The 56,226-nt window shown below is 37.2% G+C and carries 58 protein-coding genes, 2 rRNA genes, 1 pseudogene, 1 riboswitch and 3 other annotated features (2 of these 65 running past the window's edge); of the genes and pseudogenes, 46 read left to right on the top strand and 15 right to left on the bottom strand.

Annotation, left to right across the window (positions count from 1 at the left end):
* Nucleotides 1-1,999 (top strand): 23S ribosomal RNA (locus tag FHY60_RS12185) (it extends 952 nt beyond the left edge of the window).
* A gap of 46 nt (nucleotides 2,000-2,045) precedes the next feature.
* Nucleotides 2,046-2,162: ribosomal RNA gene (gene rrf, locus FHY60_RS12180) — 5S ribosomal RNA — on the top strand.
* Nucleotides 2,163-2,378: 216 nt separating this feature from the next.
* Here the strand turns inward: rrf and FHY60_RS12175 are convergent.
* Nucleotides 2,379-6,056, bottom strand: coding sequence for an endo-1,4-beta-xylanase (locus FHY60_RS12175; RefSeq protein WP_139905308.1), 3,678 nt, complete (start codon nucleotides 6,054-6,056; stop codon nucleotides 2,379-2,381).
* Nucleotides 6,050-6,814 (bottom strand): annotated as a pseudogene (locus FHY60_RS12170) (endo-1,4-beta-xylanase); the annotation flags it as partial. The gene FHY60_RS12175 and the pseudogene FHY60_RS12170, both read right to left, overlap by 7 nt.
* A 206-nt stretch (nucleotides 6,815-7,020) precedes the next feature.
* Nucleotides 7,021-7,228 (top strand) — a binding site (T-box leader).
* A gap of 167 nt (nucleotides 7,229-7,395) precedes the next feature.
* On the opposite strand from FHY60_RS12170, the gene FHY60_RS18745 reads away from it, so the two are divergent.
* From FHY60_RS18745 to FHY60_RS12160, 5 genes are all read left to right on the top strand, one after another.
* Nucleotides 7,396-7,506 (top strand): hypothetical protein, encoded by a 111-nt coding sequence (locus FHY60_RS18745; RefSeq protein ID WP_423243567.1) that lies wholly within the window; start codon nucleotides 7,396-7,398, stop codon nucleotides 7,504-7,506.
* A 159-nt stretch (nucleotides 7,507-7,665) separates the two neighbouring features.
* Complete coding sequence (gene argS, locus FHY60_RS18740) at nucleotides 7,666-7,824, top strand: arginine--tRNA ligase domain-containing protein (RefSeq protein ID WP_423243566.1); 159 nt, start codon at nucleotides 7,666-7,668, stop codon at nucleotides 7,822-7,824.
* Nucleotides 7,825-7,866: 42 nt separating this feature from the next.
* Nucleotides 7,867-8,013, top strand: coding sequence for a hypothetical protein (locus tag FHY60_RS18735; protein ID WP_423243565.1), 147 nt, complete (start codon nucleotides 7,867-7,869; stop codon nucleotides 8,011-8,013).
* A gap of 12 nt (nucleotides 8,014-8,025) precedes the next feature.
* The gene (gene argS, locus FHY60_RS18730; protein WP_423243592.1) at nucleotides 8,026-9,075 is read left to right on the top strand and encodes an arginine--tRNA ligase; all 1,050 of its coding nucleotides are present in this window, start codon (nucleotides 8,026-8,028) and stop codon (nucleotides 9,073-9,075) included.
* 72 nt (nucleotides 9,076-9,147) lie between these two features.
* Nucleotides 9,148-9,369: a hypothetical protein gene (locus tag FHY60_RS12160; RefSeq protein ID WP_139905306.1), complete on the top strand. Its 222-nt coding sequence runs from the start codon at nucleotides 9,148-9,150 to the stop codon at nucleotides 9,367-9,369.
* A gap of 172 nt (nucleotides 9,370-9,541) precedes the next feature.
* Here the strand turns inward: FHY60_RS12160 and FHY60_RS12155 are convergent, their stop codons facing one another.
* Complete coding sequence (locus FHY60_RS12155) at nucleotides 9,542-10,225, bottom strand: GntR family transcriptional regulator (protein WP_139905305.1); 684 nt, start codon at nucleotides 10,223-10,225, stop codon at nucleotides 9,542-9,544.
* A gap of 177 nt (nucleotides 10,226-10,402) precedes the next feature.
* Nucleotides 10,403-11,245, bottom strand: coding sequence for a YitT family protein (locus FHY60_RS12150; protein WP_139905304.1), 843 nt, complete (start codon nucleotides 11,243-11,245; stop codon nucleotides 10,403-10,405).
* A gap of 229 nt (nucleotides 11,246-11,474) precedes the next feature.
* Between FHY60_RS12150 and FHY60_RS12145 the strand changes: the two genes are divergently transcribed.
* From FHY60_RS12145 to FHY60_RS12135, 3 genes are read left to right on the top strand one after another with little or no spacing between them, the layout of a single operon-like run.
* Nucleotides 11,475-13,847, top strand: a complete 2,373-nt coding sequence (locus FHY60_RS12145; RefSeq protein WP_139905303.1) for a UvrD-helicase domain-containing protein — start codon at nucleotides 11,475-11,477, stop codon at nucleotides 13,845-13,847.
* Nucleotides 13,848-13,860: 13 nt separating this feature from the next.
* A complete protein-coding gene (ppaX, locus tag FHY60_RS12140; RefSeq protein ID WP_139905302.1) occupies nucleotides 13,861-14,517 on the top strand; it encodes a pyrophosphatase PpaX in 657 nt (218 codons plus the stop codon).
* Between the two features lie 12 nt (nucleotides 14,518-14,529).
* Nucleotides 14,530-14,880, top strand: a complete 351-nt coding sequence (locus tag FHY60_RS12135; RefSeq protein WP_139905301.1) for a phenylpyruvate tautomerase MIF-related protein — start codon at nucleotides 14,530-14,532, stop codon at nucleotides 14,878-14,880.
* A 188-nt stretch (nucleotides 14,881-15,068) separates the two neighbouring features.
* On the opposite strand, the gene FHY60_RS12130 is transcribed toward FHY60_RS12135, so the two are convergent.
* The gene (locus FHY60_RS12130) at nucleotides 15,069-16,514 is read right to left on the bottom strand and encodes an aminotransferase-like domain-containing protein (protein WP_139905300.1); all 1,446 of its coding nucleotides are present in this window, start codon (nucleotides 16,512-16,514) and stop codon (nucleotides 15,069-15,071) included.
* A gap of 17 nt (nucleotides 16,515-16,531) precedes the next feature.
* Nucleotides 16,532-16,939 (bottom strand): ATP-grasp domain-containing protein, encoded by a 408-nt coding sequence (locus FHY60_RS12125; protein ID WP_139905299.1) that lies wholly within the window; start codon nucleotides 16,937-16,939, stop codon nucleotides 16,532-16,534.
* Nucleotides 16,940-17,115: 176 nt separating this feature from the next.
* Between FHY60_RS12125 and FHY60_RS12120 the strand changes: the two genes are divergently transcribed.
* Nucleotides 17,116-17,295: a hypothetical protein gene (locus tag FHY60_RS12120; protein WP_243122145.1), complete on the top strand. Its 180-nt coding sequence runs from the start codon at nucleotides 17,116-17,118 to the stop codon at nucleotides 17,293-17,295.
* A gap of 526 nt (nucleotides 17,296-17,821) precedes the next feature.
* Here the strand turns inward: FHY60_RS12120 and hypF are convergent.
* Nucleotides 17,822-20,134 carry a carbamoyltransferase HypF gene (hypF, locus tag FHY60_RS12115; protein WP_139905297.1) on the bottom strand — a complete coding sequence of 771 codons (2,313 nt, stop codon included), beginning with the start codon at nucleotides 20,132-20,134 and terminating at the stop codon, nucleotides 17,822-17,824.
* A gap of 115 nt (nucleotides 20,135-20,249) precedes the next feature.
* On the opposite strand from hypF, the gene FHY60_RS12110 reads away from it, so the two are divergent.
* Nucleotides 20,250-21,377, top strand: a complete 1,128-nt coding sequence (locus FHY60_RS12110; protein WP_139905296.1) for an aminopeptidase — start codon at nucleotides 20,250-20,252, stop codon at nucleotides 21,375-21,377.
* Nucleotides 21,378-21,432: 55 nt separating this feature from the next.
* Here FHY60_RS12110 and FHY60_RS12105 read toward each other — a convergent pair whose 3' ends face one another.
* Nucleotides 21,433-22,701 carry a D-alanyl-D-alanine carboxypeptidase family protein gene (locus tag FHY60_RS12105; RefSeq protein ID WP_139905295.1) on the bottom strand — a complete coding sequence of 423 codons (1,269 nt, stop codon included), beginning with the start codon at nucleotides 22,699-22,701 and terminating at the stop codon, nucleotides 21,433-21,435.
* Nucleotides 22,702-22,949: 248 nt separating this feature from the next.
* On the opposite strand from FHY60_RS12105, the gene FHY60_RS12100 reads away from it, so the two are divergent.
* Together FHY60_RS12100 and FHY60_RS12095 are read left to right on the top strand one after the other, a co-directional pair.
* On the top strand, nucleotides 22,950-23,570 hold the full coding sequence (locus FHY60_RS12100; protein WP_139905294.1) for an NUDIX hydrolase: 621 nt from the start codon (nucleotides 22,950-22,952) through the stop codon (nucleotides 23,568-23,570).
* Nucleotide 23,571: 1 nt separating this feature from the next.
* A complete protein-coding gene (locus FHY60_RS12095) occupies nucleotides 23,572-24,123 on the top strand; it encodes a cob(I)yrinic acid a,c-diamide adenosyltransferase (RefSeq protein WP_139905293.1) in 552 nt (183 codons plus the stop codon).
* A 303-nt stretch (nucleotides 24,124-24,426) separates the two neighbouring features.
* On the opposite strand, the gene FHY60_RS12090 is transcribed toward FHY60_RS12095, so the two are convergent.
* Nucleotides 24,427-24,771, bottom strand: a complete 345-nt coding sequence (locus FHY60_RS12090) for a hypothetical protein (RefSeq protein ID WP_139905292.1) — start codon at nucleotides 24,769-24,771, stop codon at nucleotides 24,427-24,429.
* 80 nt (nucleotides 24,772-24,851) lie between these two features.
* Nucleotides 24,852-25,027, top strand: a riboswitch (cobalamin riboswitch).
* Nucleotides 25,028-25,159: 132 nt separating this feature from the next.
* Here FHY60_RS12090 and FHY60_RS12085 point away from each other — a divergent pair.
* The 10 genes from FHY60_RS12085 to FHY60_RS12040 all read left to right on the top strand — a co-directional run bounded on the left by FHY60_RS12085 (nucleotide 25,160) and on the right by FHY60_RS12040 (nucleotide 33,111).
* Nucleotides 25,160-26,026: an energy-coupling factor transporter transmembrane component T gene (locus FHY60_RS12085; protein WP_139905291.1), complete on the top strand. Its 867-nt coding sequence runs from the start codon at nucleotides 25,160-25,162 to the stop codon at nucleotides 26,024-26,026.
* Nucleotides 26,026-27,636, top strand: a complete 1,611-nt coding sequence (locus tag FHY60_RS12080) for an ABC transporter ATP-binding protein (protein ID WP_139905290.1) — start codon at nucleotides 26,026-26,028, stop codon at nucleotides 27,634-27,636. The genes FHY60_RS12085 and FHY60_RS12080 overlap by 1 nt, the downstream gene beginning before the upstream one ends.
* Nucleotides 27,636-28,340: an ECF transporter S component gene (locus FHY60_RS12075; RefSeq protein ID WP_139905289.1), complete on the top strand. Its 705-nt coding sequence runs from the start codon at nucleotides 27,636-27,638 to the stop codon at nucleotides 28,338-28,340. The genes FHY60_RS12080 and FHY60_RS12075 overlap by 1 nt, the downstream gene beginning before the upstream one ends.
* A gap of 13 nt (nucleotides 28,341-28,353) precedes the next feature.
* Nucleotides 28,354-30,132: an LPXTG cell wall anchor domain-containing protein gene (locus tag FHY60_RS12070; protein WP_139905288.1), complete on the top strand. Its 1,779-nt coding sequence runs from the start codon at nucleotides 28,354-28,356 to the stop codon at nucleotides 30,130-30,132.
* A 25-nt stretch (nucleotides 30,133-30,157) separates the two neighbouring features.
* The gene (locus FHY60_RS12065; RefSeq protein WP_139905287.1) at nucleotides 30,158-30,865 is read left to right on the top strand and encodes a DUF4430 domain-containing protein; all 708 of its coding nucleotides are present in this window, start codon (nucleotides 30,158-30,160) and stop codon (nucleotides 30,863-30,865) included.
* 206 nt (nucleotides 30,866-31,071) lie between these two features.
* Nucleotides 31,072-31,296 carry a hypothetical protein gene (locus FHY60_RS12060; RefSeq protein WP_139905286.1) on the top strand — a complete coding sequence of 75 codons (225 nt, stop codon included), beginning with the start codon at nucleotides 31,072-31,074 and terminating at the stop codon, nucleotides 31,294-31,296.
* 143 nt (nucleotides 31,297-31,439) lie between these two features.
* Nucleotides 31,440-31,793 carry a hypothetical protein gene (locus FHY60_RS12055; protein ID WP_139905285.1) on the top strand — a complete coding sequence of 118 codons (354 nt, stop codon included), beginning with the start codon at nucleotides 31,440-31,442 and terminating at the stop codon, nucleotides 31,791-31,793.
* 426 nt (nucleotides 31,794-32,219) lie between these two features.
* A complete protein-coding gene (locus tag FHY60_RS12050) occupies nucleotides 32,220-32,402 on the top strand; it encodes a hypothetical protein (protein ID WP_139905284.1) in 183 nt (60 codons plus the stop codon).
* A 234-nt stretch (nucleotides 32,403-32,636) separates the two neighbouring features.
* Complete coding sequence (locus FHY60_RS12045) at nucleotides 32,637-32,858, top strand: hypothetical protein (protein WP_139905283.1); 222 nt, start codon at nucleotides 32,637-32,639, stop codon at nucleotides 32,856-32,858.
* On the top strand, nucleotides 32,836-33,111 hold the full coding sequence (locus FHY60_RS12040) for a hypothetical protein (RefSeq protein ID WP_139905282.1): 276 nt from the start codon (nucleotides 32,836-32,838) through the stop codon (nucleotides 33,109-33,111). The genes FHY60_RS12045 and FHY60_RS12040 overlap by 23 nt, the downstream gene beginning before the upstream one ends.
* Before the next feature lie 185 nt (nucleotides 33,112-33,296).
* Here FHY60_RS12040 and FHY60_RS17970 read toward each other — a convergent pair whose 3' ends face one another.
* A complete protein-coding gene (locus tag FHY60_RS17970) occupies nucleotides 33,297-33,464 on the bottom strand; it encodes a hypothetical protein (protein WP_163215732.1) in 168 nt (55 codons plus the stop codon).
* 114 nt (nucleotides 33,465-33,578) lie between these two features.
* Between FHY60_RS17970 and FHY60_RS17965 the strand changes: the two genes are divergently transcribed.
* Together FHY60_RS17965 and FHY60_RS18510 are read left to right on the top strand one after the other, a co-directional pair.
* Entirely contained in the window at nucleotides 33,579-33,716 is a 138-nt protein-coding gene (locus FHY60_RS17965; RefSeq protein ID WP_203527677.1) for a CPC_1213 family protein, read from the top strand.
* 12 nt (nucleotides 33,717-33,728) lie between these two features.
* Nucleotides 33,729-33,857: a hypothetical protein gene (locus FHY60_RS18510; protein ID WP_279230395.1), complete on the top strand. Its 129-nt coding sequence runs from the start codon at nucleotides 33,729-33,731 to the stop codon at nucleotides 33,855-33,857.
* 141 nt (nucleotides 33,858-33,998) lie between these two features.
* On the opposite strand, the gene FHY60_RS12035 is transcribed toward FHY60_RS18510, so the two are convergent.
* Complete coding sequence (locus FHY60_RS12035; RefSeq protein WP_139905281.1) at nucleotides 33,999-35,237, bottom strand: MFS transporter; 1,239 nt, start codon at nucleotides 35,235-35,237, stop codon at nucleotides 33,999-34,001.
* 171 nt (nucleotides 35,238-35,408) lie between these two features.
* On the opposite strand from FHY60_RS12035, the gene FHY60_RS12030 reads away from it, so the two are divergent.
* The 12 genes from FHY60_RS12030 to FHY60_RS11975 all read left to right on the top strand — a co-directional run bounded on the left by FHY60_RS12030 (nucleotide 35,409) and on the right by FHY60_RS11975 (nucleotide 46,380).
* The gene (locus FHY60_RS12030; protein WP_163215733.1) at nucleotides 35,409-36,575 is read left to right on the top strand and encodes an alanyl-tRNA editing protein; all 1,167 of its coding nucleotides are present in this window, start codon (nucleotides 35,409-35,411) and stop codon (nucleotides 36,573-36,575) included.
* A 24-nt stretch (nucleotides 36,576-36,599) separates the two neighbouring features.
* The gene (locus FHY60_RS12025; RefSeq protein WP_243122144.1) at nucleotides 36,600-37,964 is read left to right on the top strand and encodes an MATE family efflux transporter; all 1,365 of its coding nucleotides are present in this window, start codon (nucleotides 36,600-36,602) and stop codon (nucleotides 37,962-37,964) included.
* Nucleotides 37,965-37,985: 21 nt separating this feature from the next.
* Nucleotides 37,986-38,312 carry a hypothetical protein gene (locus FHY60_RS12020; protein WP_139905279.1) on the top strand — a complete coding sequence of 109 codons (327 nt, stop codon included), beginning with the start codon at nucleotides 37,986-37,988 and terminating at the stop codon, nucleotides 38,310-38,312.
* A 122-nt stretch (nucleotides 38,313-38,434) separates the two neighbouring features.
* Entirely contained in the window at nucleotides 38,435-38,839 is a 405-nt protein-coding gene (locus tag FHY60_RS12015) for an HNH endonuclease (protein ID WP_139905278.1), read from the top strand.
* A gap of 125 nt (nucleotides 38,840-38,964) precedes the next feature.
* Entirely contained in the window at nucleotides 38,965-39,480 is a 516-nt protein-coding gene (locus FHY60_RS12010; protein ID WP_139905277.1) for an ACT domain-containing protein, read from the top strand.
* Between the two features lie 36 nt (nucleotides 39,481-39,516).
* Entirely contained in the window at nucleotides 39,517-40,128 is a 612-nt protein-coding gene (locus FHY60_RS12005; RefSeq protein ID WP_139905276.1) for a 3'-5' exonuclease, read from the top strand.
* 225 nt (nucleotides 40,129-40,353) lie between these two features.
* A complete protein-coding gene (locus tag FHY60_RS12000; protein ID WP_139905275.1) occupies nucleotides 40,354-40,878 on the top strand; it encodes a GNAT family N-acetyltransferase in 525 nt (174 codons plus the stop codon).
* Between the two features lie 45 nt (nucleotides 40,879-40,923).
* Entirely contained in the window at nucleotides 40,924-41,868 is a 945-nt protein-coding gene (locus tag FHY60_RS11995) for a dipeptidase (protein ID WP_139905274.1), read from the top strand.
* A 209-nt stretch (nucleotides 41,869-42,077) separates the two neighbouring features.
* Nucleotides 42,078-42,275: a binding site (T-box leader), on the top strand.
* Between the two features lie 163 nt (nucleotides 42,276-42,438).
* Nucleotides 42,439-43,443 carry a ketol-acid reductoisomerase gene (gene ilvC, locus FHY60_RS11990; RefSeq protein WP_139905273.1) on the top strand — a complete coding sequence of 335 codons (1,005 nt, stop codon included), beginning with the start codon at nucleotides 42,439-42,441 and terminating at the stop codon, nucleotides 43,441-43,443.
* Nucleotides 43,441-43,682: a binding site (T-box leader), on the top strand. It overlaps the preceding gene by 3 nt.
* 62 nt (nucleotides 43,683-43,744) lie before the next feature.
* Nucleotides 43,745-45,418 (top strand): biosynthetic-type acetolactate synthase large subunit, encoded by a 1,674-nt coding sequence (gene ilvB, locus FHY60_RS11985; RefSeq protein WP_139905272.1) that lies wholly within the window; start codon nucleotides 43,745-43,747, stop codon nucleotides 45,416-45,418.
* A 17-nt stretch (nucleotides 45,419-45,435) separates the two neighbouring features.
* Nucleotides 45,436-45,633, top strand: coding sequence for a hypothetical protein (locus FHY60_RS11980; protein ID WP_139905271.1), 198 nt, complete (start codon nucleotides 45,436-45,438; stop codon nucleotides 45,631-45,633).
* Nucleotides 45,634-45,822: 189 nt separating this feature from the next.
* Nucleotides 45,823-46,380 carry a biotin transporter BioY gene (locus FHY60_RS11975; RefSeq protein WP_139905270.1) on the top strand — a complete coding sequence of 186 codons (558 nt, stop codon included), beginning with the start codon at nucleotides 45,823-45,825 and terminating at the stop codon, nucleotides 46,378-46,380.
* A 226-nt stretch (nucleotides 46,381-46,606) separates the two neighbouring features.
* Here the strand turns inward: FHY60_RS11975 and FHY60_RS11970 are convergent, their stop codons facing one another.
* The 4 genes from FHY60_RS11970 to FHY60_RS11960 all read right to left on the bottom strand — a co-directional run bounded on the left by FHY60_RS11970 (nucleotide 46,607) and on the right by FHY60_RS11960 (nucleotide 48,918).
* Complete coding sequence (locus FHY60_RS11970) at nucleotides 46,607-47,584, bottom strand: biotin--[acetyl-CoA-carboxylase] ligase (RefSeq protein ID WP_139905269.1); 978 nt, start codon at nucleotides 47,582-47,584, stop codon at nucleotides 46,607-46,609.
* 111 nt (nucleotides 47,585-47,695) lie between these two features.
* Nucleotides 47,696-47,866, bottom strand: a complete 171-nt coding sequence (locus FHY60_RS17960) for a hypothetical protein (protein ID WP_180375403.1) — start codon at nucleotides 47,864-47,866, stop codon at nucleotides 47,696-47,698.
* A gap of 80 nt (nucleotides 47,867-47,946) precedes the next feature.
* Nucleotides 47,947-48,471, bottom strand: coding sequence for a Gx transporter family protein (locus FHY60_RS11965; RefSeq protein WP_139905268.1), 525 nt, complete (start codon nucleotides 48,469-48,471; stop codon nucleotides 47,947-47,949).
* 72 nt (nucleotides 48,472-48,543) lie between these two features.
* Nucleotides 48,544-48,918: a NusG domain II-containing protein gene (locus FHY60_RS11960; protein ID WP_139905267.1), complete on the bottom strand. Its 375-nt coding sequence runs from the start codon at nucleotides 48,916-48,918 to the stop codon at nucleotides 48,544-48,546.
* 225 nt (nucleotides 48,919-49,143) lie between these two features.
* Here FHY60_RS11960 and FHY60_RS11955 point away from each other — a divergent pair, with 225 nt between their 5' ends.
* The 8 genes from FHY60_RS11955 to FHY60_RS11925 all read left to right on the top strand — a co-directional run.
* Nucleotides 49,144-50,673 carry an LCP family protein gene (locus FHY60_RS11955; protein WP_139905266.1) on the top strand — a complete coding sequence of 510 codons (1,530 nt, stop codon included), beginning with the start codon at nucleotides 49,144-49,146 and terminating at the stop codon, nucleotides 50,671-50,673.
* Nucleotides 50,674-50,788: 115 nt separating this feature from the next.
* The gene (locus FHY60_RS11950) at nucleotides 50,789-51,418 is read left to right on the top strand and encodes an HD domain-containing protein (RefSeq protein ID WP_139905265.1); all 630 of its coding nucleotides are present in this window, start codon (nucleotides 50,789-50,791) and stop codon (nucleotides 51,416-51,418) included.
* Nucleotides 51,419-51,671: 253 nt separating this feature from the next.
* A complete protein-coding gene (locus tag FHY60_RS11945) occupies nucleotides 51,672-52,829 on the top strand; it encodes a DUF362 domain-containing protein (RefSeq protein ID WP_139905264.1) in 1,158 nt (385 codons plus the stop codon).
* Nucleotides 52,830-52,839: 10 nt separating this feature from the next.
* A complete protein-coding gene (locus FHY60_RS17955; protein WP_163215734.1) occupies nucleotides 52,840-53,001 on the top strand; it encodes a hypothetical protein in 162 nt (53 codons plus the stop codon).
* 23 nt (nucleotides 53,002-53,024) lie between these two features.
* Nucleotides 53,025-53,327, top strand: coding sequence for a hypothetical protein (locus FHY60_RS11940; RefSeq protein WP_139905263.1), 303 nt, complete (start codon nucleotides 53,025-53,027; stop codon nucleotides 53,325-53,327).
* Between the two features lie 31 nt (nucleotides 53,328-53,358).
* Nucleotides 53,359-54,411, top strand: a complete 1,053-nt coding sequence (locus FHY60_RS11935) for an iron-siderophore ABC transporter substrate-binding protein (RefSeq protein ID WP_139905262.1) — start codon at nucleotides 53,359-53,361, stop codon at nucleotides 54,409-54,411.
* Nucleotides 54,408-55,406 (top strand): FecCD family ABC transporter permease, encoded by a 999-nt coding sequence (locus FHY60_RS11930; RefSeq protein WP_139905261.1) that lies wholly within the window; start codon nucleotides 54,408-54,410, stop codon nucleotides 55,404-55,406. The genes FHY60_RS11935 and FHY60_RS11930 overlap by 4 nt, the downstream gene beginning before the upstream one ends.
* Nucleotides 55,403-56,226, top strand: partial view of a FecCD family ABC transporter permease gene (locus FHY60_RS11925; RefSeq protein ID WP_139905260.1) — the 5' portion only. It continues 208 nt past the right edge of the window; 824 of the gene's 1,032 nt are visible here — the first part of the coding sequence; its start codon is at nucleotides 55,403-55,405; its stop codon lies off the right edge, out of view. Before FHY60_RS11930 ends, FHY60_RS11925 begins: the two co-directional genes overlap by 4 nt.

The raw sequence follows: 56,226 nt of genomic DNA, 5'->3' as shown, positions 1-56,226 counted from the left end.
TGGGCTAGGGGGCATTGCGCTTACTGAACCCTATCAAACTCCGAATGCCATATACTTGTATACCGGCAGTCAGACTGCGAGTGATAAGATCCGTAGTCAAAAGGGAAAAAGCCCAGACCGTCAGCTAAGGTCCCTAAGTGTAAGTTAAGTGGAAAAGGATGTGGGATTTCTAAGACAACTAGGATGTTGGCTTAGAAGCAGCCACTCATTTAAAGAGTGCGTAATAGCTCACTAGTCGAGAGATCCTGCGCCGAAGATGTCCGGGGCTCAAACTTACCACCGAAGCTACGGGTTGACGCTTGCGCGTCAGCGGTAGAGGAGCATCCTGTACGGGCTGAAGTCATACCGAAAGGAGTGGTGGACTGTACAGGAGAGAGAATGCTGGAATAAGTAGCGAGAAAAGAGTGAGAATCTCTTTGGTCGAAAACCTAAGGTTTCCTGGGGAAGGCTCGTCCTCCCAGGGTTAGTCGGGACCTAAGCCGAGGCCGAGAGGCGTAGGCGATGGACAATCGGTTGATATTCCGATACCACTATGACGCGTTATTACCGATGGGGTGACGCAGGAGGATAGGATGTGCCCGCTATTGGATGTGGGTCTAAGCATCTAGGCAGAACAGATAGGCAAATCCGTCTGTTCAATGCTGAGGTGTGATGGGGAGCGAAATTTAGTAGCGAAGTATCTGATTCCACGCTGCCAAGAAAAGCCTCTAGGGAGTGAAGTAGTGCCCGTACCGCAAACCGACACAGGTAGGTGAGGAGAGAATCCTAAGACCAGCGGAAGAATTGCAGTTAAGGAACTCGGCAAATTGACCCCGTAACTTCGGGAGAAGGGGTGCCTACGCGAGTAGGCCGCAGAGAATAGGCCCAAGCAACTGTTTAGCAAAAACACAGGTCTCTGCTAAAGCGTAAGCTGATGTATAGGGGCTGACGCCTGCCCGGTGCTGGAAGGTTAAGGGGATTGCTTAGCGCAAGCGAAGGCATGAACTTAAGCCCCAGTAAACGGCGGCCGTAACTATAACGGTCCTAAGGTAGCGAAATTCCTTGTCGGGTAAGTTCCGACCCGCACGAATGGCGTAATGATTTGGGCACTGTCTCAACTGCAAATCCGGCGAAATTGTAGTGCAAGTGAAGATGCTTGCTACCCGCGATTGGACGGAAAGACCCCGTAGAGCTTTACTGTAGCTTAGCATTGAGTTTCGGTATTATCTGTACAGGATAGGTGGGAGACTTGGAAGCAAGGGCGTCAGCCTTTGTGGAGTCGACCTTGGGATACCACCCTGATGATACTGAGATTCTAACCGGACACCATGAAGCTGGTGACGGGACATTGTTAGGTGGGCAGTTTGACTGGGGCGGTCGCCTCCTAAAAAGTAACGGAGGCGCTCAAAGGTTCCCTCAGAACGGTTGGAAATCGTTCGTAGAGTGTAAAGGCAGAAGGGAGCCTGACTGCGACACCCACAAGTGGAGCAGGGACGAAAGTCGGACTTAGTGATCCGGTGGTACCTCGTGGGAGGGCCATCGCTCAACGGATAAAAGCTACCTCGGGGATAACAGGCTGATCTCCCCCAAGAGTCCACATCGACGGGGAGGTTTGGCACCTCGATGTCGGCTCGTCGCATCCTGGGGCTGAAGTAGGTCCCAAGGGTTGGGCTGTTCGCCCATTAAAGCGGCACGCGAGCTGGGTTCAGAACGTCGTGAGACAGTTCGGTCCCTATCCGTCGCGGGCGTAGGAAATTTGAGAGGAGCTGTCCTTAGTACGAGAGGACCGGGATGGACTGACCTCTGGTGTACCAGTTGTTCTGCCAGGAGCACCGCTGGGTAGCTATGTCGGGACGGGATAAACGCTGAAAGCATCTAAGCGTGAAGCCCACCTCAAGATAAGATTTCCCATGACGTAAGTCAGTAAGACCCCTTGAAGAACACAAGGTTGATAGGCTAGAGGTGTAAGCACAGTAATGTGTGCAGCTGACTAGTACTAATAGGTCGAGGACTTGACCTAAAACACATTCTTATGTGCAATTTTCAGAGAACAAACTTCTCTGATATCTGGTGATGATAGCGTGAGGGTTACACCCGTTCCCATTCCGAACACGATGGTTAAGACTCACAGCGCCGATGGTACTGCTTGGGAGACTGAGTGGAAGAGTAGGACGTTGCCAGGTCTGTAAAACATCAAGCAAAATGCCTGGTGTTTTTTATTTTTTGATTTTAAATAATATAAGTTTTTTCGCAACGAAGCTGGAAAAAACTCCTTAACTTGTTGATACTAACTTGCCACTAAAAACTATAAACTACCCTATAGGGTAGTTTTTTCATCAATGCCCACACTCTATAGGGTAATCTTTATTTAGCTGATATTACCTTGTTTGTTTTATATGTTAGTTAAGAATAGTTTGTATTGTGACTGGATTTAATACTCCTTCTCCTCCAAGAACTTTAACTTGACTAACTTTTTCTATTATTGACTTAACATAAGTTTTTTCACTAGATATATCACTGCTGCTTATAAGTATTATTGTAGCCTTTTCTTTACCTGCTAAAGCTGAACCACAGATTGCATCTGGGTAGTTATCTCCAGTTGTAAGATAGATGTTTGAGAAGTCAAATTCAGCAGCAAACTTATTTAATACAGCTAAGTTTGTAGCATATCTATCTGCACCTGCTATTCTTTCTGCTACGGATATTCCTTTAACAGCAGCTTCTGAAATTGCTCCGATGCCTCCAATTACATATACTTTGCTATTATTGTCTTTTATGAATTTTTCAATATCAGCAGTCATTTGATTGTTGGAAGTAAGAAGTATTGGACTTACGGTTGCTCCGGCATAAGAGGATATTGAAAGTGCATCAGCATAGCTAGCTCCAGAAACTAGGAACACCTGCTTATTATTTGCCATCTTATTAGCTATGGCCAAAGATGTAGCATATCTGTCGCTGCCACCGATTCTTTCTACACCTATTCCCATAGATTTAACAGTATTTTCTACTTCAGGATATATTGCGCCAGTACCGCCAATTATATAAACCTTCTTAGCATTAAGTCTTTTAAGTTCTGATATTACTCTTGCATCTAAAGACTTGGGTGAAGTAAGAAGTATCGGTGCATTCAATTGCTTAGCTAATGGTGCAGCCGCTAATGCATCTGCAAATTCATCACCTCTTGCTAATACTACATTCTCTGAAGTAGCCCATCCAGCCTTAGATACCATAACAGAAGTTTCGTATCTATCTGCTCCGCCCATTCGTACTACTGATGGTGCTTGTGGAACAGGTGTCTTTGCTAAATCTCTATCAGTTATAATATAATCACAGTTATGAGTTATATCAAACTGAACACAGCCTTCTGCATCTACTTTTAAGCCGCTGGCTATAGTCTGTAGATCCTTTGTAGCTGGATTATAGTAGTAAACGCTGAGGTCAACTTTGTTCTTGTTTTCAAGCCAGTTACAATCAAGCTTTACTTTTACCTTTGCTTTTCCGGGTAAATATCCGTTGTCAGCAAAGGAAATTACCATAACATCTTCATTATTGACCTTTTCTGCTATTTGGGATTTGTTAGCAGTAGTTGAGCTGGCAATTGGTGCAATATTCACTGATAAGTCGATTGTCTTGGTAGCATCGGTTATATCTCTTCCAGTGAAAGACCATTCAATACCGTCAAGTTTGAAAATAACAGTCTTGTCAGTATCTTTAAGAGCATTAAATATTTCTTTTGCAATAGATTTATTATCTGTAACATTAACAACAACCGTACCATTGTTTGAAACGCTAGCTATTGATGAAACAACCATTGCTACTTCAGTGCTGTTTATAGTTAAAGTTTCAGGTTCAATTGGTGTACTCGGAGTTGTTGGTGTCGGTGTTGGACGAGGAGTAAGTCCTTGTTTTACAAGATATTCTTTCGGATCCAGAACAGCGTAGTAAGCTTCTTTTGGAGAGTACATGCCATTGAACAATACCGGGCTGTAATTACTTCTCCAGCTCAAAGAATCAGCCATACCCCAAACAGTTACTCTTTGAATATGATCAGAATATTCTTTGTAAATTTCAAAGATACGAGCAAAGAATATAGCCTGTTCTATCTGTTGTTCCTTCGTAAGTGTTTTATATTCAGGTCCGCCATAACTACCATAGCCTACATCTAATTCAGATACGCTGATTTTTACTCCAGCCTGAATGAAGCGTTTGATTGAAGCCTCAACCTGATCAGGGGTTACATTCTTAGTGTAGTAGTGAGACTGCATGCCTACTGCTTCAATAAGCTTGCGGCTCTTGTCAGTATTTCTTGGGTCATTTATCCATTTTGCATTAATGTCTTCTACCATCTGAGCTATAGCTTCACGTTTCCAGTCATCAGTTTCATTATAGTCGTTATATTCAAGAATGGCATCTGGATCAGTCAAACGAGCGTAAACAAAGGCATCGTAAATATAGTCTGCTCCACTTTCACCCTTTGATGGATCAGAGCCGTTAGCAAATGCCATATACCATGGGGAACTCTTTCTTGCTGCTGTTCTCCAATCAGTGATTGGTAAGGAACCACCGTCAAGAGCTTCATTTACAACGTCCCAAGAAATAACTTGGCCCTTGAAGTGTCCGGCTACTTTTTCAATATACTCCTTCATGTTCTGACGGGCTTCCTCACGAGTAAGCGGTGAACCATCTGCATTCTTGTACAGCCAATCAGGGGACTGTGAGTGCCATACTAGTGTATGTCCGTGAACTTTAATGTTGTTCTTCTTAGCCCAAGCAATGACAGCATCAGCTCCAGTGAAGTTGTAAACGCCTTTTGCATTGCTGATAGAGCTAGGTTTCATTGAGTTTTCAGCTGTAAGAATGTTGTAGTATGCCTTATACATATCAGTAGTTTTAGCATTAAGCTGACTTTGATCCATAATATTACCAAAGAGGAAATAATTCTTATAGGTTTCAGCCAGTGATGGAATTGTAAGATCCCATGTTGGTATAGGTTGACGCTCTCCAACTTGGCTGATAACTATATTATCGATATACCAAACGTCTGGATGATTTTCAGGTGTATTAGTAACAAAGCGGAAGTCAATCATCGTTAAGTCATCAGTCATAACAGCTGTATTGACATCTACTATCTTCCATTGATCCAAAGCTATTGTTCCTGGTGAGCTTGGTAGTTTATTAGTGCTATGGGCATATCCATCGTTTAATACTATTCCGGGGCCAGTTAGAGTACTCTTGCCCTGGTTTAGTGCTGAAGGAACGTAGAAGGATAACTTAACATTGTATACATATCCGGCCGGTAAAGCTTCAGGAAGTTCCAAACGAATTGCGTTATCGGCTGCTACATAACTCTGACCTTCGATATGCATGCCTTTAAGCACGTAATTATCGTCCACACCTATGCCAGCTACATTAGTCCACTCAATTTGAGAGGAGGTTCTTCCAGTAAACCAGGATTCTCCAGCTGTTTTATCTTCAGGGGTGAACTTAATATTATATTTGATTGCTGGTGCAGTGGCCGGTTCTTCTTCAACAGTAATTGTTATGGGTTTTCTCACTGAGCCTTTAGAAACAGTTACAACATAGCCATTGTTGTAGTTAACTGTTGCAGTGGATCCATTACTGGATGGAATTAATGCATTAACCGCTGATTGAACCCATGCAGTCTTTGCATCTTGGCTTGTCTGACTTTCTTTAGGGATTATATAAGTACCTGCCATAATTGCTTCAACAGCAAGGTTTACTAAATTAACATCCGGGTCTATGCTTTTATCCTTCCAATGCACTAGAAGTTCATCTGGTGCTCCTTCAGTGCCTATTTTTTCTACTTTAATCCAGTTAATTGTGAAGGCATTACCGCCTCCACCACCACGTATAGCTATATTACCAATCAGACCATCTGCTGGTTGAGATCCATCAAACTTGACTTCAGTAACCAAGGTGTAACTGCCCATGTTCACCATACCGCTGTTGAAGTAGGCAGGTATCTGGGTAGCCACTTGGTTGGCTGAAACTTGATGATTATTAACAACAGCTCCATCAGCAGTGGTATATCCACCATTTGTATTATCTTTTACCAACGAATACGTATTGAAGTAGTACCTTTTGCAGTGTAGTTTACACTGATGCGGTATGTGGCGTCTTTCTCAGGAGTAAAGGCAACTTTACCGTCATCACCGGCTGTAGACCATGGCCAATGGGAGGCATCATTACCTAATATGATATTTGCTCCAGACCAAGAGTCTCCTTTTGAAGTATCATAAACATATACACCGTCAATAGGCTTATTCTCTTGCTCTTCTTCCAGCGTAATGTAATCATTTTCTGCAAGGAATTCTTCAGGATTTAGAACTGCTATCAAGGCCTTTTTTGCCTTTCCCTCATAGTCGAACAGCAAGGCAAATTCGCCGGCCTTCCATCCTGTTTGTGCGTCTCTCACACCACAGATTTTTACACTATCGATAACCTTTGGGTTGTCTGTAGTGTTTGCTGGACCTGCAGCATACTTTTTATAAATATTGAACAATTCGCCATACTTCATAGCCTGATTGTGCTCATTCTCAGGTATGAGGGTTCCTGTTGGTGGAGTTGCGATATCCATTTCAGTGATGTTAACCTTTATACCAGGGAGAGTAGCGAACAGCTTTATGTTGTTCTCAACATCTTGAACATTGGTGGAAAGGTTGTAGTGAGCTTGCATACCGATGACTTCAATAAGATTTTTACCATTTGGTCTTACACCTTCGTAACGCTCGTTGATGTCTTTTACCATCTCATAGACAACCCGGGCTTTAGTTGGTGAGTCAAGACCAAAATCGTTATAAATCAGCTTAACATCCCATCCATTTCTGTCAACTACTTCCGCTGCTTTTAGGAGGAGGTGTTATTTTGAAAGGCTTATTTTTCCTAATATAAAGTGGAGCATACTAATTATCTCATTGATTCATCATTATAATTTAGTATTTTAGTATTTTAGTATTTTAGTACAGCAGCTGTTGACATCCTTGGCAGTGTAAATTATAATAAATTGTAAAATATAATTAATGAAATTCGAGGATGAGGAAAGAGTAACCATTAATTCTTCTTACAGCGAGCGGGAACAGAGTGGAAGTCCCGTAAGAAGAAATTGGTGAAACGGGCCTCTAAGAAGCTGTCTGAGCATTGCAAGGTTAAGCCGTTAACTGCGTTAAAGTTTCGAGTGGATTGAGATCAATCAAATGAGTGGTACCGCGGAGTTACACCCGTCTCTTTACAAGGAGATGGGTGTTTTTATTTTTACAAAATTATATCCAGCCAGGAAGATGCTGCAAATCATTATAGGAGCTTATAGGAGGTATAAGACATGGAAAGACTGTTAAAGAAATTGAGCAGTATTTTAGAAGATAAGTTTGAGAAGCATGGATGTGACAAAGATATGGAATGGTAACAGTATCAAACCGTCCGGAGCTTTGTCAATTCCAATGCAACGGAGCCCTAGCTGCTGCTAAGCAGTATAAGAAGGCACCAATTCAAATAGCAACCAGATTGTAGAGGAATTAAAGGATGTTGAAGAATTTGAAAGGTAGAAGCAGTAAATCTGGATTATCAACATCACTTTGAAAGATAGCTTCATAGTAAAATATCTATCAGATATGAGTGAAGATAAGAAGCTTGGTTGTTCGGAAGCTGAAAATCCACTTACATAGGTAGTTGGACTATGGCGGTGCAAATGTTGCGAAGCCTCTTCATGTAGGTCACCTGCGTGCTGCAATTATCGGCGAAAGCATTAAGAGAATCTCAAGATTTGTAGGTCACAATGTAATTGGCGACGTACACCTTGGGGACTGGGCTTGCAGATTGGTATGGTAATATCAGAGGTTAAGAGACGTAATCCTGAGCTTCCATATTTTGATGATAACTTTACAGGGGAGTATCCTGCAGAAGCAACCTTTTACAATAGATGAGCTTGAAGAAATATATCCGGCTTCCAGCAAGCTTGCAAAAAGTGATGAAGCGGCTAGGAAGAGGCAAGAAAGGCACCTTCGAACTGCAGAATGAAAGACGGGCTATATTGCACTATGGAAGCATATACTAGCTGTTTCAGTTGCAGATCTAAAAAAGAACTACAGCAAGCTTAATGTAGAATTTGACCTGTGGAAGGGAGAAAGTGACAGCCAAAAGTATATCGGAGACATGGTGAAGAGTCTGAAGGAACAGGGATATACCTATGAGAGCGAAGGTGCTTTAGTCATCGATGTAGCTAAGGAAGATGACTCCTACACAGTTCCACCCTTTATACTTTTGAAGTCCGATGGAGCAACGCTTTACAGTACAACAGACCTGGCTACAATATTGGAAAGGGTAAAAGAATATGATCCTGACCAGATAATTTATGTTGTGGATAAGAGACAGGGCTTGCACTTTGAACAGGTATTCAGATGTGCCTACAAGACAAAGATTGCACCAGAGAAGCTTAAGTTAGATTTTATCGGCTTTGGAACTATGAACGGTAAAGACGGTAAGCCATTTAAAACAAGAGAAGGGGGAGTAATGAGACTCCAAGACCTTATAAAAATGATTAAGGATAATGTAAGAGAGAAGTTAAAGGACAGCGATTCCATGGATGAAGCTGAAAGAGAAGAAATTGCTAGAATTGTTGGTCTGGCAGCACTAAAGTACGGAGATCTTTCAAATCAGATAACTAAGGATTATGTGTTCGACCTTGATAAATTTGCTTCCTTTGAGGGTAATACCGGCCCCTATATACAGTATACAGTTGTAAGAATCAAATCTATACTAAATAAGTGTCAAGACCTAATCAATAAGGAAGAGTTAAAGCTTATTAATCCATGCAGTGGTGTGGAGAGAGACTTAATGCTAAAACTTGCATCCTTCAATGAGGTAGTAGAAAAATCCTTTATGGATAGGACACCAAATAAGATTTGTGAATATCTATATGATACTGCTAATTTATTGAATAGATTCTATCATGATAACAGAATAATATCAGAAGAAAACCTGGAGAAAAAGGTGTCATGGATAAAGCTTATCAGCATAACAAAGGCTGTATTAGAAACAGGACTTGATCTACTTGGTTTAGAAGTGCCTGAAAGAATGTAACCGTCTTGGATAAATTTCAAGCATAAGGATAATAATATTCCTGTTAAACTATATAAGTTTGGAGAGGATATTATGAACAAGTTTGATAGAGCCGTTAATAAGAAGGCCACTGAACTAATAACAAAGAATATGCTTGGGCAAGAAGTAACGGAAGAGGATATTAAAAAATACACCATCATAGCCAGAGCCTTGATCAGACAAGAGCTAAGAGGTCTTAAACCAAATGATAATGAAAGATCCCTTTATAACAAGACTTGGAAGGCAGCAAAAAAGTTTGGTGAATTTAAACAATAATATTAGTTAAAAGAAGAAGCGCAGTATTATACCAATCCGGTATAGTACTGCGCTAATATACTTACCAAGGAAACAACGAGATAGACCATCTGGCCTAAAAACATAGATTTTAGGCTGGTTTTCAGCATATTCTTAAAATCAGAATTTACGCCCATAAAGAAAACGATATATTCTAGAATATATCATTTAGCATTTTATATGACGCTTTATTTATTTCTAAATCTCTAAAACTGTGACTGATATGTTCTCTTAGGGCTTTGTCTAATTGTAAAGAATCCTTCTTTTCTATCATATCTATGATATTAAGATGCTCCTTTATACTTTCACTCTCTTCAAAATTAACATTGTAGAAGGTATCAAAGAGCTGAAGATATACATTAATTTGATTGACGATTTTCTGCATGAACTCGATGAGAAATTTATTTCCGCTTTTTCTTACGAGAGTCATGTGAAAGGCTTCATTGGTATCGATAAATTGAATCATGTCTTTATTAATAAAAGATGCCCGTTCATCCTCCACCATAAGTTTAAGCTTATTGATGTCATCAGCAGTAATTTTGGAAAGACTCAATTTTACCGCAGCACATTCTAATTCTATCCTAGCTTCGTAAGCTTGAACTATTTCGTCAATAGAGGGCTGAATTACAAAGGCGCCTCTATTGGCAATTATATTTATTAATCCCTCAAGGGAAAGTCTCTTTATTGCATTTCTGATGGGAGTCCTGCTTACTTTAAGCTTTTCGGAAATAGTACTTTCCACCAGCTGTGTCCCGGGAGCTAATTCACGGTGTAATATTGAATATTTTAGCTTATCATAAACAATTTGTTCCATGGACGGCTTTGGTTTCTCTTCCACGTGAGTATCCTCCTAGCATAGTTTAACGTGATAAAGTGGCACACTATAGTAATTATACAATAAATATGAATAAATTTAAAGAACTTTAAATTTTAAGGGCGAAATGCCTGTTTTTTTCTTAAAATAATTAGAAACATAAAGCTTATCCGGTGATACATACAAGGGGAAACTACCATGTTATAAATTAATAAAACCTTCTCCATAAGTAACACTGACATTATTTACAGTAATAAATGCATCTCTATCCAGTGACTGAATGTATCTTTTTAGCTTTATATACTGCTTTCTGCTGACAATGGTGCGGATTACCTCTCTCTCATTATTGGTGAAGGCACCCTTAGCAGAATATATGGTGGCACCCCTTTCCAACTCAGTTACAATGAAATCCTTGATAGGGTTACTTTCGCGGCTTATGATTACTATTTCCTTATTGCTCTGTAGGCTTTGAAGTATATAATCTATCAATAGACCGTTTAATAAAAGACCTAAAATTCCGTACATGCCTGCACTTATATCAAATACGAAAATAGAAGAAAGAACTATTAGGATATCAGCAGCCAGCACTGCCTTGCCTAAATCAATATCAAAGTATTTGTTTAAAATTTTTGCGATTATATCAGTACCTCCGGTAGAGGCATTTTGACTAAAGGTAATGGCTAGGCCAATGGAACACAGTAAAGAAGCAATAAGAACTTCTGCCAGAGTATCGTTGGTTAAGGTACCGGATAAGGGATGTATTTTCTCTAGGAGCCATACCATACCGGAAAGAGCGAAGCTTGAATAAATAGTTTTTGCACCAAAGTTAAAACCAATAAAAATAAAACCAACGATGAATAAAAGCAGGTTTAGAAAAAGCATTACAGTACCTACAGAAAGGGCAGGAAATATAGTATTTATAACAATGGATAAGCCGCTGACCCCTCCGGTAACTAGGTTCTGTGGAACTGCAATATAGTAAATGGAAAGGGCCACAAGCAGTAGTCCCAAGTTTATCAATAAAAACTCTTTTAGTTTAACCACGGCTATTCCTCCTCACACATGAAATTGTAAAACAAAATTGTAGTACAATTTTGTTTTACAATAATATTATATACCCCAATGAAGAAGTTGGCAATAGTTCTGAATAAAATATGTTTAAACCTTCTCATTCTGTTATCATTAATATCTATAGAGTTAATATGTGGATTTGACTGAGAAATGAGTAAATTTTATAATGTAAGATAGAGTAACCTAGAATTGAGGAGTTAGCATGAAGAAACTTATGAAAATGACCCCCTATGAATTAGGGGAGAGCGGTAGGAAAGAAGCAATTGAATATTTGATAATGTACCTTTCTAAGGGAAGGGCCAATGACAAAAGACTTGCAGCTTCAGCCATTGGTAAGCTAGCAGAAAGGCATAAGGAAAGCTGTAACAGAGCTGTACCTTTTTTAATTGAGAACTTAAGTGACAGTCATGGACAGGTTAGACAATACACCATAAAGGCACTGTGTAAGCTTACAGTACCACAGCGGTACTATTCATTAATAAAGAACCTTTCAGAAACTGATAAAGCAGAGTACTGCCGCAGAGCAGCAGCAGAGCTGCTGGAAAAAATGAAGCAGCATATGATTAAAAGTGAGGCAGTGCTGACATCTGTAAAAGCAGTTACTCAGTCTAGCTTTGAAACTTTCAAGGATAATTTTTCGGAAACAAAGTTTAGGGATAAAGAAAACAAATTCATAGAAATGCTTAACAGGCAGTGTGGAATAAAACTCACTGAGAAGCAGAAGGCAGCAGTACTGCATAAAGATGGACCGGCGCTGGTTCTGGCAGTTCCCGGTGCAGGTAAAACTACAGTGCTCTTAGCAAGAACTGCAAATCTGATTATAAATCACAGGGTCAATCCGGCATCGATTCTCTCTATAACCTTCAGCAGAGCTTCTGCCTTGGATATGAAGAACAGGTACTACAACTTTTTCAGAGAAATTACTTCCATCGGGGCTAACTTTTCCACCATTCACTCCTTCAGTTATGAATTGATACGTAAGTATTCCATCATGAACAATATAAGTTATAAGATAATTGAAGAAGGGGAAAATAAAGGATTAAAACGGGAAATTCTCAGGACTTTATTCAAGGAGCATAATGGGGAGAATATGGATGACGATGCGCTGGAAGATTTAAGTAATTCAATAGGCTATGTTAAAAACATGATGCTTAACCCTCATGAAATAGTGGAGTACAGCAATACCCTGGATATAAAATGCTTTGTACAGATCTTTAATGCTTATGAAAAGATTAAGAGAAGCAATAATTTTATCGACTATGATGATATGCTTACCTTGGCCTATGAAATCTTAAAAAAGGACGAGGAACTCCTAAGCAGATATAGAAATTTGTATAATTATATACAAATTGATGAGGGACAGGATACTTCAAAAATTCAGCATAAACTGATTGAAATTATAGCAAATCCCCAAAATAATGTTTTTGTGGTGGCGGATGACGATCAAAGCATTTACAGTTTTAGGGGAGCCTATCCTAAATTTTTGCTGGAGTTTGACAAAATGTATGGGAACACAAAAAAATACTTTATTGAGCAAAACTTCAGGTCTACACCACAGATAGTAGGCTTGGCTAACCGATTTATTAAAAGTAATACAGAGAGGTTTAACAAGGAACTTCATACCGAAAACCGGTCCGGTGATAGAGTAAAAACAGTAAAGCTGAAGGATGAAATTGAAGAAGTTGATTATATTTTAAGTCAGATTTCTTCAGCAGAAAATAAGGAAAGTGCAATTCTCTACAGAAACAACATGGCTGCAATAAAGCTGGCAGATGAGTTGAGCAGAAGAGGGGTTTCCTTCTATATAAGGGACTATAATAAATTCTTCTTTAAGCATTTTATCATACAGGATATCCGCAGTTTTATAATGTTTACTTTAGACTATAGTGACAGGGAGGTCTTTAGTAGAATTTATTATAGGATTAACAGCTATGTATCCAAGGATACTATTAATTATATTCTTACCAATTCTAGTTCAGTCATGGATATTTTTACTGCAGCAGAAACTTTAAAAGAAATCTCCAGCCATCAAAAGGGTGCCCTGGGAAGACTTAAGAAAATTTTTGATTTTCTTAAGCTAAAGTCACCAGTTGACTTCATAGATTATTTGGAGAAGGATTTAGCCTATTGCAGATATCTTAAGGAAAACTGTGTAAATATGGGCTACAGCTATGATAGTTTGAGAGTGATACTGTCAAACCTAAAAGCTTTAGCAGCACGGTGTAACAGCTTAGCAGCTTTTATGGTAAGACTGGAAAAACTGGAGAAGGTAATGGAGGAAGCAAAGTATAAGAAAGGAAAGAGTGATATTACTCTTTCTACTATTCACTCATCAAAAGGACTTGAATTTTATAATGTTTTTTTGATAGACTTAATAGATAACATCATGCCTACCCGGTCTAGCATAGAACGCTATGAAATGGGCAGCTTCGGAGAACTGGAGGAGGAGAGAAGGCTGATGTATGTGGCTCTAACCAGAGCTAAGAGAAATCTTCATATAATAACTCTTGAGAGTAAAAACGAGGAAGTGGTTAAACCTTCAAGATTTATTGGAGAGATTTTAAATTCAATGTAAAGGATGGGATTATTTGATAAAAGCAGTTTTATTTGATTTGGACGGAACACTTATAAATACAAATAGGTTAATATTAGAATCTTTTAAATATGCCTTTAAGACAGCCTTAAATATGGAAATGGAGGAGGAGAAAATCGTAAGATTCTTTGGAGAACCTCTGGTAAAGAGCATGAACAGCGTAGACCCTGAAAATGCTGAGAAACTTATGGATGCTTTTAGAAGCTTCAATGAAAGCCAACATGACATATTGGCCGAGCACTATGAAGGCACTGTGGAGGCTGTAAAAGCTCTAAAGGAAAGAGGCATAAAACTTGGAATAGTAACTTCTAAAAGAAAGCCGATGACAGAGAGAAGTTTAAAGCTCATCAAGATTTATGATGAAATGGATGTGATTATCACTCCTGAGGACACTGATAAGCACAAACCAGATGGTACACCGGCACTGTTAGCCTGTGAAAGGCTGGGGGTAGCACCAAAGGAAGCACTAATGGTAGGTGACAGCATTTATGATGTTCAATGTGGAAAGAATGCTGGCACCAGCACCTGTATTGTAACTTACTCATCCTTCTCTATGGAGGAATTGATGAGCTATAAACCGGATTATGTCATTGATAAACTAATGGAACTGGTGAATATAATAGAAAGTGAAAACATAGAAAAAGTAGTTTAAGGAGTGGTTTATGTGCCTTATATTAATTGCGTAACTTCACAAAGACTTACAAGAGATGAAAAAGAAAAACTGAAAGAAAAAATCGGAGAACTTATCGAAATATTTCCCGGGAAAACAGAAGAATGGCTGTATGTAGGCTTTAACGATGATCAAACCCTGTACTTTAGAGGTCTGGAAATGGATAAGGGAGCCATTATAGAGGTAAAGCTCTTTGGTGTTCAGCACAGCAAATATAAGGATAGATTTACTGCAAAGATATGTGAACTTTTATCAGAAGAACTTTCTATACCCGGTGACAGTACCTATGTCATCTTCCAGGAAGTATCCGATGGAAACTGGGGCTGGAACGGGGGATTGTTTTAGTCAATAGCAAGATATCAGAACAGAATATTAATCACGGAAGACAATGAATACGCGGAATTACGCTGAGGATACTTCCTATAATATTTAAACACGGAAAAAAACAGAGGACACAGAGAACACTGAAGGGAAATCCTTCTGTGTCCTTATTGTTCTCTGTGGATTCCGTGTTTAATTTTTGGTGGCGAATTTTATTTATTTAACAACCTATCTGCTTCTTCACCAATAATTCTGATTCCCTTTTCTATATCCTCTAAGGAGGTTCTGGAAAAACCGATTCTCAAGGTGTCCTCTCCGGAGCCGTCGGTGTGGAAAATGTCCCCGGGGGTAAAGATAACTCCACGTTTGCTGCAGTGATCGAGTAGGTGTCTGGAGTTTATGCCTTTCAGCTTAACAAAAAGGTACAAGCCACCGTCTCCGGTTACAAATTGGTTTGGTATATACTTCTCAGAATATTCTCTAGCCCTTTCATATCTTTCCCTATAAATATTACGGACACGTTTAATGTATTTTTCAAAGCCGGGACCCTTCATGTAGTGATATAGTATACCTTGGTCTAAAAATGAAGTATGAATATTTCTGCTGCGCTTTACGCTTTCAAGCACTTCGATGAGGGCAGTATCAGCAAAGATCCAACCGATCCGCATTCCAGGTGAAAGTACTTTTGAAAAGCTGCCGATATAAACCACGGAATTCCCTTTACCGCTGATGGCGGCTATAGGAGCCATATGACCTCCCAGGTGCTGAAGTTCTTCAGTAAAACCGTCTTCTATTATTGGTATCCCCTCTTTTGTCAATGCTTCATAAATAGCCTTTCTCTTTTCATAAGGCATTACTATGCCTGTGGGATTATGATAGGAAGGCACAAGATAGGCAGCCTTTATTGTCTTATCCATCATGGCTTCCCGGAGTGAATCCATATCAATGCCATTTTTATTTACCTTAACACCAAGAATATTGAGGCCATGAAGCTTCATCTGCTTTATAGCAGTGTTGTGGGTTGGATTTTCACACAAAATTGTATCACCTTTTTCCATTATGGAAGAGAGGATTATGTCAAAGGCCTCTGTAAATCCGTTGGTGATTAAAATAGACTTTCCCTCAGTGTCAACTCCTTTAGTGGTCATGTATTCCATAAGCTGTTCAATTAGCGGCTTATAACCTCTTGCGTAACCATAATTAAAGATTTTTCCCTCTTCAAGGGACACAAGATTCAAGAAGGATCTTTTGAGTTCATCTATATCAAAAAGAGTCTCATCGGGGGCAATAGACTTAAAGGATATCATGCCTTTTCTGTAAATCTGCTGCTGTTTCATAATATCAAGTTCTTCTGCAGTCATAGCATACCTGTTGATGTTATTTCTCCATTGAATATTACAGTAACCGGCGTGGTTTATTTCCTTATAACTGACAAAGGTACCCTTACTCTTAACTGTGAATATAAAACCCCTAGTCTCTAAAAGCTCGTAGGCAGATATAACAGAGCTTCTGCTTACCTTAATAAGCTCCGCCAATTCTCTTGTGGAAGGCAGCTTTGTGTTATGGGGAAGCATACCCTGATTTATCATTTCTTTAATGCGCAGATATATCTGCATATATATTGGTTCATGACTCTTGGGATCAATATTTAAGAACATGCGGCACCTCAGTTATATTATTTGCTTACAGAAAGCTCAATTATCTTATCCAATAGCTCAGGAAAACTTAAGCCGTAAGCTGCAGCACTCTTTGGAAGCAAGCTGTTTGCAGTCATTCCCGGCAGTGTATTTATTTCGAGAAGATATATTTCATCCTTTCTAATTATCATATCAATTCTGGCATAAGTCTTCAACTTAAAAACCTTCCAGCATATTTCTGCGGCTTTTGAAACTTGTTCATATAGATGCTTAGGCAACTCTATGACAACTTCCTCTGCGCCGCCATTGTCATACTTGGAACTGTAATTGAAAAATTCATCCTTAGGCTTTATAACAAGTACAGGCAGCAGTTTATCATCCAGCATGCTGCAGGTTATTTCCGTACCTTCTATATATTTCTCAATTATAACTTCATTATCATATATGAATCTCTAAGAAAAAGATGGCAAAAACTTTTATTAGATGAGTTAAAAATGAAAGCCAAAACCAATAAGGGAGGAAGTACAATGGCAAAGAAAAAACGGTTAAAGATAAACAAAGGGCCAAGTTAAAAGCAGCAAAGCGAAAAGAGAAAAAGCAAAATAAAGTTAACGATGGAATCTTGTATATATGTACAAACTGTGGAACTGAGGAACTTATTCCTGAAAATATTGTACAATATTTTGATATAGTTGATGATGGAGATATTAATGAGCCACCAACATTTAGCTGTGAGCCTTGCGGAGGAATAATGAGACCCGCAAAATACGAGGGTGTACACGGGATAACTTACGAGTTTTAAAAAAAGTTTTAGGAGTATGCTGACGCATATGCCCCTAAAGTGGAAACGTTTTATATAAATTATTCCCCAAAGGGGGCGTGGCGAAAGCCACTTTTTTTAGTAGCGGGTATCAGTTTTGGATTCATAAAGTATGGCTATAATAAACCGGCGAACGTTAAAACCAGAATTGGCCTTATGAAAAGTGGCCTACAAGGTTATAAAGTCCTTTCAAAATATTCTAATGTAAAAACAATATTAATTCTTTGGTTATTCTCGAAGCTTTATAATAACATTCATCATCTTAGTAATTCTAGGATTGGTACAAAATATCCAAGGTATTTATTCAAACACAATAATGCAGAGCGCTATACCAAAGGAATACTTTTATTGGAATAGGAGCATCATTTTTTGTTGCTGCAGTAATTTTAGTAGGTATATGTAGTATTCATATTAAAAGGCGGCTACTTATTTAATAGAGCCGCCGTGGAACCTACATTCATAAACTTTTCTATAGAATAAACAAAATTAATAATACTGGCTTTTTCATTTAAAGTCCTCCCTTGATTAATTCATTGGCAGCAATAAGTTGTCCCAGCGAAACCCCGCCGTCATTGGAGGGGATCAGGCTGTGGGAGTAAACAGTAAAGCCTCCAGCTTCAAGTCCATGTATAACATTTTCAAGTAAATAGGCATTTTGAAATACTCCACCACTTAGTGCAACCGTATTAATGTTAAACCTATCTCTAATTTTATCACAAATTTCTACAGTGGCGTTAATGATTGAATTATGGAATTTAACAGATATAATAGTCGAGGACACTTTGTCTTCTATGTCCAACAAGATTCCATTAATAATCTTTTTAGGATTAAAAATGATTGTATCAGAAGCTTCTATATCATATGGGTATAAATCCTTAACAGAGTGTTGCGGGATTAGCGCCTCAAGCTCCATAGAAGCCTGTCCTTCATAACTAATTTTTGTACACTGCTTTAATATTGCAGACACTGCATCAAAGAACCTTCCCATACTGGAGGTCGAGACACAATTTATATTTTTCTCCAAGGTCTTTAATAAAGTTTTTCCTTGGCCGATTTCGCAAGATTCCGGCACAAAGTAATTTGCCATTTCATCAGGAGCTAAATCACTATATTCATAAAGATAGGACACAGCCATTCTCCAAGGTTCCAATATTGCTTTATCTCCACCGGGCATCGAAACTTGCTTTAGGTGCCCAGCCCGGGTAAAGCTTTTTAAATCACATATCAAGAACTCTCCGCCCCAAATACTGCCGTCAGTGCCATAACCGGTTCCGTCAAAGGCAACTCCGATTACAGTATCGGTAACCTTATTTTCTGCTAAGCAGCTTACTATATGGGCATGATGATGCTGCACTTGAACCATCTTAAGGTCGGTACTTTGTGCATACTTTGTAGAATAGTACTCTGGGTGCAAATCTGCCGCAATATATTCCGGCTTAAAGAGAAATATATTTTTAAAGTGCTCAATATTATTAACATAATGATTATAGGTTTCCAGATTTTCTAAGTCACCGTTATGCTGGCTCAGGAATAAAAAGTTATTCTTGGATATGCAAAAAGTATTTTTCATATTTGAACCACAGGCCAATATAGGCAGAGTTTCTTCATATACCATTGGCTCCGGTGCATAGCCCCGGGCACGTCGGATTAGCCGCTCCTTACCGCTAACTATCCTTGCAACGGAATCGTCCACCGGAATATGAATATCCCTGTCATGAAAAAGAAAGTAATCTGCTATACCCTTAAGATGATTATAAGCCTCTTCGTTTTTATATTCCAAAGGCAGGCCGTGTATATTAGCACTGGTCATAATCAATACTTCTACCCCAGCCTTAAAAAGCAGGTGATGTAAAGGGGTATAGGGCAGCATCACTCCTAAGGTATTCTGGCCGGGAGCAAGAGATGGGGATAAGGATTTCTCGCCATTTACAGTTTCTTTTAATTTTAACAGGACAATTGGTTTGCGGATACCGGTAAGTAAGGTTTCCTCTTCAGCACTGACATGGCAGTATTCTTTAACTGTAGCTATGTCTCTCATCATTACGGCAAAGGGCTTGTGGGGACGCTGTTTTCTTTGACGCAGCAATTTTACTGCCTCGTCATTTTTAGCATTACAACAAAGGTGAAAACCTGTTAAACCTTTTATAGCCCAAATATAACCTTCTTTTAGCCTATCTGCAGTCCAGCAGATTTTTGCATATTCGGAATTATTTTCAGCCTCATGAGAAATATCAATAATATTATTGAAATTATCTATTATATATAGGTGAGGCCCGCAGCTGTCACAGGCATTGGGCTGAGCATGGAACCTTCTGTCTCTGGGGTCCTTGTATTCTGTATTACATTCTTTACACATAGTAAACTTCTTCATGGTAGTCTTGTCTCTATCATAGGGTATAGCTTTAATTATAGAAAAACGAGGGCCACAGTTGGTACAGTTGGTAAAAGGATATTGGTAGCGGCGCCCATCAATATCATCTATATCCTCCAGACAGTCTTTACAGGTTGCAATGTCCGGAGATATCAGAGTGATGCTGTTTTCCTTTCTTTCACTTTCCTCGATAGAAAAGAAAGTATAATTTTGTATAGGCCGCTCTTCGGTAATAATTTGATCTATCTTTGACAGAGGAGGAGCATTAAACTTTAGCTCGTTCAAAAAGCTACTGATATCATCAGAGCAACCTTCAACGTCAATATAAACACCCTCGGAATTATTATTAACCCAGCCCGTTAAATTATATTTTAGGGCAGCATTATAGATAAAGGGTCTGAAACCAACTCCTTGGACAATACCTTTTACGATAATGAACAATCTTTTCATACTATACCTTCTTTTGCAAAATAATTTAATAAATATATTATTTTAATTAAGATTATTATATAATAAAACTAAGCTATTCATATAGATAGAAATTAAAAGAAAAGGGGAAAATTAGATGACAGATCCAAGATTAAGCAAGTTAGCAAAATTATTAGTGAACTATTCTACAAAAGTACAGCCTGGAGAATTTGTTTTTGTACAGTGTGACGAAGTGGCACTACCATGGGCAAAGGAAGTTATAAAAGAGGTTGTTAAGGCTGGAGGCCACGCTGAATATAGATTGACTTCAGAACAGATTGATGAAACAGTATTGAAGTACAGCAGTGAAGAGCAATTAAGAGAAGAAAAATTTATTCTGAAAAATGTACTGGCTAAGGCTGATGTTTGGCTAACAGCTTGGGGTGGTAGAAACACAAGATCCTTTACAAATATACCCGGTGAGAAAATGAAGGCCAATCTTCAAGGGGCTACCAGCTGGAGAAAGATCTATTCAGAAAGAATGGGGGACGGTTCTCTTCGTTGGTGCGGCACGCAGTTCCCAACACAGTCTGAGGCTCAGGAAGCTTCTATGAGCTTAAGTGATTATGAAGATTTTGTATACGGTGCAGGACTTCTTGATTCTGAGGATCCAGTGGCAGAATGGATGAGAATAAGTGCTGAACAGGATAGATGGGTTAACTATCTAAACACTAAGAAGGAATTACATATAATTTCTGAAGGAACAGACATTAAGGTGAAAATTGAGGGCAGAAAGTGGATCAACTGCGATGGCAGAGTTAACTTCCCGGACGGAGAAATCTTTACATCACCTGTACACGAGTCCATAAACGGATATATAACTTTTTCCTTCCCATCAATATATATGGGGCAGGAAGTTGAAGGTATAAGACTGGAAGTTGAAAATGGAAAAGTTGTAAAGGCTGAAGCAAAGGCTGGAGAAGAACTACTAAAATCACTGCTTGCTACAGATGAAGGTTCATGCTACTTCGGAGAAATGGCTATTGGAACTAACTATGGAATAAAAGAATGTACAAAGAATATCCTATTCGATGAAAAAATAGGTGGTACAATCCACATGGCAATCGGTGATTCTATGCCTGAAGCCGGTGGAACAAATAAGTCTTCTTTACACTGGGATATGATTTGTGATATGAGAAATGGCGGCAAAATCTATGCCGATGGCGAATTATTCTATGAAAATGGTCAGTTTAAAATGGAGATACTTGAAAAGTACGGACTATAAAAGTAAAAATGTAATAAAGAGCAGCCTGCATAGTAACAAGCTGCTCTTAGTACTCCTAATAGGAACGTCTTCTTCTGGAACCTCTTCTTATTACAGAAATAAGAAGTATTAACAGGGCTATAATACCTATAGCACCAACAACAACGCCAATGTAAAAGCCTGTATTGGCTGCTCTTAGGTCACTGGCTGAAATTGTTGGATATAGAGCAATTTCTTTTGTTGCCAAGGCATTTCTCTGAGTAACAACTAAGCTACCTATGGCTGTATCCTGTGAAAGAGCCCAAGGATCTATATCGTTAAGTTTAGTTTCATATTTTATTTCTGATTTATTTATATCATTTTCATAATAATTAACATCATCATTAATTACAACAGGCACTTCAATGGTCTTTTTTGGTCCAAAGAACTTAAGGGGCTTATATTCAAGAGTAACTGTGTCAATAGTAGTACCCTTTGGCTTTGTTACGGTTTTTTGAACTTTGTAGCTGTAATCTATAATAGCTTCCATATCTTTATACATCATAGTATCTTCGGCATCATAGGCAGCCTTCATAACAACGCCGACAATTTTTCTGCCATCTCTTTCATATACGGAAACAAGACATTTACCGGCTAAGGAAGTATAACCTGTCTTACCACCAATGTTACCATTTACTCCCACAAGCTTATTTCTATTTTCAACATATGCTGGCTGGCCGGTTGTTAATAGGGTAATCATGTCCTTTTTTGTTCCGGCAGTTTCTCTTACCCAAGGATTTTCCATAGCGGCTCTTCCTAACAGTGCTAGATCATAAGCAGTGGTATAGTGGTTATCATCATGAAGGCCGTTAGCAGTTACGAAGTTGCTATTATTCATTCCTATAGCCTTAGCTTTGTCATTCATCATCTTTATGAAGTTTTCTACATTACCGCCAACATTGTCAGCTACCATATAAGCTGCATCGTTTGCAGAGAAGAGCAGCAATGCTTTCATTGTGTCTTCTGCGGTGAAGGTATCACCAACTTTTAGGTTAAAGTATATATTAGTCCTTAAAGCATACTCAGGTTGCTTGTAAGCACTTTCAGTATAGGTTATTATATCGGATTTTTGCTTGTTTTCTGCCAATAATAATGAGGTCATCAACTTGGTTGTGCTGGCAGGGTATCTCTTTTCATCTATATTTTTTGCATAAATTATTTCACCGGTTTCATAGTCTAAGGTTATAGCAGAAAGACCGTTAATCTCCGGTGGATTTTCTGCTGCTAAGGGCTTAGCTGATGGCATAATTGAACTTGTAATCGATAAAGCCAATGTTAATAGTAATGAGAATTTTAGTTTTTTCATTTGCAAATACCTCTCTAAAATAATATTTATATTAAAGTTTCTAAAAATCAAATTTAATATCTTTTATATATTAATGCTTTTCTTTAATTATGTAAGCATAGATTTGTGGTAAAATATAATAAATGATAAAAAAACAACACTTGTCCAAGTGGCTCATATTAATAGTATATCACTTATGGCACAATTGAACAACTATCTAAAAGTATCCAATTTACATATGTATCGAAGCATTTTTAGGAGGAGTATATTTGAACAGTAAGGATATAATTAATATTTTTAAAGATAGAAAAGGAAAATCTATAAGAAGGTTTAAAAAAAGTTCCGTAGTTATACCTATATTAGAAAAGGATGGGGAAACCTACATTCTTTTTGAAAAGCGGGCCCTGAGCCTTAGGAGCCAACCGGGAGATATATGTTTTCCGGGAGGTAAGCTGGAGCAGGGGGAAGACTATAGACAGGCAGCAGCCAGAGAACTAAAAGAAGAGTTGGGCTTAGAGGATAAAGATTTTAACATATTGGGAGAAATGGATTATTTTATAAGTCCTTATGGAAATATGATGTATCCCTTTGTGGCGGAGCTATACAAAGACCCTGATAATTATAATACTGATGAGGTGGATCATGTATTTTACGTACCACTTGAGTTTTTCTTAAAGAACGAACCAGAGTGTTATACCATGAAGGTAGGCCCTCATTTGGATGAAAACTTTCCTTTTCATATGATAAGAGGAGGAAGAGACTATAAATTCACAACTGATAATTTAAATCAATATTTTTATAAGTATAAGGATTATGTAATTTGGGGGTTTACAGCCCTTATTATGAAGGTGTTTACAGATATTTTAAAAAGCGAAGGAGAAGACAAGTAAAATGAAGATATACACAAAAAAAGGTGATGAAGGCAGTACAACTAATATCTTAGGGGAAAAGTACTCAAAGAGTGATATTTTTATGGAACTCCAGGGCAGTATAGATGAGATTAATGCTCATGTAGGTGTGCTAAGGTGCAAGATAATAAAGGTAGAGGTCAATGAAGCTACCTACATAGGTTCTCTTCTAAAGACAATACAGTATGACTTGTACAAAATAGGAGCCGAATTGTCCAATAATTTTACTAAGGCTTTCATTAATGAAGATAATTTGAAGTTTTTAGAAGAGAACATCGATAAGATGACAGAAACCATGCCCCTGTTAAAAAAGTTTCTATACTACAGCGGAGTAGAAGAGGCGGTGTACTGTCATGTTGTAAGGACAGTAACCAGAAGGTGTGAGAGAGTTTTTGCAAGGCTTATCGAAAGCAGAGAAACAAAGGAATACGGAGCTTGTTATAAATATATAAATAGGCTGTCAGATTTCTTCTTTACACTTGCAAGATATATAAATTTTGTATGCGGAGTGGAAGAGGAAATTGTGCTCCTATAGATAAATCCATTTAGGAATATAAGCGATTTGATATTATATTGCTCTGTTATAAAAAAGTGTTGAAGGACAAGTAACATAGAAATACATGTCCTTCAACACTTTTATTCTAAAGATTAGGTATATAAACTTAAACTGCAATTAATCCATATTATACCATGATTACATTAACATTTATCATATTTTTTAATAAATAAAAGACATAACCACAATGGATTATGTCTTAAATAAGGTCACATTATCAAATAAGCTTTTTTAAAATAATAGAATACTTTTGTGTTCTCCGTTTTCTCCGCCATTAATTTTTTAATGAGCTTTCCTTTTGCTAATCCCAAATAAACCAAAGCTGACAAAAAGAACTGCGGTAAAGGCGGCTAAATACCATATAGAAACAAGTGTGGAGGGTACATAATATTTTAGGTATACGAAGGCCGCTGCAGCCACTACTGCCCAGAATAGGCTTACATAGGACATAGTGTTATTTTTTCTTCTCCAGGTATCCGGGTCTTTCATTGAGCCTAGAATTCTATCATGACTTTGGTTTTTGTCGGAACTCTTTACCACTAATACTTTAAAATATAAAAATGCCAGAATAAATGCTACAGAAACACCAGCTAAAACATAAGATAGAGAAATGCTTGTAATAAACATTGTATCACCTTCCTTTGGACTTATTGTTTCCCAATGTTGAAGAAAATATTAAATTTATCCTTGAACTAATTGGGAAATGATGATAGACTTAAATAAAACTGAATTTCAAAATACATGAGGGAATGCGGTGAGAATCCGCAACAGCCCCCGCTACTGTATTCACTGACGATGGGTACATAACCACTTGATGGAAATCAGGGAAGGGTACCAGCAGGATGAGGTGTAAGCCAGGATATCTTATGTATTTGAAGAAGATTGACTGCCTTCGGAGGGAGGGTAAGTGCTAAGCCTGCTACAGGTTTATTTACCGTGCCCTTTGGCACGGTTTTTTTATTGATTACATTAAAATGCTTAACTAAAAAGCTATTGGATTTTATTAGGGGGAACTATGAATAATTATTCTAAGGATATACATGTGTTAACTGCTCTTTGCTTTATACTTTTAATGATTTTTATAATATTTGCTACAGATAATCCACTGATTTTATTAAGTGTTTTCATATTTTGTGTTGGAATTTTTTATGAAACAGCTAATAGGACAAAATTTAAAGCAGGACTGAAGTACTTTTTGCCCTTTGCCCTTGTCTCTATAATTATAAATTTTGTATTCAATAGCAATGGAAGTATTGTGCTATTTAACATTAATAACAGAAGTTTTACCTTAGAAGCTTTAATCTATGCACTGGTATTTTCCTTTAAGCTTCTTTTAATCCTTCATGTTTTTTCCATCATAGAAATAATTGTGGATAATGACGCTGCAGTATCTTATTTTTCAAGCAAATTGCCTAAAGCTACTTTACTGTTGATGGTTTCTTTTAAACTTTTTCCAACCATGAAAAAACGAACAGCCAGCTTAAAGGAAGTATACAGCCTCCGGGGAGTTAATTACGATAAAAAAAGCCTGAAGGAACAGATCAAGAGCTATAACCCTATATTGGCAATTCTATTGGAATCCTCTATGGAGGGAGCTTTTGATATTGGGGAAGCAGCCTATGTAAGAGGTTTCTTAAGTGGAAAGAGGACGGTATATGAAAGACAGAGATTTGGGAAAAAAGATTTTATTTTGAGTTTTCATATTTTAATGCTTATAGTCACCTTTACCATTGTAAAACTTAAGGGCGTGGACAACTTTGATATTTATAATAATTTTAGTTTTGGAGAAATAATAAATTTCGGTGTTTTTATAATATGCTTTATTGTCACCGCATTTATATTTACCTTTAGTTTAAACTGGAATAGTAAGGAGATTAAATAATGACTTACATAGAACTTAGAAATTTAGACTATTGGTACCCCGGTGAGGAAACCAAAAGTCTTAATAATATAAACCTGAAAATCGAAAGAGGAGAAATCCTTTTTGTAATGGGAAAGTCCGGGTCCGGAAAGTCTACCATGGGCAAGGCTATAACTGGAGCGGTACCTCAATTTTATGGAGGAAAAATTAAGGGGGAGGTGCTGGTAAAGGGGAAAGCATTAGCAGATATGCCGCAGATGGAACGGGCTAAAGAGATTACCATGGTCTTTCAAGATCCGGAAAGACAGTTAATGATGAATAGGGTTCACAGAGAAATAGCCTTTGGACTTGAGAATGTGGCAGTGGCAGAAGGGACAATAGAGAGAAGGGTTTGGGAAGCTATGCAGTTTTCCAACATTACTGATCTTGCTCAAAGAGATATTATAACTCTATCCGGTGGGCAAAAGCAGCGGGTTGCTATAACCTCCGCCATTGCCTACCTGCCTGAATGCATAATTTTAGACGAACCAACCTCTCAGCTGGACCCATCTGCCGCAGAGGAAGTAATTTCACTGGTGAAAAAGATAAATGAGGAACTGGGGGTAACCATCATCGTAATTGAGCAGAGAATTGATAAATGGTTTGAAATTGCAGACAGGGTTGTAATTATGGATGATGGGGCAGTAAAATTCATGGGGAGTAAAGAGGAAATGTATGAGCAGACACAGGAGGAATTCTTTCCTGAATATCTGAAACTGGCTAAGCGAATGGAGCTTAAAAAGGCTCCGGAGAATTTTAGAGCCATGAGGAAATTAATTGCAGCTAAAGAATTTGTAATAAAACCCCTAGAGTATAAAGAACAAGGTAATACCGAAGAATGCATAAATATAAGAAATTTAAGCTGCAGCTACGGCAATATACAGGCATTGAAAAAAATAAACTTAACCATAAAGACCGGAGATTTCTTGGGGATAATGGGCTCAAATGGTGCCGGTAAGAGCACTTTACTAAGAACTATTATGGGCTTGAGCCCTTATGAGGGTAGTCTTAAGCTTTTTCACAAGGAAGTTAAAAAGCTTAGATTAAAGGAAATTTCAAAGATAATAGGCTATGTTTCTCAAAATCCAAATGATTATATATCCCAAGACACTGTCTATGAAGAGCTCAAATTTACTTTGAATAATTATGAGATTAAAGATTATTCAGCTATTGATGAAATACTGGAGAGGCTTGACATAATCCATCTAAAGAATAAAAACCCCAGAGAGCTCAGTGGAGGAGAAAAACAGCGGTTGGCTATTGCTTCTATACTGGTAACAAAACCAAAGATTCTTGTATTGGATGAGCCCACCAGAGGACTTGACTATAGTGCAAAGGTGAAGTTAGGGGAGCTTTTAGACAGCTTGAACCAAAATGGTACGACCATCTTGCTGGTCACTCATGACATGGAATTTGCAGCAAAATTCTGCAGAGAATTTTTATTGCTTTTTAACGGTAGAATAGCAGCTAGAGGAAACCATCAAGAGGTTATGGGGGAAGGAATTTACTTTACTACAAGCTTGAACAGGTTGTTCAGGGATAAGGCTGCAAATATGTTCATAGCAAATCAGTATGTGGAGATGAAGGAGTAATGAGAAAGTTTATCATGCTAGTAAGTATTCTGCTGATGCTTGTACTTATGGGTTTGGGATTTATATATGGCAGCAGAATGAGAGATTATAGTCTAATGATAATATTTGCTGTACTACTTATATTGTCCTTTAGCTACCTGTATTTTGAAAAAAGCAATATGGGAACAAAGGAAATTGCAATAATAGGAACCCTGAGTGCCTTTGGAGGTGCAGCCAGAGTGCCATTTGCAGCTCTACCTAATGTCCAGCCCACAACTTTTTTTGTGGCCCTGTCAGGCTATGTATTTGGTCCCTATGAAGGCTTTTTAGTGGGAACTACAACAGCCTTTATATCAAATATATTTCTGGGACAGGGACCTTGGACTCCTTGGCAGATGTTTGCTTGGGGGCTGATAGGCTTTATCTCAGGTACCATTGGTATTAAAAACTCCCATAAAAACAAGAAGATGTCTTCTGAAGGCTTTGCAATGCTGTGCTTTTTTTACGGTTTTATCTTTGACTGGATAATGAACTTATGGCATGTGCTTGGGTTTATACGTCCATTAACCCTTGAAAAGATTTTGGCAGCATATATCACTGGTTTAACCTTTGATATCATTCATGCCGGCGGAAACTTTGTATTTGCAATTATTCTCTTTGAAAATCTGTACAAGGTCTTATATAGATTTAAAAAGAGAGTGATCATAACTTATATAAAAGAATAAAGGAGATGGAATAATGAAAAGTAAAATTTCAAATTTCATATTGGCTTTTGTCTTCACAGTAACCCAACTATTATTTGGATATGAGGCAATAGCTAAGGCTGAAGAGGGGAGTTTTTCTGTAAAGGTAGTAGTAAACAGCTACGACAAAATAATTACAGAAGGAATATCAACAAAGAGCAACGCCCTGGAAGCCTTAAAGGAGGTTTTAGAGGACAAAGGTATTAACCTTACAATGAAATCAGCCTCTTGGGGGGGACAATACATAAGCGAAATTGGTGAAGTAAAGGAAAAATACTTTAATGGAAGTGACGGCTGGCTGTATACGGTAAACCGTAAGGGAGCATATGTAGATATTATGACTGGTATCGATGGCTTTAGCTTGGAAAGCGGAGATAAGCTTATATTGTATTATGGAGATTTTAACACTGCTATTGTAAATCATATTGTTTGCTCAACCACAGAAGAAGGTAAGGAAGTTACAATTTCTTTAAGCAATACCTATTTAGACTGGCAAACAGGTAAGCCGGTGGTAAATGCCATAAATGGCCTAAGCAAAGTTAAAATTGATGGAACAGAATATAGTGTTACAGGAAACTCCGTTACCATACCTCAAGGTTTAACCTATGGAAGTCATATTTTGGAAGTTAGTGACTTTCAGGCAGATAAGGTCCCGCTAATAGTGGCTGATAACAGTATAGTGATAGATTTTCAAGCTGACAGTGGAAAACCTCAGGAAGAACAGCCTATTGAAGAGGAGATTCCTACGGTTATAAAGGATATAGATAGTGAGTTTGCTTATGTAAGGGACTATATTAAAGACAATTCTGAGGATCCATGGGCGGCTATAACCCTGCAAAAGTTTGGCTTAAAAGCTGGAGAGGCCTTCATCAAAGAAAATGCAGAGACTATATTAAATGACGGTATTGAGTATTACTCAAATACTGACTTAGAAAAACTTATATTGAACCTCACTGCTCTTGGCTATACACCTTATAATTTTGCAGGAAAAGATCTTGTGGCTGAGCTTCTAAACAGAGAGATAGAGAACTTCTTGGTGAATGACGCAGCCTTTGCCTTGATTGTATATAATTACGCAAATGTTCAAGAAGAGTATAAGTTATCAAAAGAAAAATTTATAAACCACATACTGCAAAAGGTTATAGTAAAAGATGGAAACACAGGCTGGGCTTTTAGCGGAGATTCTATTAATCCTGACATAACAGGTCTAGTACTCAGTGCCTTGGCACCTTATAATAATGACAATTATCCCTCTGTAAAAGAAGCGGTATCTAAGGCTGTTGCCAGCCTTTCAAGGCTTCAGAACGAAAAGGGATATTTAGCTGATAACTTTGGTATTTTCAGTGAAAGTCAAAGCTTTGCTATCATAGGACTTGCAGCGGTAGGAGAAAATCCTGAGGGTGAAAAGTTCACAAAGGCAGAAGGAGATTTAGTTTCTGCACTTATATCCTTCAAAGGAACCGAAGGACAATATAAACATGAATTAACCGGCGGCAATAATTATATAGCCACAGAACAAGCACTAAGAGCACTTTACACCTTGCAGCAGTATAAAAGTACAGGTAAATACGACTTTTATGCCAGTGATATAAAAGCTAAGGAATTACCAGCATATAAATTTGAAGCACCTGGAGAAGCTAAACCCACATTACCTCAAACAGGTTCACCAATAGACAGCGAAGTACTAATTTTCTTGGGAATCTTACTAATTGCAATGGGTGCTATTATAGTAAACCGAGGCAAGATAAATTCAACATTAAATAATAGTAAATAGAAGTGATTTGGAAAAGAGTGATATATTGAAAAAAAAGAGTGTCTTAATTCTGGGAATGCTGCTTATATGTTCAGTTTTGTTTTTTCTCAGCAAAGGATTGCAGAAAAATACTGTTGAAAAGTTAACCGCTGACAATACGGAAACTCAGAATATCGAAAGCATTGATATGGCTAAGGTGGAAAATAACGAAAAGAACCTGGAGCAGAAGCCTAAAGAGGAAGTAAAGCCAGAAGAAAAAGAGGAGATAATAACTCCTACAACTGAGGCACCTAAAGATAGTACAAAGAACACTTCCGAAAAAGAGCCGCAGGAGAAAAGTAATACCACTCTACCACCAAAGGAAGACGCAAAAAAGCCTGACGAAACTAAGGGGCCGGAGCCCGTTGATGAAAAGCCAAATTTTATTATATTAGATACTACCACTAACAAAACAATATATAATGGTAACATAAAATACGATAACAAAAGGTCAGTATATGAGTATACTGTAGAAACCTTAGAAGTTGCAAAAATTAAAAAACATATAAAGTCCACCGGTTACGTAGCAATGATAGATAATCTTTTTGATTACCCTACCATGCCGGACAAAGCAGGAAAAGCCGATTGGGCTTCCTGCGGCTGGATATTTTATATTAACGGCAAAAAAGCCACTATTGGTCCAAAGGATTATGTGCCAAAGGAGACGGACATAATAGCTTGGAAGTATTGGAAAGATGCCTTGTATGAAAAATAAGTTCTGAGGGTGGCAGCGTGACGTTTTGTTTGCCACCTAAGGGTAAGAAAAAGTGTTTTTCAAGAATATGGAGTATATTTTTAGAACTATACGCAATTTTAAAATGCGTATAGTTTTCTTTTTGAAAAATATTTTTATCTACCCGATAATTTCTTACATAACTGCATGTTTAGTATTAGATAGTGAAATTTTTAGGGGGAATTAAAATGAGTATAAATAAACAAATCCAAGAAAAGTTTTGGCAGAATGAGTTTGTTCTAGAATTAAAACCGGAGGAGAGGTATTTTTACATGTATGTGATTACTAACACAATGACATCCCTCTGCGGCATATATAAGTTTAGTTTAAAATTGGCGGCGCTGGAGACTGGACTAGCTACTGATGTAATAGAAAAGCATCTAAGACCTTTGAAGGCCACGGAAAGCTTGTGATATCAAAGACCACAAAGGAAATAAGGATAGTAAATTAGTTTAAACATAATTTTAAGGCAAATAAGAAAACTATAGATTCTATCAATAAGGAACTTAAAGATGTAAAAGATAAGGTGTTTTTGAAGCAGCTATATGAAATTTGTGTGAGTAGACAATACCCGTTAGAGGAATTGTTTAATGGCGTAATGGTGGAAGATTTAAATAATGAAGAAAGGATAATTGTATGTGAAGCATTACCGGTAACACCTAATTACCATGAAAAAGCTGTACAAGGGACCACACAAGAAGAGTCAAAAGAGGCAATAGGGACTGAAAAGAAGTTATTCACCAATTTAGCAGGAAATACAATAATCCCAGAAGCCAAAGAACGAAAAGGAAAGAAGAAAGAAGACTTGGAAGTTGAAGCTATTGATATAACCTTTGAACAAGATGCAGAACTGCCCTTCGCTGGTACTACGGTTGCTTCATGGGGATTTGCAGAAGCAAGTACTGCATGATTGGATGAGTTTGAATATAATCTCCAAAATAGCTTTAAGAATTCTAGAAATACTTAGAAACCTTACTATTTATCCTTGAAGTGTAACTATCCAGTTTTATAGTTAAGTCCGACCAAAGAAATGATACCTCTGTACTTCCTGCTGTAGGTGTAATAAGGTATTAATAATGTACCTATTAATTTTTTGAATAAATTTAAATAGAAAGGCAACTAATAGTAAGAACGATACAGGTGAAGTTTGAAATGGACTTTTCAGAAATAGATAATAGATGAGCAGTATATAGGAGTTGTAGAATATACCGTAATATGAAGTTGAGAAAATATAAAAAATAATTAATGCAATTGGTATTATGTTTATGATGAGTTATAATAAGTATAAGTAGTTTAGAAAAATCATAAATTCTAATTAATTGGAGGAGGCATTTCATTGAAGTGGAGAATATGGGTACTATTTATTTTTGCTGGTGCTGGTTTTATACTAACAAGTATAATTTACTTATTTAAGATTGAATACTTTATATCGATACTATTTTTAGTCTCAGGTGCACTAAACTTTACCCTAGGTGTAAGTTTTTTGAGAAAAAGCAATAAAGCCAATAATTCAGAATAAAGTCAAACGAATACTGGAGGGGCAGAAATTTAGAAAATCAAAAGAATAACATGGAGGCCAAGCTAAGGGGCGAAATTGTATGTATCACACCAGGTTATCACCATAAGTGCTTACTAGTCTTAAAAGTAAGAGGAAACAAAATAATAAAAAGTTGGTTATAAAGGTATATGTAACACTTGTTATGGATTATGATATTGGAATAGTATTTCATTACCCAAATAATGTTAGTGAAATTTGGCAGATTTTGTACATCATGTGGTAAGGTTTAAAGATATAGTATATACTAAGTATGGAAGTGTCAGAGATATGTTGTTGAGGAAGATTGAAAATGAAGTTGAGAAAAATATTGATATTATAATAAATACATATGCATCAGTAAAAGCGATTTCAAAAAATAGAATAGAACCTGTATTTGAACAAGGGAGGAAGTACAATGGCAAAGAAAAAAACGGTTAAAGATAAACAAAGGGCCAAGTTAAAAGCAGTAAAGCGAAAAGAGAAAAAGCAAAATAAAGTTAACGATGGAATCTTGTATATATGTACAAACTGTGGAACTGAGGAACTTATTCCTGAAAATATTGTACAATATTTTGATATAGTTGATGATGGAGATATTAATGAGCCACCAACATTTAGCTGTGAGTCTTGCGGAGGAATAATGAGACCCGCAAAATACGAGGGTGTACACGGAATAACTTACGAGTTTTAAAAAAAGTTTTAGGAGTATGCTGACGCATATGCTCCTAAAGTGGAAACGTTTTATATAAATTATTCCCCAAAGGGGGCGTGGCGAAAGCCACTTTTTTTATTTTTGTCATAATTACTTAAAGCTCATAGCAAAAGACCTCACTCTGTAATTGACGTGATCTATAATTTGGAGAGCGAGGTGTTTTCTTACATTCCGGGCTCTCTTTCTTTGTGATTGTTTTGGCCAGCATATTCTGAGGCACTCTGATTATACTGATTTGATAAAATTGATTGGGTATCATTATTTTCAGGATTTTTTTGATCAATATCCTTCATCTTATCCGGATTAGTTTTTTCCATGCTTCTATAAGTCATTTAATCCACCTCCTAAATTTATTTTACCCAAAGCAAAGAAGATAATTATATAAAGAAATATTTATTTTTATGCTGGGTAACCTATAATTGAAAGGAGTTGTTAGGATGACCAGTATGCAAAATAAAATGAAATCTGATAATAATAATAAAAAAGAAGATGGACGATTTAAAAAGGTAAATAAAAAACATGATCCTCAGGCTGAAAGTGCCAGAGCAACTTTTAATGAACCAAAGGCTAAGGATTTACAATAAGGAGGGCAGGTTATGACACATAGAAAGAGTATAAAAGAAGATAAACCAATGGATAACAAAAGCAGAAGACCAGAGGTTGTACATGATGAAGAAATTGAAAAACAAAAGTCTAAAGGAGTAATTAGAGGAACGAGAGAATAGGGATATATATTTTTGTAAAGTAAAGTATAAAGGCTATTGCACATTAAAAGGAAAATGCGGCGTAGAGTAATTGACAGTTGACAATGGACAATTGACAATTAAAATGCTTGATATTTTTGTGTAATAGCCATTTTTGCGCTATCACCTGACCATCTTCCGCCTCAAGATAAATGTCGTACTGGCTATGAATCTAAGTAGTCCGGTAATTATAAGTGCATTAATTATACCAACATTGTTTAAAACAAGGTTGCTTACCAAAGGAGATATGGACAAGGTTATATTTGTACAGGTAGCATGTATTCCTACATATATAATTCTATCTTCATCCGGTGAAGCTTCCAAAAGGGAAGTTAGAATTGCAGTAGTAGTGCCTGCAGTAAAAAAGCCGGAAACTATCTGCATTAAAGTCATAAGTGTCAGGTTGTAACATAATGTAAATAGCATCGGTGTCAATGCCATACCAATAGTAGCTATAAATATAGCAAAGTTATTTCCCCGCTTAGTGATTAGCTTACTCCAGTAATTATAGCTAAAAAACATTACCAAGCTGGAGGCTATATTTATAACCATCAGCCACTTTTCGTCAGCTCCCAGTACGTCAATCTGGTATATATTGAACAAAGGCCATCCCATCTGCCAGGAAAAGTGGAAGGCAGAGGAGCAAAGCAGGAATATTATATAATTTTTGTTAGCGATGGCCTTTCTCAACGTTTCTTTTAGATTGATATTTGTTTTTACCACTGTACTATTTACTTCTCTGAGCTTGTAAAAGGTAAAAATTTCAACAATTCCGATAAGGAAAGCAATTATAAAAAAGATTTTATATCTGAAAATAACAATACTATTATCCAGATACTTGTTACCAAGAATCTGACCAAGAATCAGAAAGGCTATAAGCTGAGCAAGCGTAGAAAACTTGTTTCTTAGTGATATTGCTTTTGTTCTGTGCTTAGGACGAAAAATATCACCGGAATAACTCTGCAATGCCGTAACAGATATGGAGTCCGGAAAGTTCATAAGTCCATATACTAATACAAAAGCCATCGGTTGAGTATCAGCGGGTAAAAAAGTAATAATGACAAAGCTAAGAATTATGAATCTGCTCCAAATAAAAAAGTTTCCTATAGTCCTTCTTTTGTTATTACTATGATTAATCCACAATAATCCCGGTATTGTACTGAATAACGCAACGAATCCCGGCAGTGCATTGAAAAGAGACACATGAAACTCATTGCCCCCCAGTCTATATAAAAACTTAACGCCGTAGGAACGGGAAAAAGTGGCCATAAAGGTAAACAATATCCCGTTCAGTATATAGAATTTCAAATTATTATCTATTATAATATTTTTCTTAAAAGCTGCCTGTAATCTGTTTATCATTACTCTCACCCTGCATTGTCTAAAAATGCCTTTTCATATATTATGGTATGTCCTAAAAATTATACTGCTATAAAAGTATGCCGTCAATTGATATCTTTATCGTAAAATACATGGATACTTTTAGCATTAAAATGTATAATAGTTATTAAAATGTGGAAAGGACGTGGCATTGTGACTGAACGGTTATATTATGAAGATGTTTATATAAAGGAAAGTTACTCGAGAATTATAGAAGTCGGTGAATATAAAGATACGTACACTGTGGTTTTGGATAAGACACCCTTCTATCCGGAAGGCGGCGGGCAGCCGTCGGATACCGGGTACATTGGTGAGGCAAGGGTAAGTCATGTTTATGAAAGAGAAGGCAAGGTTTATCATGTAGTTGATAAAGTACCCCAGAGTGAGGAAGTACACTGTATTATAGACTATGATAAAAGATTTGACCACATGCAGCAGCATTCTGGAGAACATATTTTAGCAGCTTGTTTTAATAAATGCTTTGGAACTATGTCCTCAAGCTTCCATTTAGGGGATGACTACATTAGTATAGATATTAGTATGCCGGAAATATCTGCAGAGGAAATAACAAAAATTGAAGATATGGCTAACGGATACATATATGAAAATTTACCAGTACATACTTTTATGGTGACTCCGGAGGAAAGCAAAAATATTAAGCTTAGAAAGAATATTGAAAGTGAAGAGGAAGTGAGAGTAGTACAAATAGAAAAAGTAGATGCCTGCGCCTGCTGTGGAACTCATGTAAAGAATACAGGAGAGATTGGAATTATAAAAATAATAAAGTCAGAAAAATATAAGGGTCTTACCAGAGTATACTTTAAATGTGGAAAGAGGGCCTTTGATGATTTTAGGGCTAAGCAAGACATAGTAACTACTTTAGCAAGGAACTTTTCTACAGGAGAAGGAGAACTTATAAATAAAATAAATAATGACCAAGAGCATATGAGGGAATTAGGAAGAAAATTGAGCGATTACAAGAAGAAGTGCTGCAGTTATGAAGTGCGGGAGTTAAAAGATCTTTCAAGGAACAATATTATCTATTATATTTATGATGATAAAGAGATGGAAGAGCTTCAAATGCTGACAGAGCAGCTTTCTGAGACAAAGCAATTTATAATACTAGGTTCAGCAAGACAGGGGCAAGTAATTGTTTCTGCCGGTGGAGGTTATCACTTAAATATTGGGCAGTTCTTCAAAGAAAAGATTAAGGAATTTAACGGCAGAGGCGGCGGAAAGGCAGACAGAGCCCAAGGCAGCTTTGCGTCGGAAGCGGATTTAAGAAACTTTGCAGAGGAATTGATCAAACAATTAGGATAGACATGAGTATTGGGGGAGTTATTATTGATTAGAGATTTAATTGGAGATAGAAAGTTTTTTAAGACAATGTCGAAAATTGCAGTGCCAATTATATTACAGAACCTTATTTTATCATCACTGAACCTTATAGATGTGACAATGATAGGAGGACTAGGAGATACTGCCATTGCCTCAGTAGGCCTGGCAAACCAATATTTCTTTCTGCTGAATTTATTATTGTTTGGAATATCCAGTGGTTCTGCAATATTCACCGCCCAATACTGGGGAAACAGGGACATTAAAAGCATAAGAAAGGTATTAGGCATAAGTCTAATTTGCGGGGTAATTGCCTCATCTATTTTTACCTTAGGCGGACTTCTTTTTCCAGAGCAAATATTGGGATTATTTTCCCCGGATGCCGCAGTGGTGGAATTAGGATCAAAATATCTAAGTATTGTAGCCTTTAGTTATATTGTAACAGCCGTAACCTTCTCATATTCCTTAGTATTGAGAAGTACAGGAAACGTAAAAGTTCCTATGGTTGTAAGTATGGTGGCACTTAGTACAAATACACTTTTAAATTACATATTCATTAAGGGTAAGCTTGGAGCTCCTGCAATGGGAGTAGAAGGTGCAGCTTTAGCTACTGTGATTGCCAGAATATTTGAAATGGTATTTTTACTATATATGGTTTATCGTCAAAAGATGGTGGTGGCAGCTTCTATAAAGGAAATGCTGGCCTTTGACAGAAAGTATCTATTTGAATTTTTCAAGGTTATTATTCCAGTAATTCTAAATGAATCTATTTGGGCGTTAGGTGTAACTATTTACTCGGTAGTTTATGCAAGAATGGGAACTTCTGCAGTAGCTTCCACAAATATTGCCGGCACCATAGAAAGAATAACCTGGGTTATATTTATGGGATTAGGAAATGCCTGTGCAATTATGATTGGAAATAAGATTGGCCAAGGAGATAGCAAGATTGTTGTAGACTATGCAAAAAGATTTCTAATCATTGGAGGTATTTTAGCAATAGTAATGGGATTCTTTGTTGCCTTAACTGCTCCTTTAGCCCTTAGATTGATTAATGCTTCTCCTCAAGTTACGGAATTTGCAAGATTAAATTTAATAGTATTCTCTTGCATTCTTTGGGCAAGAGTATTAAACTTTACTATTATAATAGGAATATTAAGAAGCGGAGGGGACACATTCTTTTCATTATTTATAGATGCAGGTGGAGTATGGTTTGTAGGAATTCCTATGGCTTTACTGGGTGCTTTTGTCTTTAAACTTCCTATATATTGGGTATACGCAATGGTGTCCTTGGAGGAAGTCTTTAAGCTGGCCTTTGGTATACCAAGAGTGTTGTCAAAAAAGTGGATTAATAATTTAACCGTTGAGCCACAATAATATTATTATGGAGGTGCTAATATGAGTAAGTACAAAGTGGGAGATGAACTGATAATAGTAAATAATCCGGACGAGGAAAAAGAATTTTTGAAGGACCATACTAAACTGGTTGTAAACGACGATATTGCAACTATATCCTGGGCTATAAAAATTGTAAAGGTTGAATATGACAAACCTAACGTAACTCTTACTTATAGAAACCTTTATGGTGAAGAAAACAAAGTTTTTGCAGTATGCAAGGACGTTGCTAACTTTGACAAGGAAATGGTGCTGGAAAAGGCACTGCTAAAGGCCTTTCAGACTGAAATTATGGACATCAGTGTAACCAAGAACGCAAGAAATAGATAAAATGAGACTAATTGCTTTAAAATTTACAATTTAAAGCAATTACTACTGGATTTCCATATAATCAAAAGAGGATTTTTATGCTATAATTAAACTAGATAATATAAGAATCAGGAGGAGATTCATTGTTAAGGTGTGAGATTTGTGGAAAAAGTGCAGATAAGCATCATATCGTTCATAGGTGTCAAGGTGGAATAGACTATCCTCTGAATATTAAGCACCTGTGTCCTGAACATCATAGAGGCAGTAAGGGTCCACATAAGTGCAGTGAGGTTGATTTAAAGTACAAGCTTGAGCTTCAAAACAAATTAGAGAAACTTCTTCCAAAGGAGTATTATACCATTGAGAAGCTGAGCCATCTGCTTGAAATAAAGCCAAGGGCTTTAAAGAAGCTGATGATAAATCATAAACTGCACAAGGAAGGTTATAAAAAAGCAGATGTTATCTATGAACTTATGGGTAAGATGATCTATGATGAGGTAATGCTGGAGCACTATTATGATTTCATGCCGGTATTTAATTTGGCATAATTAGACTTTATATAAACAGAAGCAGCTCTTTGGAGAGGCTTCTGTTTTAGTTTTGGTTAAAAGTTAAACCCGGAATCCAGGTCCACACTTGGAGGGGGAGGACACCTGGATTTTTTCCGAATTAGATGTCCGTTCCTCTACAGAGATTAATTAATATTTGCTTACACTATAATTTATGTTATTATATTTACATTGGGGGTGGACATGTGAGTAAGTACTTAGTTATAAATTCCGAAGTTTTACCTGATGTTTATGAAAAGGTAGTGGAGGTTAAGGAACTACTAAGAACCAATAGGTTTAAGGACGTAACGGAAGCGGTACGGGTAGTAGGAATCAGCAGAAGTACCTTTTATAAGTATAGAGATCATGTATTTGCTTTGAAAGAGGGTATGAAAGGCCAGAAGGCCACTATATCAATTGTTATTATAGACAAGCCTGGAACTCTTTCGAATATATTGGACAATATAGCTAAGCAAGGTGGTAACATATATACCATAAATCAGGATATTCCAATAAATGGTGCGGCTTATATAAATATTACTTTGGACATGTCTGAGTTAAAAATTGAAATAAAGGAACTGATTGATATATTAAGCGGCTTAAATAATATAATAAAGGTTGATTTAATAGCAGTAGAATGACCAGGGCTGCATATAGAAAGGAAGAAGGACAGACTAATGAAATTGATTTTTTTTGATACAGAAACCACAGGGCTTAGACCGGGAAGTATATGCCAGTTAAGTTATATAGTAGTAGATACCTCTGTAAAGCCACAAAGTGTAAGAGGAGAAAATATCTTTTTCACGGTAGATTATATGGACCCCGGTGCTGAAGAAATCCATGGCTTCAGTATGGAGGACCTATATGAGCTAAGTGGAGGCTTATATTTTGAGGATTATTATGAAAAGCTCTATGAGGAATTTAGTACTGCAGATTTTTTAATAGGTCATAATGTGAATTTTGATATTGAATTTTTGATACATGAATTAGAGGGCTGTGGTGAAGAGTTTACCCCTAAGAGAGTATTCTGTACTATGAACTATTATAAAGAAATCTGTAAGTGCATAAACTCAAGGGGAGAGAGAAAGAATCCAAAGCTGGCTGAATTGGTAAAATTCTTAGATATTACAGATGATAAGATTACTGAATGCAGTATGAAGCTTTTTGGGGGCAGCGGCAAATATCATGATGCAAGATTTGATACTACTGCTACCTATCTTGCCGTAACAGAAGGTATTAAAAAAGGCCACATTCCAAGGAATTACTTTTCAAATCAAACTCTTAAATAATAAGACTATTGTATAAAAATGCATTTGTGAAATAAAAAATATGACACTGGGCTTTCACCTGCGGTGTCATATTTTTTATGTGATAATTAATTAAAAAATAGAAAATAAATTATGGAAACAGGTTGAAGTTAATATGTAACTGTTGTATAATTATGCATATAATATTTATAAATATAAAAGATTTTGAATAAAGTTATTATAAAATGTAATGGGGGCGAATTTGTAATGAGCGGGGGAGTGTTAGCAATAAGAAAAGCTGTTTTAGCAGATGTACCCAGCATACAGAAAATAACAAGGGAGGCCTTTGAAGCCTATGTAGCATGTGCTGGTATACCTGGCTCCACAGCAGCCCTTACCGAAAGTGTTGAAGACATAGAAGTTGATATAGAAACAAAGCATTGTTTTGTGGCAGAGCTTGATGGGGTAATAGTAGGCAGTGTAAGAATAGAAATAAGGGAGGATAACACAGCTTATCTAAGTCGATTTGGTGTAGCTGTAAATTATCAAAATCATGGAATTGGAGCAAGCCTGCTGGATTATGTAGATGATGTCATGAGAGAACTTGGAGTAAGCAGAATTTACCTTCATACTGCATCTAAAATACTTTCTCTAGTTAGATTTTATTATGGGAGAGGTTTTTATATAGATTCAACCACAAAGGACAGAGGGTATATAAGAGCACTGCTGTGTAAAGAATATAATGAAAATTGTTATTCGGAGAACTCCTCCTATGGCACTTTTGCAGTTTAATGCTATAATAATATAACAAAAGAAGAATTGTCTCAGGAGAATGAAATGAAAATTATAGATTTGCACTGTGATACCTTAGATAAATTAGCGGAAGTAGAAGGTAGTGAGCTAAAAGAAAATATATTTTCTGTAGATATAAACAAGCTGAAGAAAAGTAACTATCTTGCGCAGTTTTTTGCCCTATTTGTAGATAGAAATGATCATCCTGATATTCAGGCTTGGGCTTTGGAGCTAGTAAGAATATTTAAGAAAGAGATGCTAAAAAACAGTGACAGCGTAAAGCAGGCATTCAGTTACTCTGATATTTTGGAAAATGAGAATAAGGGGCTGATCTCCAGTGTATTGACTATAGAGGAAGGCGCGGTAATACAGGGTGACCTAGAAAACCTAAAGGGCTTTTATGAACTGGGGGTAAGATTGATAACCTTAACTTGGAACTATCCCAATGAAATAGGATATCCAAATTATTTATGGAAATACAGCAATGAAGGCTTAACTGATTTTGGACTTCAGCTTATAGATGCCATGAATGAAATGGGGATTATTATTGACGTGTCCCATCTCTCCGACAGAGGTTTTTACGATGTGGCTGCAAGAAGCAGGGCTCCATTTATTGCTTCCCACTCAAATGCCAGGTCTATAACAAACAATCCGAGAAATCTTACTGATGATATGATAAAAATTTTGGCAGATAGAGGAGGACTAACAGGCTTGAACTTCTTCTCAGGTTTTTTAGGAGAGTATAACATTGCCACGGTGGAAGATATGGTGAAGCATGTAAAGCATATTTATAAGATTGGGGGAATTGATGTCTTAGCTTTAGGCAGTGACTTCGACGGTATCTCAACTCCTGTGGAATTTGAAGATTGCTCAAAAATGGATGTATTATATAATAGCTTAATCAAAAATGGCTTCAGTGAAGATGAAGCGGATAAGATATTTTATAAGAACGCACTTAGGGTTATTAAAGAAGTTATGAAAAATGAATAAATATAAGTTCTTCTTTAGGGTGCTCAGATATATTGTTAAAAAAAGTGAATACAACATATCATATTGATATGAAAATGACTATAAATATATAATAATTGTTATGATTAAACACATAAATTTTCAATAATATTGATATTTTTGCATAAACTATTGACAGGGAAGTATATAAGTGGTAAATTAATTATAAATTCAATCTAAATGCAAATTTTTGAAAGACTATGATAAGGACGAGTAAGAATACTTGAACTCTTACAGAGAGTGGGGGAAGGTGAAAGCCCACAGAGGGATATATTCTGAATATCACCTTGGAGTTGCAGGCTGAACTAAAGTAGTAAGCTTTGCCGGCGTCAGCCGTTAGTTATTGAGTAAAAATTTGGGTGGCACCGCGGATAGTTTTCGCCCCAAGCGAAGACTGTCCTTTTATTTTACATAAAAATGTGTATGCTAAGGTAAAAACAGGTGAAACACAAGTTGAGAAAACAGAATATTTAGTATATTTATATACGTCTTGGGGGACATAAACCATAAATATACTTTAATACGTATAAAAATATTAAGGGGGGCTAAAAAATGGCAAAATTATATTATGATCAAGATGCTAATTTGGAATTATTAAAAGATAAGAAGGTTGCTATCGTTGGCTACGGTAGTCAGGGACATGCTCATGCTCTTAACCTTCAGGAAAGTGGAGTAGATGTAACTGTGGCACTTTATGAAGGAAGCAAGTCTTGGGAAAGAGCGGAAAAGGCAGGACTAAAGGTTACTACTGTTGCAAATGCAGTACTAACTTCTGACCTTATTATGATACTTATTCCCGATGAAAAGCAGGCAAAGCTATACAAGGAAGAAATTGAACCATATCTTACAGAAGGTAAGGCCTTAGTATTTGCACACGGCTTTAACATACACTATGGACAGATAAAGCCGCCGGCCTTTGTCGACGTATTTATGGTAGCGCCAAAGGGTCCTGGGCATACAGTAAGAAGTCAGTATGTTGAGGGGGGCGGAGTACCTTGTTTAATAGCAGTACACCAGGATTATACAGGAAAGGCTACTGACTATGCCTTAGCATATGCAAAGGGGATAGGCGGCAGTAGAGCAGGAGTTTTGGTAACAACCTTTAAAGAAGAAACTGAAACTGACCTTTTCGGAGAACAGGCAGTACTTTGCGGTGGTGTTGCCGCATTGATGAAGGCTGGTTTCGAAACCTTAGTTGAGGCGGGCTATCAGCCTGAAAGTGCATATTTTGAATGCATGCATGAAATGAAGCTCATTGTTGACCTTATAAACCAAGGCGGTTTAAGCTTGATGAGATATTCCATTAGCGATACTGCTGAGTATGGGGATTACATAACCGGCAGCAGAATAATTACAGAAGAAACTAAGAAGGAAATGAAAAAGGTCTTAACAGAAATTCAAAATGGAACCTTTGCAAAGAACTGGCTGCTTGAAAATCAAGTGGGCAGACCATACTTCAACTCTATGAGAAGAATAGAAAGTGAGCATCAGGTTGAAAAGGTGGGTAAACAATTGAGAACGATGATGCCTTGGATAAATAAAAATAAAGTTGAATAGCAGGCAGTGATGGAAGAGTAGACTGTTACAGTTAAGCCACAGAGAGCCGGGAAAAGCTGAGAGCCGGTGCTTAAGTAGCTGTTGAATATCGTTCCGGAGCTTATATGCTGAAAGTAAGTAGGTATATACGGTCCACCCGATACAGTGGCGATGACTAATAGGTCATCTCTCAAGGAGTCCATTTCTATATAGTAATGGAGAACTAGGGTGGTACCACGAAGAAAACCTTCGTCCCTAAATTATGGGCGGAGGTTTTTGTCTTATAAGGGGGCATTAAATATATAATTTGGGGTGATCTATATTGAAATTGAAGGGTGCACAATTAATTTTACAATGTCTAAGGGAACAGGGAGTTGATACTGTATTTGGTTATCCGGGGGGGGCAGTAATTCCACTGTACGATGCACTATATGATGAGAAAGAAATTGTGCATGTAATAACCGCCCATGAGCAGGGGGCTTCTCATGCGGCAGATGGATATGCAAGAACTACAGGAAAAGTGGGGGTTGTGTTCGCTACCTCAGGTCCAGGTGCTACAAATACTGTTACAGGCATTGCAACGGCTTTCAGTGATTCCATCCCCATGGTAGTAATCACTGGACAAGTAGCAAGATCGCTACTTGGAAGGGATTCCTTCCAAGAGGTGAATATCACAAGTATAACTTCGTCGATTACAAAGAAAAATTATCAGGTTAAAAATATTGAGGAAATTCCAGAAATCATTAAAGAAGCTTTCTACATTGCAAAGGAAGGCAGACCGGGGCCAGTCCTAATAGACATTCCGAAGGATGTGCAGCTTTGTACTATGGAATACGTTCCTGAGGATAGGCTGAAGAGTATGGCAGGTTGCGCTGCGGATGTGAAAATATTTGATGAAACATCCTTAGTTGAGGCAGTTAAGCTTATAAATGAAAGTAAAAGACCAATGATCTATGCCGGTGGAGGGGTAATTATAGCCGGAGTAAGTGATAAGTTAGTAGAGTTTGCTGAAAAAATAAAAGCACCGGTAACCACATCCTTGATGGGGATTGGAAGCTTCCCATATAATCATCCGCTCTTTACCGGGATGGTTGGAATGCATGGGAGCCACAGTTCAAACTATGGTGTAACTCATTGTGACTTGCTTATAGCACTAGGGGCAAGATTTAGCGATAGGGTAGCTAGCCATATAGATACCTTTGCACCGGAAGCTAAGATTATTCATGTAGATATCGATGCCGATGAGATAGGGAAGAATGTCAGGGTGGATGCACCAATAATAGGGGACTTAAGAGAAGTATTGCCCCAGTTATGCGGTTCTGTCAGAGAAAAGTCTTTATCAGAGTGGAATGAAAGGATTAACCGCTGGAAAGAAGAATATCCCCTGAAGTACAATCACAAGGGACTAAGTCCTCAATATATACTAAACAAACTGTTTGAGCTATCTGAGGGAAAGGTCATCATCACAACAGAAGTAGGACAAAATCAAATGTGGGCTGCTCAATACTTTACCTATACAGAGCCCAGAAGCTTTATTTCTTCCGGTGGCTTAGGTACCATGGGCTACGGCCTAGGCGCTGCCATAGGAGCCTGCTTCGGAAAGACTGGGAAGAAGGTAGTGAATGTAGCTGGTGATGGAAGTTTCAAAATGAACAGTACTGAACTTGTTACCCTAGCAAGATATAATTGTCCGGTTATACAGCTGGTATTTAATAATCATGCCTTAGGTATGGTGAGACAGTGGCAGGAGATGTTTTGTAATGGCAGACTTTCCTTTACACAGCTAGGAGAAGATGTGGACTTTGTAAAGCTTGGTGAGGCCTATGGAATAAAGGGAATTAGGGTAGAGAAGGAAGAACAGGTAGAAGAAGCTTTAAGCTATGCACTAAGTTTAAATGAGCCCATAATAGTTAACTGCATTATAAATGAGGAGAATAAAGTATTACCAATGGTTGCTCCGGGGGCACCAATTCATGAAATAATCAATGGACAATAAAAGAAGGAGAGGTTTGCATGGTAAAAAAAGGGGACTATTTATTTGTTGAAAATTTATTATCAGATTTACATTCAAATGAAGAGGAAGGCAATGGACGATTATTCTATGACTATTTAAAGCAGGAGAAGATAAACCAAAGATCTGTGAATGGGGCAGAAGTTTTGGATTTACCCTGCGATTGCAGTGAATATAATATTATGTTTATGACCTTCTGAATCTAAAATCGAAATAGAATAGGTGTTTTGTAAATCTTATAATCACAGGTACCTTTAGTTAGAGGTATCTGTGATTTTTTATTGAGTTAAAAACCATATTGTAAACCTGTATATAAAATAAGGTTTACAATATGGTGGCCATATTATATAATAATAGTTGTATTACATAGCACAGAATGGGGGGCAAGTATGAAACTCAACTTAAAAATGATGATACTCACTTCAATGTTTACGGCATTAACAGCTGTAGGTGCCTTTATTAAGATTCCCTTTGGAGCCTTTCTTCCGGATATCACACTGCAAATTTTCTTTGTTGCACTTGGAGCGGTACTTTTAGGTAAGTATTATGGAGCTCTAGCCCAAGTCTTATATATATTGATTGGACTAGCAGGATTTCCTATTTTTACCCAAGGTGGGGGCATAGGATATTTTCTTCAACCTTCCTTTGGCTATCTTATAGGCTTTGTTCCTGCAGCCTTTGTCATTGGATACATCAGCGAAAAGTTTAGCAGGAAGACTATCTCAGTTCTATTTATCTGCAGTATGGCAGGAGTGCTAGTGGACTACCTTATAGGTGTGCCATATTTATATTTTATAATGAGTAAGGTCCTAGATAAAAGCGTAAATATTCTAGGCCTTACAAAGACCGGTTTTCTTGTGTTTCTTCCGGGAGATATTTTAAAATGTATAGTGGCAGCTATATTGGGGGCAAAGATAATTCCGGTTTTGAAGTTGGCTAGCAAATAAATAGCAGGTTAATACATGGGTATTATACAATGGAAGAAAATATATCACAAAGTAAATAAAACACGGAAAAAACAGAGGATACTGAGAATGCTGAAAAGTATAAATAAAAAACATCAGTGTCCTCCTTAAATTCCGTGTTAATTTTATTTTTTCGAAATTCTTGTTTTTCCAACAGCTATGGAAAAACATCTGTCTCTAATATCCAACTTATAACCTCTAACTTCTGTTAAATATACCCCTCTTTTGCCCTAAGGGATACTTCCCCGGACAAAATCTCTCTAACAGCATCACCCTCTTGTATAAGCAGATGACCGTTATTGTTTATATCTACAACTTTTACAGTGCTACTTTTATTTCCTTCTAAGAGTATAACCTCGCGATTTAAAACTGCAGAATGGTCTCTACATACAGCAATAGAAGTTTCTATGGACCCTGTGCTTGTAAATTCCTTGTACAAGGGTTCAAAATGGTTTAGAATCGAACCTAAAAGCAACTTTCTATCAAAATGTCTATTAGTCTCAAGCTTTAGCGAAGAAGCTTTATCCTTTAAGTCCTCAGGAATTTCTGTATCTTCAGTATTTACATTTATACCAATACCTATCACAAGGTAGTGGATCTTACTTAACTCTGCATTCATTTCTGTTAGAATACCGCAGACTTTTTTTCCGTTCATAATAATATCATTTGGCCATTTAATAAGAGAGTCTGCTCCGTTTTCTGCAAGTGCTCCGTGTACAGCAGCTGCCGCTATTATTGTAACCTTATAAGCTTCCATTGGGGGGATATCCGGTCTTAATATTATAGACATCCAAATTCCCTTGCATTTAGGGGACACCCACTGACGTCCCAGTCGGCCTCTACCTGAGGTCTGCTCTTCGCTTATAATAACGGTGCCATTAGGGCAGTTATCTGCAGCCAATTCCTTTGCCTTTGTATTTGTGGAACTTATAGTATTAAAATGAACTATGTTTTTGCCAACAAACTCGGTTCTAATAAATGGGCTAACCTCCACAGAGGTTAAGACATCGGGACGGCCTAAGACTATATAGCCCTTATTTGTTGAAGACTCTATGATGTAACCTTCCTTTTTTAATATATTTATGTATTTCCAAACAGCAGCACGGCTGATGCCCAAAGCTTCACTGATGCTTTCTCCTGAAACATAGCTGTTTTCTGATAGTAAATTTAATACTTTAGTTTTCATAACTCTATCCTTTCAAGTTATTATTATTAAAAGACTACACTAATTATAACAATAACATAAAAATAAAAAAACTCCAAAAGCTAATACTCTTGGAGTTTAAAGGCAATTATATTATTTATTATGAGACAGCTTGGAACGGGTAGTAAATTTCTTACCATTACTATGAGAACCTATTTTTTCACCATCTTCTATTCCTATGTCTGAACCGTCTCTTGGGAACATTTTTCGTAATTCAGCCTTACTTTTTTCGTCGGTTTTCATTAGATTTTTGTTATTATCCATTTTCATACCTCCGGCTAGATAAATTTTATCTACACTTTTAATTTAACCGAAGGCAAGTCTAAATATTCACTACACAAATTTTATGAATTTCCAAAGTACTTATATATTGGTATCTTGCTTAAGGCTTTTAGCAGATAATTGCTTGTGATCCCTACCAATATACCTGTTCCAACACCGGCAATAGTCAATATTGGTATGTAGACCACCAGGTTTATATTATGGACAATTGCCGCTGCAGCAAGTACTTGGCCAACATTATGGAAGAAGGCACCGGCAACACTTATACCTATGATACTTACATCATCTTTACCAAAGGTTTTAACAAGATGCATCACTATTAAACTCAGTATTCCACCGCTTAAGCTGTACATCAAGCTAGACAAGTTACCTCCGAAAAAGGTAGATAGAAGTATTCTTACTATAAGTACAACAAAGGTGTCTTTAAAGCCTAATATAAAAAGTGAAGTCAGGGTTACAATGTTTGACAAACCGAGCTTGGCACCAGGCGCAATAAAGGGCACCGGAATCATGCCTTCTACTATATACAGTATTAGAGCTTGGGCAACAAGCACAGCTATAAAAGTAAGTTTTTGCAGCTTTTTCATTTGATTACTCCCTCCGATATGGGAACTGAAATTTAAATTTTACAAAAGCATCTAAATGAACATTAAACTTTATCAATAGGTACTTTCATCAATTTCCGGAATGTCAGTTCCTGAGATTTGAACTACCACCTTATGTGGCAGACAAATAAGCATCTGACCAGGCTTACTAATATATCCATCCTTTACACAAAGCTCATCATGACAATTAGCCTCTGCAACATGGACCTTTCCATCTATGATCTCGATAAGATTATAATTACCAGCTATCTTGATTGGGATTGTAGCATTCTTATCTAAGGGAAAGGATTTGTATTCCTTACCATCTATTTCAATTACAACCAAGTCTTGATCATATTCCTTTCTAAAGAGGAAAGGAACCAGTATTGAAAAAATCGTTATAAATGCAAGAACTGCGAATATTATGTAATCATATTTCTTTAATTTCATCTTTCATCCTCCCGTGAGGTACGTCAAGGCACTTTTAAACTTAATAACTATTCTACTTTAATTAACATAAAAAGTCTATAAAATATGGGGTGAAAAATTTATAGTAGAATAAAAAATAATTTTGTATTATAATAAATAAGTTAGTTAAGTATAAAAAATATTTTGTGCAATTTATATAAAAAAATACGTATATATAAGTGTCCGAAAAAATTGGAGGTGTTTTATTTGAAAAACTTTTTTAAGGCAATAGGAAATTACCTCAAAAAAATGAGTATTCAAAAAAAGATTGTATTGAGTATATGTTTAATTTTTCTTATTACTTTTTCTGCCATTGGAGCATATTATCTTCATGTGAGAAGCAAAATTTATGTATCTGCAAATGATGGTTCTATTAAAAATGATGTAGACTATAGCGATGTTGAGATGGAAGCACCACTATATGAAGAACAAAAGGGTATAACCAACATATTATTAATAGGTACCGATGCCAGAGAAATTGATGAACCCTCAAGATCAGACTCCATTATTATAGCCACTATCGACGATATAAATAAAAATATCAAGTTCACTTCTATTATGAGAGATTCTTACGTTGATATACCTAAGTATAAGACACAGAAGATTAATGCTGCCTATCAACTGGGTGGACCGGAACTGTTAATGAAAACCATAGAAATGAATTTTAGAATTAAACTGGATAAATATATTCTAGTTAATTTCTGGGGTTTTGAAGATATAATTGATACCGTAGGCGGAATTTATGTAAATGTAAAGGAACATGAACTTGATGAAATAAATAAGTACATTGGCGAAACCAGAGAGGTTAGATCACCTCCTTTGACTCATACAGGATATCAGCTGTTAGATGGACAGCAAGCCTTAGCCTATGCCAGAATAAGAAAGACTGATACAGAGTACAATAGAACTGAAAGACAGAGAGAAGTGTTAGGACTTTTAGCACAAAAGTTAAAAAGTACAAGCTTAATTAATTATCCAAAGATCATGGAAAGCATGTTGGGATGTGTTCGTACTAACATTGAACCCGCTGCCCTGCTTAACTATGCTTATACTGTGTCAAAATTTGAGCCCTTGGAGGTAGCTCAACTACAGATACCTACCAATGACCTAAGCTGGGGTGGAATGTATAACGGAGCCTGGGTTCTTTTGATGGATAGAAATCAAAATGCGAAAGTTATGAACGACTTCATATTTACAAATAAGATTACACCAGTAGAAGAGTTGGATTTGGAAGCCTTTAATCAGGTAATTAAAGAGTATAAAGCCAAGGAAGTTAAGGTGGAATATGATAACGACGACCCGAGCTTAGATCAACCTGAAAAGGAAAATCAAGAACCTGTGGTAGAAACTGGTGATGAAAGCAAATCTGGAACTACAGAGGGAAAAGGAACTGAAAATAACGGAGCGGGTAAAGAAGGTATAGGAACTGATAATACTGAAAAGCCTAATAACGGAAGTAACAAAACCGGCACTGGCGGAAGTAGTGAAGGCAATACTGGCACCAAGGAGAATGGTAGCGGGAATTCCAGTAACACTGGTAATACCGGTGACACCGGAACCACAGGAGACAGCGGAACCGGATCTATTAATGGGACAGACACAGGCAACACCGGTAACGGGGTAAACAGCGATACAAGTACCGGAGGAACCACTAATGGCAATTCCGGAACAAGTAGCAATGGTACCGGTGGTACTGAAGCGGGAACAGTAAATAATGAAAGTAAGCCTGTAAATTAATTTATTTAAAAGTTGGTAATTGTGGTATATTATATAGGGTATTAAAAACTGCAGATTACAAAAAATAATAAGGAGCCTAAGTGCTCCTTATTATTCTTTAAAAGGAGATTTTATTATGACGATAGACTACTTTCATGAAATAACCAGCCACCTAGTTAATGATGAAAGACCCTCGGTTTATCTAAATGATATTTCAAAAGAAGCGCTGTTCAAGGGACAGCCTTTTAAGATGCTTAGTGACTTAAAAGAAACACCACAAAACCCGGTACATCATCCTGAAGGAAGTGTATGGAATCATACCATGATGGTAGTGGACGAGGCAGCTAAGCGAAGGAATCGAAGTGAGTTTAAAGAAGCCTTTATGTGGGCAGCCCTACTGCATGATATAGGAAAGGCGCCCACCACAAAGCTAAGAAAGGGAAGAATAACCTCCTATGATCACGATAAAATAGGGAGAGAATTAGCAGAAAGATTCCTTTATAAGTTAACGAATGATGATGAATTTATTAAGCAGGTAGCTGCTATAGTACGCTGGCATATGCAGCCCCTGTTTATCGCTAAGGAACTTCCTTTTTCTGATATAGAAGGTATGCTTTCTGAAGTAAGTCTCCATGAGATATCCCTATTTTCAATTTGTGATAGGTTGGGACGCGGTAATATGACACCGGAAAAGGCTGAAGAAGAAAAGAAGAGTGTGGAGTACTTTACTAAAGTATGCAGAGAATATGTTGAAATACTGAACTAAAAAAGTCTAAGGCACTTACCGGTGTGAAGTGCTTTAGACTTTTTAATATTTACGCATGTACTAAAACTAAAAAGTCTTGTTTTTCAGGAGTTACTTTACAAGACTTGATACTGCCTTAAATTATATAAGCCATAGGCTGTATAAGCTCTACTTCAATACTATGGGCCATATAATTTAAATATATAAATAAATATTGATGCCTGTATTTTGGAAATTGTATAATATGTATATATTATAAAAAGGTAGTGGTTAAATGGAAAAGGTAGCTTTATTGAAATGCACAGAATATGATGTTGATACTATTGAGAATAAGCTTAGGGAGGGCTTTGAACTTCTAGGCGGAAAGTCCTTCTTAAGTACTCTTATACCAAGTGGTTCAAAGGTGTTGTTAAAACCTAACCTCCTAAGTATAGTTGAAAAGGGGTCTCCGGTTATAACACATTATGCACTTTTCGAAGCAGTTATAAGAATTGTCAAAGAATACAGCAGTAATATAGTTTTTGGAGATTCTCCTGGTTTTGCAGATACTACAAAGGCTGCTGAGAAATCAGGGCTGATGGAAGTGGCGGATAGGTATGGGGTCAAGTTTGTTGATTTCAATGAAGAAATACATGTAGAGCTAAAGAGTCCCCTGATGTATAAGTATTGGGATGTGGCCAAGGCACCTTATGAGGCAGATGTGGTTATAACCCTGCCCAAGCTTAAGACCCATGCCATGATGTATTATACCGGAGCAGTTAAAAATCAATTTGGCTGCATAGCCGGTCATAAAAAATCAGAGTGGCATACAAAGCTGCAGGATTCCGTTAAGTTTAGCAAGATGCTGCTGGACTTGAATTCAGTTGTCAAAACTAGCTTTGCAATACTTGATGGCATAGTAGCCATGGAAGGAAACGGCCCAAGAAACGGAACACCTAGAAAAATGGATACCATAATTATGGGGAAATGCCTTACGGCCGTTGATTCAACGGCGGTAAGACTGATCGGCTACGACAATGTACTTGCTGTACCCTTTCTAAAGGTAGCCAAGGAATCAAAATGGGGAGCAGTTCTGCCGGAAGAAATAGAAATATTAGGTGAAGAGCTGGAAACTATGAAATGTAAGGACTTTAAGCTATCCCGTAGTGCCAAGGTAGTAAATTTCCTTACACCCTCCCTAAATAAACTGGCGTCGTCCTTAACTGCACCGGATCCGGTGCTTATTGAAGAAAAATGTATAGGTTGTAAGCGCTGCGATGAGGTATGCCCGGAAAGATCAAAAGTAATTACATTCGTAAAACGCAATGGTAAAGAAGTGCCAAAGTGGAATTACAGTAACTGTATAAGGTGCTTTTGCTGTCAGGAGCTTTGTCCTAAAGGAGCAATTGTAACAAAGGACAAGAAATTGAGTAAGATGCTGGGATTAAGATAGGAGTAGTCAAATGATTGAAATACCTGGAGCGTTAACAATTGTGAAGCAAATTAATCAAACTATTAGAGGAAAGATGTCTATTAAGGTGTTGCAGATCATAGACCTAATAAATTTGCCTGGTACCATGGAGATCCGAAGGAATACCCCAAGCTACTTGAAGGAAAGACAATAGAGTGTGCAAAAGCACGAGGAGGTATGGTTGAGAGCAAGGCAGGTTCTGCAATTTTGCTATTGGGAGATGGAGTATCATTTAGATATTATGAACAGAATAAAAAGTCCACGGCAAAGCTATGCTCATTAACACAAGACCAGAAGTTCGACAAAAATACCCGTGAAAATCAGTGTATGGATTTTTATGGGTATTTTTTATCATTTAATTTTAAATATCATGACAAATTTTTAACTTTAATATTGACAAGCTTTGCTATTAGTGATAAGATTAACATGCTGGTGAGAATGATAATGGTTTTCACTTATAATTATATAATAGGAATTTAAAAAAATACATATTTATATTAGGAGGACGATTATGAAATCAAAAGGATTAGGTGCAATTATTGTTGCTTGTACTCTGTTAATAACAGGTTGTTCAGGTGGGACAAAGAATACTCAAGGTAACACTCAAACCAATACTGAAAATAACACAAAGGTAGAAGAAACTACTTCTGTAACATATCCCATAACAATTAAACATGCCTATGGAGAAACGGTTATTGAACAAGAACCGAAAAACATTGCTACGATTTCCTGGGGTAATCATGATGTACCTTTAGCTTTGGGAATTGTACCGGTTGGTGTATCTAAGGCAAATTATGGTGTAACTGATGAGAATGGTCTATTACCTTGGACCGGAGCAAAATATAAGGAGTTAGGGGTTGACAAGCCTGTAGTTTTTGATGATGTAGATGGTTTGAACTATGAAGCTATAAGTGATGCTAACCCTGATATTATTTTGGCGGCTTACTCAGGTATTACACAGGAAGAATATGATTTATTAAGCAAAATTGCTCCTGTAGTAGCATTTCCTACATTAGCGTGGCAAACATATTGGCGTGATCAGATAACAATAAATGCAACTGCAATAGGTAAGAAGGCTGAAGGAGATAAGTTAGTTGCAGATTTAGAAAAGTTAATAGCAGAAAAAGCTAGTGCCATAGCTTCTCTTAAAGGTAAGAATGCTGCATTCTGCTACTTCAATCCAGCAGACTTAGGAAAATTCTATGTATATCTTCCAAGTGATCCACGTGCGGCATATCTAACGGATTTAGGATTGACAGTTCCGGAAAGCGTTAAAGCTCTGGCAGAAACTTCAGACAGTTTTGCTCTGGAAATCAGTTCAGAGAATATTGATAAATTAGCAGATATTGATTTGATTGTAACTTATGGAAGTGATGATTTGTTGAGTCAACTTCAGGCAGATGCGTTATTATCAACATTGCCTGCAATTAAAAATGGTGCAGTAGCAAGTATAGAAAATGGATCATCATTAGCAGCTTCATGTACTCCAAGCGCATTGTCTATTCCTGCAACAATAGATGAATACTTAAAGATTATTGGAGAGGCAGCAGATAAAGTAAAATGAAGCGCTCAAGAGTAATTGCAATCTATTTGGTGAGTATTGTCATTCTAGGTTTATGCGTATTTGCATCATTGGCATGGGGGTCCAAAAGTGTACCATTCAGTCAAGTTATAAATGCTTTGCAAAATAATAATGATACCTCTTTTGCCGCACTTGTGGTACGTGAGCGTATTCCCAGAACTGTTTTTAGTATTATGGCAGGGGCTTCTCTTGGAATATCAGGAGCCCTTATGCAATCTATAACTAGAAACCCAATAGCTGATCCAAGTATTTTGGGTGTTAATACCGGTGCATCATTATTTGTTGTAATTGGAATAGCATTTTTCAATATAAATTCAGCAAACCAGTATATTTGGCTTGCTTTGCTTGGAGCTGGAGTAACAGCTGTCTTTGTTTATATTATAGCTTCACTTGGCAATGGAGGCATGACTCCTATAAAGCTAGCACTATCAGGTGCTGCTACCAGTGCTGTCTTATCATCTTTAGTAAGCGCAGTTATACTTCCCAGAAGTCAAGTTATGGATGCCTTTAGATTTTGGCAAGTCGGAAGTGTAAGTGGTGCTACCTGGGATAGTATTACCCTAATATTACCTTTTGTCATAATCGGCATGATTATCAGCTTAGCTTCCATACCGGCGCTTAATGTTTTAGCCTTAGGAGATGAGGTTGCCACTGGCTTAGGTGTAAATACAGGAGTTATTAGACTTGTTTGTGCAATAGCAGGGGTTATGCTATCCGGAGCAACTACTTCAATAGCAGGACCCATTGGATTTATAGGTTTAATGATACCCCACAGCATACGTCTTATTTTTGGTTCAAATCTAAAGGGAATAGTTCCGCTATCAGCAATTGGCGGAGCAGCACTATTGATCATTTCAGATGTTTTGGGACGAGTTATTGGAAGTCCCGGCGAAATTCAGGTTGGAATTATTACTGCATTCTTAGGAGCACCAATTCTTGTAATAATTGCCAGGAAAGCGAAGGTGAGAGCTATATGACACAAAGTGCTCAATATCTAATCAGACAAGGTTATACAAGAAGAAAAATTCGCTTAATTAGCGTTAATATTGTACTGTTTATATTAACTTTATGTCTTTGCGTCATGATGCTAGTGTATGGTAATAAAAACTATCCCTTAAGTACAGTTATTAAGGTTTTAAGCGGTGAAGAAATAAAGGGCGCTACCTTTGCTATTCAAACTATACGGTTGCCAAGAATGCTCTGTGGTGTTTTTGCTGGCTTTGCCTTTGGCATAGCAGGAAATACCTTTCAAACAATGCTTAGGAACCCTTTGGCTAGTCCTGACATCATAGGCATAAGCTCAGGTTCCAGTGTTGCTGCAGTTTTTTGCATATTAGTTCTTAATATGAGCGGTAGCAGTGTGTCTATAGCCGCCTTAATTTCAGGAATTTTAGTATCGTTACTAATATATTTACTGTCTAAGGGCTCAGGATTTTCTAACGGCAGATTGATACTTATAGGTATTGGAATACAGGCAATGATAAATTCACTCATTTCATATTTGTTAGCTAAATCTTCACAACATGATGTCCCTTCTGCACTTAGGTGGTTAAGTGGCAGCTTAAATGGAATGCGTATTGAAGATGTTCCCGTTTTAGTTTTGGTTGTTGTTGTATTCAGTATTATAATCTTAGGTTTAACAAAACAGCTTCAAATACTAGAACTTGGAGATGAATTCGCAACTACCTTAGGTGTAAAAATTAATCTAATACGAATTATGCTGATTTTATGTTCCGTATTCTTAATAGCCTTTGCCACTTCAATTACAGGTCCTATAGCCTTCGTTGCATTTTTATC

This window comes from Clostridium thermarum, from assembly GCF_006351925.1.
Lineage (GTDB): Bacteria > Bacillota > Clostridia > Clostridiales > Clostridiaceae > Clostridium_AU > Clostridium_AU thermarum.
This window is presented reverse-complemented; position numbering and strand designations above follow the sequence as displayed.

Coding starts and splice junctions, on each gene's coding strand:
- FHY60_RS18745 (WP_423243567.1), top strand. CDS start 7,396: ATGGTAACAGTATCAAACCGTCCGGAGCTTTGTCAATTCCAATGCAAC.
- FHY60_RS18735 (WP_423243565.1), top strand. CDS start 7,867: ATGATAACTTTACAGGGGAGTATCCTGCAGAAGCAACCTTTTACAATA.
- FHY60_RS12160 (WP_139905306.1), top strand. CDS start 9,148: ATGAACAAGTTTGATAGAGCCGTTAATAAGAAGGCCACTGAACTAATA.
- FHY60_RS12145 (WP_139905303.1), top strand. CDS start 11,475: ATGAAGAAACTTATGAAAATGACCCCCTATGAATTAGGGGAGAGCGGT.
- FHY60_RS12130 (WP_139905300.1), bottom strand. CDS start 16,514: ATGTTCTTAAATATTGATCCCAAGAGTCATGAACCAATATATATGCAG.
- hypF (WP_139905297.1), bottom strand. CDS start 20,134: ATGAAAAGATTGTTCATTATCGTAAAAGGTATTGTCCAAGGAGTTGGT.
- FHY60_RS12110 (WP_139905296.1), top strand. CDS start 20,250: ATGACAGATCCAAGATTAAGCAAGTTAGCAAAATTATTAGTGAACTAT.
- FHY60_RS12105 (WP_139905295.1), bottom strand. CDS start 22,701: ATGAAAAAACTAAAATTCTCATTACTATTAACATTGGCTTTATCGATT.
- FHY60_RS12095 (WP_139905293.1), top strand. CDS start 23,572: ATGAAGATATACACAAAAAAAGGTGATGAAGGCAGTACAACTAATATC.
- FHY60_RS12090 (WP_139905292.1), bottom strand. CDS start 24,771: ATGTTTATTACAAGCATTTCTCTATCTTATGTTTTAGCTGGTGTTTCT.
- FHY60_RS12085 (WP_139905291.1), top strand. CDS start 25,160: ATGAATAATTATTCTAAGGATATACATGTGTTAACTGCTCTTTGCTTT.
- FHY60_RS12080 (WP_139905290.1), top strand. CDS start 26,026: ATGACTTACATAGAACTTAGAAATTTAGACTATTGGTACCCCGGTGAG.
- FHY60_RS12075 (WP_139905289.1), top strand. CDS start 27,636: ATGAGAAAGTTTATCATGCTAGTAAGTATTCTGCTGATGCTTGTACTT.
- FHY60_RS12070 (WP_139905288.1), top strand. CDS start 28,354: ATGAAAAGTAAAATTTCAAATTTCATATTGGCTTTTGTCTTCACAGTA.
- FHY60_RS12060 (WP_139905286.1), top strand. CDS start 31,072: ATGAGTATAAATAAACAAATCCAAGAAAAGTTTTGGCAGAATGAGTTT.
- FHY60_RS12040 (WP_139905282.1), top strand. CDS start 32,836: ATGGCAAAGAAAAAAACGGTTAAAGATAAACAAAGGGCCAAGTTAAAA.
- FHY60_RS17970 (WP_163215732.1), bottom strand. CDS start 33,464: ATGACTTATAGAAGCATGGAAAAAACTAATCCGGATAAGATGAAGGAT.
- FHY60_RS17965 (WP_203527677.1), top strand. CDS start 33,579: ATGCAAAATAAAATGAAATCTGATAATAATAATAAAAAAGAAGATGGA.
- FHY60_RS18510 (WP_279230395.1), top strand. CDS start 33,729: ATGACACATAGAAAGAGTATAAAAGAAGATAAACCAATGGATAACAAA.
- FHY60_RS12035 (WP_139905281.1), bottom strand. CDS start 35,237: ATGATAAACAGATTACAGGCAGCTTTTAAGAAAAATATTATAATAGAT.
- FHY60_RS12020 (WP_139905279.1), top strand. CDS start 37,986: ATGAGTAAGTACAAAGTGGGAGATGAACTGATAATAGTAAATAATCCG.
- FHY60_RS12010 (WP_139905277.1), top strand. CDS start 38,965: ATGTCCGTTCCTCTACAGAGATTAATTAATATTTGCTTACACTATAAT.
- FHY60_RS12005 (WP_139905276.1), top strand. CDS start 39,517: ATGAAATTGATTTTTTTTGATACAGAAACCACAGGGCTTAGACCGGGA.
- FHY60_RS12000 (WP_139905275.1), top strand. CDS start 40,354: ATGAGCGGGGGAGTGTTAGCAATAAGAAAAGCTGTTTTAGCAGATGTA.
- FHY60_RS11995 (WP_139905274.1), top strand. CDS start 40,924: ATGAAAATTATAGATTTGCACTGTGATACCTTAGATAAATTAGCGGAA.
- ilvC (WP_139905273.1), top strand. CDS start 42,439: ATGGCAAAATTATATTATGATCAAGATGCTAATTTGGAATTATTAAAA.
- FHY60_RS11980 (WP_139905271.1), top strand. CDS start 45,436: ATGGTAAAAAAAGGGGACTATTTATTTGTTGAAAATTTATTATCAGAT.
- FHY60_RS11975 (WP_139905270.1), top strand. CDS start 45,823: ATGAAACTCAACTTAAAAATGATGATACTCACTTCAATGTTTACGGCA.
- FHY60_RS11970 (WP_139905269.1), bottom strand. CDS start 47,584: ATGAAAACTAAAGTATTAAATTTACTATCAGAAAACAGCTATGTTTCA.
- FHY60_RS17960 (WP_180375403.1), bottom strand. CDS start 47,866: ATGGATAATAACAAAAATCTAATGAAAACCGACGAAAAAAGTAAGGCT.
- FHY60_RS11965 (WP_139905268.1), bottom strand. CDS start 48,471: ATGAAAAAGCTGCAAAAACTTACTTTTATAGCTGTGCTTGTTGCCCAA.
- FHY60_RS11960 (WP_139905267.1), bottom strand. CDS start 48,918: ATGAAATTAAAGAAATATGATTACATAATATTCGCAGTTCTTGCATTT.
- FHY60_RS11950 (WP_139905265.1), top strand. CDS start 50,789: ATGACGATAGACTACTTTCATGAAATAACCAGCCACCTAGTTAATGAT.
- FHY60_RS11945 (WP_139905264.1), top strand. CDS start 51,672: ATGGAAAAGGTAGCTTTATTGAAATGCACAGAATATGATGTTGATACT.
- FHY60_RS17955 (WP_163215734.1), top strand. CDS start 52,840: ATGATTGAAATACCTGGAGCGTTAACAATTGTGAAGCAAATTAATCAA.
- FHY60_RS11940 (WP_139905263.1), top strand. CDS start 53,025: ATGGTTGAGAGCAAGGCAGGTTCTGCAATTTTGCTATTGGGAGATGGA.
- FHY60_RS11935 (WP_139905262.1), top strand. CDS start 53,359: ATGAAATCAAAAGGATTAGGTGCAATTATTGTTGCTTGTACTCTGTTA.
- FHY60_RS11930 (WP_139905261.1), top strand. CDS start 54,408: ATGAAGCGCTCAAGAGTAATTGCAATCTATTTGGTGAGTATTGTCATT.